We start from the raw sequence: 55,566 nt of genomic DNA, 5'->3' as shown, positions 1-55,566 counted from the left end.
GGAGCCGGATGTGGCTGGCGACAAGCTCGGGGGGTTGCATCACGCGCGGGCGCCGATGGCAATGACTTCGTGGCCACAGGCGGCGCGGCATTCCGGTGCGCGCGCCGTGGCGGGTGCTTCGCCCCCACCGGAAAACGCGCTAAGACCCGCCCAACGATGTGTAGATGTCCGTGATGACCGAAGTCCCTCCTCAGGGCGGCGTCCCGCCCCCGGGTGAACCGCCGGACACCGCCTCCGGCGGCGAGCCGATCGAGCTGCGCCTGCGCCGGGCCCTCGGGCACCGGTCGATCGTGCTCGTCGGCCTGATGGGCGCCGGCAAGAGCACTGTCGGCCGTCGGCTGGCCGCCCGCCTCGGCCTGATGTTCAAGGATGCCGACAACGAGATCGAGACGGCGGCCAAGCTCACCATCCCGGACATCTTCGCGATCTACGGCGAACCCAGCTTTCGCGATGGCGAGGAGCGCGTCATCGCCCGCCTGATGCGCGAGGGTCCCCTGGTGCTGGCCACCGGCGGCGGCGCCTACATGCGCGAGACCACCCGCGCCCGCATCGCCGAGGGCGGCGTCTCGATCTGGTTGAAGGCCGAACTCGACGTGCTGATGCGCCGGGTGCGCAAGCGCGGCGGGCGCCCGCTCCTCCAGACCGAGGACCCGGAGGAGACCCTGCGCCAGCTCATGGCCCAGCGCCATCCGGTCTACGCCGCCGCCGACGTGGAGGTGATCTCCCGCGACGTCGCCCACGACCGGGTCGTGCAGGACGTCATGGAAGCCCTGGACGCCCATCTGAACCGACCCACACAGACCGGGATCGCAGCCCAGTGACCGACCGCCTCACCGTGGCCGTGCCCCTCGATCAGGGCCGCGCCTACGACATCCTGATCGGGCGCGGCCTCCTCGACGAGGCCGGCCGGCACGTGGCCGCCCTCGGGGCGAAGGCGGCGGTGATCGTCTCCGACACCAACGTGGCCGCCCTCTACGGCGCGCGCCTGCAGGACGGCCTCGCGGCGGCGGGCCTGCGCTCGAGCCTCGTCACCGTGGCCCCGGGCGAGGCCTCGAAGTCCTACGCCACCTATGCGGCGGTCTGCGACGGGCTCCTCGCCCACAAGGTCGAACGCAACGACCTCGTGGTGGCGCTCGGCGGCGGCGTCGTCGGCGACCTCGCGGGCTTCGCGGCCGCCACCCTGCGCCGCGGCGTGCGCTTCGTGCAGGCGCCGACCAGTCTCCTCGCCCAGGTCGATTCCTCGGTCGGCGGCAAGACCGGGATCAACTCGCCCCACGGCAAGAACCTCATCGGCGCCTTCCATCAGCCCCGCCTCGTGCTCGCCGATACGGCCACCCTCGACACCCTGTCGGAGCGGGAGATGCGGGCGGGCTACGCCGAGGTGGCCAAGTACGGCCTCATCAACGACGCCCGCTTCTTCGACTGGTGCGAGGCGCACTGGGCCGGCATCTTCGCGGGCGGGCCGGAGCGCGACGAGGCGGTGGCGATCTGCTGCCGGTCCAAGGCCGGCGTTGTGGTGCGCGACGAGCGCGAGGACGGCGAGCGCGCCCTGCTCAACCTCGGGCACACCTTCGCGCATGCCCTGGAGCGCCTGACCGGCTACGATTCCGCACGCCTCGTCCACGGCGAGGCGGTGGCGATCGGATTGGCCCTCGCCTTCCGCTTCTCCGCCCGCCTCGGCCTGTGCCCGGGTCAGGATGCCGGCCGCGTCGCCAACCACCTCGCCCTGGCCGGCCTGCCGACCCGGCTCCAGACGGTGCCCGGCGGCTGCGGCGACGCCGATGCGCTGGTGGCGGCGATGGCCCAGGACAAGAAGGTTCGCGACGGCGCGCTGACCTTCATCCTGGCGCGCGGCATCGGCCAGAGCTTCATCGCGCCCGGCATCGACGGTGCCGAGGTCCGCGCCTTCCTGGCCGCCGAATTGAGCGCCGCTTGAGCGCTCCCGAAACCGAGGGCCTGCATCGCCGCATCGCCGCGCTGGAGGCCGAGGTCGCCCGCCTGCGCAGCGCGCCGGCCGAGCAGCGCGAGGCGGAACTGCACCTCATCACCGACGCGCTGCCGGTGCTCGTGGCTTACCTCGACCGCGACTACACCTACCGGTTCAACAATCGCTACTACGAGACCTGGTTCGGGCACGGTGTGGAGACCCTGGTCGGCCGCCACGCGCGCGAGGTGCTCGGCGACGAGGTCTTCGCCCAGCGCCGCCCCGACATGGACCGGGCGCTGGCCGGCGAGAGCGTCGCGCGCGACGGCGTCCTGCCCGACCGCCACGGCCGGCTGCGGGCCTGCGCCATCCAGTACATCCCGCGCCGGACCGAGACCGGCGGGGTGGAGGGGTTCTTCGTCCTCGCCATCGACATCGAGGAGCGCCGCGCCGCCGAGGCCCGGCGCATCGCGGTGGCCGAGCTCGGCGATCGCCTGCGCGACCTCGACGACACCGCCGCGATCGCCTACGTGGCCGCCGAGATCCTCGGCACCACCCTCGGTGTCAGCCGGGCCGGTTACGGCACCATCGATCCGGTGGCCGAAACGATCCTGATCGAGCGCGACTGGAACGCTCCCGGCATCCGGAGTCTCGCCGGGACCCTGCATTTCCGTGACTACGGCTCGTATATCGAGGATCTGAAGCGCGGCGAGACCGTGATCTGCAGCGATGCCGACACCGATCCGCGCACCGCCTCCGGCGCCGAGGCCCTGAAGGCGATCAGCGCGCAGTCCTTCGTCAACATGCCGCTCACCGAGCACGGCGGCTTCGTCGCGCTCCTGTACCTCAACCACGCCACCGCCCGGTCCTGGTCGCCCGAAGAACTCGCCTTCATGCGCAACGTCGCCGAGCGCGTGCGTGCGGCGACGGAGCGCAGCCGCGCGACCTCCGCGCGACGGGCCAGCGACGCGCAGTTCCACGCCTTCGCGCAGGCCGTGCCGATCCACGTCTGGGCCGCCTCCGGCACCGGTGCCCTCGACTGGTTCAACGCCGCCTGCGCCACCTATTGCGGCTCCGCCCTCGAGGCCGTTCGCGGCGCGGCCTGGGCTCCGGTGGTCCACCCCGCCGACCGCGCGGCGATGGAGAGCTGGGAGGCCTGCCGTGCCGACGGCCGGCCCTACGCGGGCGAGTTCCGCATCCGCCGTGCGGACGGCGCCCATCGCTGGTTCCTGGTCCGGGCCGAGCCGATCCGGGCGGCGGACGGCACCATCCTGCGCTGGGTCGGCACCAACACCGACATCGACGACCAGAAGTCCGCCAGCGCCGAGCTGGCGCGCCTCAACACCAGCCTGGAGCGCCAGGTCGAGAGCCGCACCCGCGAGCGCGACCGCATCTGGGAGACCACCACCGACCTGATGGGCACCGCCGGGCTCGACGGCTACCTGAAGACCATCAATCCGGCCTGGGGCCGCACCCTCGGCTGGGATGACGACGCGCTGCTCGGCCGGCCCTTCGCCGCGCTGATCGATCCCGCCGACCACGCCGAGACGGCCGAGGTGGTCCGTCGCCTCGCGCGGGGCGAGACCGTGACCGGCTTCGTCGACCGCGTCCTCACCAAGGCGGGCGACCGGCGCACGGTGATGTGGACGGCGGCCCCGGACGGCGAGATCTTCACCATCATCGGGCGGGACGTCACCGACCAGCGCCGGACCGAGGAGGCCCTGCGCCAGGCCCAGAAGATGGAGGCGGTGGGTCAGCTCACCGGCGGCCTCGCCCACGACTTCAACAACCTGCTCACGGGCATCTCCGGCAGCCTCGAACTGCTCCAGGCCCGGATGGCGCAGGGGCGGGTCACCGACCTCGACCGCTACATCAACGCGGCGCAGGGCGCGGCCAAGCGGGCCGCGGCCCTGACGCACCGCCTCCTCGCCTTCTCGCGCCGCCAGACCCTCGACCCCAGGCCCACCAGCGTGAACGGCCTCGTCGCCGGCATGGAGGAACTGGTGCGCCGGACCGTCGGCCCCGCGGTGACCATCGAGGTGGTGGGCGCGGCCGGGCTCTGGACCGCCCTGGTCGATCCGAACCAGCTCGAGAACGCTCTCCTCAACCTCTGCATCAACGCCCGCGACGCCATGCCGGAGGGCGGGCGCATCACCATCGAGACGGCGAACAAGTGGCTCGATGCCCGTGCCGCCCGCGAGCGCGACCTGGAGCCCGGCCAGTTCCTCTCCCTCTGCGTGACCGATACCGGCACCGGCATGACGCCGGAGGTGATCGCCCGCGCCTTCGACCCGTTCTTCACCACGAAGCCGCTCGGTGAGGGCACGGGCCTCGGCCTGTCGATGATCTACGGCTTCGCCCGCCAGTCGGGCGGGCAGGTGCGGATCTATTCGGAGGTCGGCCAGGGCACCACGGTCTGCCTCTACCTGCCCCGCCACTACGGGGAGGCCGAGGCCCGCGACGCCGAGGCCGACCTCGCTCACGCACCCCGGGCCGAGCAGGGCCAGACCGTGCTCATCGTGGACGACGAGCCCACGGTGCGGATGCTCGTCACCGAGGTGCTGGAGGATCTCGGCTACACCGCCATCGAGGCGGCGGACGGGGCGGCCGGCCTCAAGGTGCTCGAATCGGACGTGCGGCTCGACCTCCTCGTCACCGATGTCGGGCTGCCCGGCGGCATGAATGGCCGCCAGATGGCCGATGCCGGCCGGGTCGTGCGCCCCGGCCTGAAGGTGCTGTTCATCACCGGCTACGCCGAGAACGCCGTGCTCGGCAACGGCTACCTCGAGCCCGGCATGCAGGTCCTGACGAAGCCCTTCGTGATGGAGGCCCTGGCCGGGCGGATCAAGGAACTCATCGCCGGGACCGGAGGGCCGTGAACCGTCCGGCCCGCGCCGTGGTAATCAACGGCTCGTCCTGACGACATCCTCCGGCATCGGCGCGCATGGAACCCCATACCGATCTCTGGCTGGCCGCGAGCATCGTGGCGATCTCGCTCCTGCTCTCGGCCTTCTTCGCCGGGGCGGAGACCGCCTTCACGGCGGCGTCCCGGGCCCGCATGCTGGCCCTGGAGAATGCCGGCGACGTGCGCGCGCGCCTCGTCAACGCCATCCTGGCGAGCCGCGAGCGCTTCATCGGCGCCATGCTGATCGGCTACAACATCGTGGCGATCGGCGCCTCGGCCTTCACCACCAGCGTGCTCACGACCCTCTTCGGCAAGAGCGGCGTCCTCTATGCCACCGGGGTGATGTCGGTCCTCGTCATCATCTTCGCCGAGGTTCTGCCCAAGACCCTCGCGATCAACAAGCCGGACAAGGCTGCGCTCGTCATGGCCCGGCCGGTGGCCTTCGCGGTGGCCCTGCTCGGGCCGGCGGCGCTCGCCATCGAGGCCCTGGTGCGCGCCATGCTCCGGCCCTTCGGCGTCCGGATCGAGGAGCGCCAGACCATCCTCTCGGCCACCGACGAGATTCGCGGCCAGGTCGCCCTGCTGCATCGCGAGGGCGGAGTCGCCAAGGCCGAGCGCGACATGCTCGGCGGCCTCCTCGACCTGTCCGACCTCACCGTCTCCGAGGTGATGGTCCACCGCACCAAGATGCGCACCATCGATGCCGACCTGCCCTCGGAGGAGATCGTGCGCGCGGTGCTGGCCTCGCCCTACACGCGCATGCCCCTTTGGCGCGGCACCACGGAGAACATCGTCGGCGTGCTGCATGCCAAGGACCTCCTGCGCGCGCTCGATGCCGCGGGCGGCGACGCCTCCGGCCTCAAGGTCGAGGCCCTGGCGCTGGAGACCTGGTTCGTGCCGGACACCACCTCCCTGCGCGACCAGCTCAAGGCCTTTCTCACCAAGAAGACCCACTTCGCCCTGGTGGTCGACGAGTACGGCGAGGTGATGGGCCTCGTGACCCTGGAGGACATCCTCGAGGAGATCGTCGGCGACATCGCCGACGAGCACGACGTCACCGTCTCCGGCGTGCGGCCCCAGGGCGACGGCTCGGTTCAGGCCGATGGCGGCGTGCCGATCCGCGACCTCAACCGGGCGATGGACTGGGACCTGCCCGACGACGAGGCCACCACCATCGCGGGTCTCGTCATCCACGAGGCCCGGGCAATTCCCGATACCGGGACCGCCTTCAACTTCCACGGCTTCCGCTTTCAGGTCCTGCGCAAGGCCCGCAACCGGATCACCGCCCTGCGGATCACGCCCCTCGGCCCCGGTCCCCGAAAGGCGGAGCCCTGAACACCCCCGTTCCGCGGACGTCGTGAACGGTCATCCAGCGTCCATTTCTAGGTAACCGTGATCGTTTAGGATAGCATCGGGCAGTCATCCGACTGTCTCGAGGAGGCGAGGGGCCTTCCGGACATCCAGCGCGCGAGGGAGCGGAACCGATCGATGCTGCTCGATGCCTCGACCCTTCTGCTCGTGACCGTGATTCTGACCTTCATGGTCGGAAGCCTGTTCCTGCTATCGTGGAGTCAGGCCCGGCACGTCCACGCCCTGGCGATCTGGGGCGCCGCCCACATCACCGGCGCGATGGCCTCCGCCCTCCTGTCCTTACGCGGGATCCTACCGGACTGGGTCTCGATCGGCGTCGCCAACGGCGTGATGATCGGCGCCTACGGATTGATCTGGACCGGGACCCGCGCCTTCGAGGGCCGGCCCGCGCGCCTCATGCCGATCGCGGTGGCGGTGGTGCTCTGGAGCGGCAGCTGCCTGATCCCGGCCTTCTTCGCCTCGGTTCCCGCCCGGGTCATGCTGGCTTCGAGCCTCGCCGGCGGCTTCTGCCTCCTCGCCGCGCGCGAGATCTGGCGGGCACGGGCCGAGCCCCTGGTGTCGCGCTATCCCGGGGTCGCCCTGCTGTTGCTCTACACCGTCGCCTACTGGATCCGCGTGCCCCTCGCGATCGCCGCACCGCCGCAGACCCAGCCGAATCCGTTGCAGACGCCCTGGCTGACGATCCTGTGCCTCGCCGGCATGCTCTTCACCCTGGCGATCGCCTTCGTGTTCATGTCGCTGACGAAGGAGCGCGCGGAGCGCCTGCAGCGGCTGGCCGCCGACACCGACGCGCTCACCGGCATCCTCAGCCGGCGCGCCTTCGTGGCCCGGGCGGAGACGGCCCTGACCGACGGGGGCGACGTCACCCTGCTCCTGTTCGACCTCGACCATTTCAAGAGCATCAACGACGTGCACGGCCACGCGGTGGGCGACGGCGTCCTCGTCGGGTTCTGCCACGCGGTGGCTGCGCTGCTGCCGGGCTCGGCGATCTTCGGGCGGATGGGCGGTGAGGAATTCGCCTGTCTCCTGCGCGGCCTGACCCCGGAGGACGCCCTGGCCAAGGCCGAGTTCCTGCGCCGCGCCGTGGCCCGGATCGCCGTGGCGGAACTGCCGCAGCTCGCCATCGGCGTCAGCATCGGACTCGCGACGGCGGACGCCGCGGCTTCGGCAGCGCCCGGCCGTCGCCTCGATGCCCTGCTCAGCCGGGCCGACGCCGCCCTCTACCAAGCCAAGCGCAATGGACGCGGGCGGACCGAGCCCGCGCCGCGCCCGCTGCGCCGGGTCGCCTGAGGTTCGTTACGGCGCCTTCTGGGCGGGCGCGGGCGCCACGGCGGGGGCCGCGGCCGTGCGGTCGATCTTGGCGCCCTCGCGCAGCTTGAGGATCAGGTCCTGCTGCGCCTTGCGGGTGAGGTACTGGTCCACCTGCTCCCTCATCTCGTCGAAGGTCGGGACCGGCTTCGTGCGCTTCTCCTCGAGCTTGATCACGTGCCAGCCGAACTGGGTCTTGACCGGATCGGAGACCTGGCCCGGGCTCATCTTGAAGGCGGCCTCGGCGAAGGGGGCGACCATGCGCTCCTTCGTGAACCAGCCGAGATCGCCGCCCTCGGTCTTCGAGCCGGGATCCTTCGACACCTCGGCCGCGACCCGGGCGAAATCCTCGCCGCCCTTGATGCGCGCGGCGATCTTCTTGGCCTCGTCCTCGCTCTCCACGAGGATGTGGCGGGCATGCACCTCCTCCTCGGGCTTCATCGCCTTGACGGTCTGGTCGTAGAGAGCCTTGGCCGCCTCCGGTGTCGCCGCCTTCTTGGCCTCCCGCTCCAGGTACTCGTCGAGGAGGAGCTTGTCTTTGAAGTAGGCGAGCTTGCGCTGGAAGTCCGGCGAATCACCGACCTTGGCGGCCTCCGCCGCCTGGGCCCCGACCTTGAGGTCGATCATGTAGTCGACGAGCAGGGACTTCTTCTGGGCGTCGTCGACCCCTGGCAGCGACAGGGCCGGATCCTCCGCCGCGATGGCGAGATCGCCCGCCGTGATCGGCGCCCCGTTCACCTTCGCCACCACGGTCTCGGGGGCCACCGGGGCGGCCGGAGCCGCGGGTGCGGCCGGCGCGGCGGCGGGGGCCTGCGCCCGTGCGGAGGCCAGCGGCAGGCTCAGGGCCAGGGCGACGGCGCCCGTGCGCAGGAGACCCGTGGGCAGGAGGCCGGGGCGCGAGAGGGACTTGATCATCGTCATGGAGGCGTCCTTGGGAGCGCCGCCCGCGTCCCGGCGCAGGCCGGCCGGAGGTCGTCGCATGGGGCGGTCGAGAGAGACGGGCGGCCGGAAGCCGCGGTTTTGCCGCGACATCAGGTGGCGCGTGCGGGCGCCGATGGCAAGCACGGTCGTGGCGCGGAACGGTCGAATCCAAGGGCGGGGTCTCGGCGAATGCGACGGGTTCCCGAGAGGCGTCGTTAAGCCGGTCCGCCTAGCCTCACCCGGTCCAATCGTCGAGGAGATCACGATGCGGGGAGGTCTCGTCGTCGGAGCGGCCGTGCTCGCCCTGATCGTCGGCCTGGCAGGCGAGGCCGAGGCGCGGGGGCGCGGGTTCCGTGGTGGCGCGCGCGGCGGACAGGCCGGAGGCGTCGTCCTCGTGTCCTCCGGCGGCGCCGCGGCGTCGGTGTCCCGGCCCCGCCTCGACCCCGCTCCCGGAGCGCGCGATCCCGGCCTGCGCCGGGTGATGCCCTTACTCGCCGCGAGTCCTCGGGCGCCCCGCGAGCTCCGGACCGCCGAGATGGGATGTGAGCCCCGGCGGGTGGTCGGCGCCGGCGCCGGTTTCTGCGTCATCAACTGACAGCGGGCCGTCGAGCCCGGTCATCGCGCGCCGGATCGAAACGGAGCCGTACCGCGTTTGTGTGCGACGTCGGCTGCCGCCCGCTCGGGCGCGCGGCATCGTCCGCCCGCTCTGCGCAGGCCCCGCCGCATCCCGCTTCCGGCCGTTGAGGCCGGGGCGGCTCTTTCGGATGCGCCGGCCCGTGTTTACCTCTATAAGCCCGGCCAACATTCGCCTTCAGACTTTTCGATCGACCGTAGGTTCACGATGCTCGGTGCCCTCGCCAAGAAGATTTTCGGCTCGTCCAACGACCGGCGCGTGAAGGGCTATCGTCCCCGTGTGGCCGAGATCAACGCCCTGGAGCCGCAGGTCGCCGCGCTCTCGGACGACGACCTGCGCGCCCGCACCACCATGCTGAAGGCCGAGCTCGCCGCCGGCAAGACCCTCGACGACATCCTCGTGCCCGCCTTCGCCACCGTGCGCGAGGCTGCCAAGCGCGTGCTCGGCCAGCGCCACTTCGACGTCCAGCTCATCGGCGGCATGGTTCTGCACGAGAGCGGCATCGCCGAGATGCGCACCGGCGAGGGCAAGACCCTGGTGGCGACCCTGCCGGTCTACCTCAACGCCCTCTCGGGCCTCGGCGTCCACGTCGTCACCGTGAACGACTACCTCGCCGCCCGCGACGCGGAATGGATGGGCCGGGTCTACCGCTTCCTCGGACTCACCGTCGGCACCATCGTGCACGGTCTCGACGACGAGCAGCGGAAGGAGGCCTACGCCTGCGACATCACCTACGGCACCAACAACGAGTTCGGGTTCGACTACCTGCGCGACAACATGAAGTACGAGCTCTCGCAGCTCTCGCAGCGCGGGCATAACTACGCGATCGTGGACGAGGTCGATTCGATCCTGATCGACGAGGCGCGGACCCCGCTCATCATCTCAGGCCCGGTGGACGACCGTTCCGAGCTCTACGTCTCCGTCGATGCCCTGATGCCCCACCTGGAGCGCGAGCATTACGACCTCGACGAGAAGCAGCGCACGGTCTCGCTGACCGAGAGCGGCAACGAATTCGTCGAGGATCTCCTGCGCGGCGCGGACCTTCTGAAGGAAGGCGATCTCTACGACGCGCACAACGTCTCGCTGGTCCATCACGTGAACCTGGCGCTGCGCGCCCACACCCTGTTCACCCTGGACAAGGATTACATCGTCAAGAACGACGAGGTGGTGATCATCGACGAGTTCACCGGCCGCATGATGCAGGGCCGGCGCTACTCGGAAGGCCTGCACCAGGCCCTGGAGGCCAAGGAGCGGGTGACGATCCAGCCCGAGAACCAGACGCTGGCCTCGATCACCTTCCAGAACTACTTCCGCCTCTATTCCAAGCTCGCCGGCATGACCGGCACCGCCTCCACCGAGGCGGACGAGTTCGCCGAGATCTACAAGCTCGAGGTCGTCGACATTCCGACCAACAAGGAAGTCGAGCGCGTCGACGAGGACGACGAGGTCTACCGGACAGTGGGCGAGAAGTACGACGGCATCATCGCCGAGATCGAGAAGGCGCATGCCCGCCACCAGCCGATCCTGGTCGGTACCGGCTCGATCGAGAAGTCGCAGCATCTCGCCGAGATGCTGGTCAAGGCGGGCTTCCGCCAGCTCGACTACTCGGATCCCAATGCCCTGACCGACGTCTACGCCGCCGCCCGCGAGGGCCGGGTGACGAAGCGCTTCGCCGTGCTGAACGCCCGCTTCCACGAGCAGGAGGCATACATCGTCGCCGAGGCCGGCGTGCCCGGCGCCATCACCATCGCGACCAACATGGCTGGCCGCGGCACCGACATCAAACTCGGCGGCAACGTCGAGATGCGGGTGGAGAAAGAGGTTGCGGGCGTGCCCGAGGGTCCGGAGCGCGACGCGAAGATCGAGGCGATCAAGGCCGAGATCGCCGAGAACCGCGACAAGGTCCTGGCCTCAGGCGAGCCGGCCGATCCGGCCGCGGGCCGCAAGGTCGCCCTGCCGGGCGGCCTCTACATCATCGGCACCGAGCGCCACGAATCGCGCCGCATCGACAACCAGCTGCGCGGCCGCTCCGGACGCCAGGGCGATCCCGGCCGCTCGAAGTTCTACCTGTCGCTCCAGGACGACCTGATGCGGATCTTCGGATCCGACCGCATGGACGGCATGCTGACCCGTCTCGGCCTGGAGCAGGGCGAGGCGATCATCCACCCCTGGATCAACAAGGCCATCGAGAAGGCGCAGCAGAAGGTCGAGGCGCGCAACTTCGACATGCGCAAGAACGTGCTCAAGTACGACAACGTCATGAACGACCAGCGCAAGGTCGTGTTCGAGCAGCGCCGCGACTTCATGGGCCAGGAGAGCGTGCGCGAGACCGTGGACGAGATGCGCCACGGCGTCGTCGACGACCTCGTCGCCGTGCACGTGCCCGAGAACGCCTATGCCGAGCAGTGGGACATCGAGGGCCTGCGCGAGCGGGTCCAGACCGTACTCAACCTCGGCGTGCCGGTGGAAGACTGGGCCAAGGAGGAGGGCATCGCCGACGAGGAGATGCGCGACCGCCTGCGGCAGGCCGCCGACGAGGCCTATGCCCAACGTACCGAGAAGAACACGCCCGAGGTGATGACCTATGTCGAGAAGCAGGTGCTCCTGCAGACCCTCGATCACCTCTGGCGCGAGCACCTCGTCACCCTCGACCACCTGCGCCAGGTGGTGGGCTGGCGCGGCGTCGCCCAGCGCGATCCCCTCAACGAGTACAAGTCCGAGGCCTTCGAGCTGTTCAACAGCCTGGTCGCCGCCCTGCGCGAGCAGGTGACGCAGCAGCTCTCGCGCATCGAGATCATGTACGAGGAGCCGCCCGCGGAGGGCGCCGACAATCCCTTCGCCCAGCCCGGCCTGCCGCCGATGTTCGCCCAGCACCTCGATCCCGTCACCGGCGAGAACGAGATGGCGGGCCACGGCTCCGGCAGCGACGGAGGCGGGGGACCCGCCTATGGCTACGCCGCCCGCGAGATGGCCACGGACACGGCCGTTCTCGAGCGTAACCCGGACGATTCCTCCACCTGGGGCCGCGTCGGGCGCAACGAGCCGTGCCCCTGCGGCTCGGGCAAGAAGTACAAGCACTGCCATGGGACGCTGACGGCCTGAGCGTGCCGGACGTCGCCTACGGCATCGAGCCCGGCCTCGACGCGGCGGAATTCCGCCGCGTCCTGATCGAATCGGGTCTCGCGGCGCGCCGCCCGGCCGACGACCTGCCGCGCCTCGCACGGATGCTGGCGCAGGCCGACCTCGTGGTCACCGCCCGGCGGGACGGCGACCTCGTCGGGGTCGCGCGCACGCTCACCGATTTCGTGTTCTGCGCCTACCTCTCCGACCTGGCCGTGAGCCGCTCGGTCCAGGGCCTCCGGATCGGCCAGGGTCTGATCGCGGCCACCCGCGCGGCGGTCGGGCCCCAGGCCTCGCTCCTGCTGACGGCCGCCCCCGGTGCCGTCACCTTCTACGATCGGATCGGGATGCCGCGGGTCGCGGACGCGTTCCGCTACGACCGCGAGGCCTGACCCGCCGCCTCGGAATTGCCGCCTCTGCCCGAAAACGAACCCATTTGGTGGTCAAGCCTAATGGATACGCTTGTGGGAGTGGGACAAGGCGGCATGCAGGACATCCGATCGGCGATGACGCTCCCTCTACTTGGTCTACTCCTGGTGGTTCCGGCTCTCGGTGGTTGCAATACCTATGCGGGTGCACCTACGTCGACCGGTTCGACGATCGCAGCCAAGCCGGTGTCTGTCACCGACGAGGAGCGCGACTGCCTTGGCCGGGCGATGTACTTCGAGTCCAATCGCAGTGACTCCGAAGGCCTGCTCGCCGTCGGCACGGTGGTGATGAACCGGCTCGAGGCCGCCGCCTTCCCCAATGGCGGGATCTGCGCCGTGGTCGGCCAGCCCCGGCAATTCGCCCCCGGCGTCCTGACGAAGAAGATGGACGAGAAGAGTCTCCAGAAGGTCGCCGAGGTCACGGATGCCGTCCTCGACGGCCAGCGCCATCCCAAGGTCGGTCGGGCGATGTACTTCCACACCGCCGGCCTGCGCTTCCCCTACAACAACATGCACTACGTGGCGGTGGCCGGCGGCAACGCCTTCTACGAGAAGCGCAAGCCCGGCGCCGTCGTGCAGGCCGAGCCGCCGGTCCCGGCGACCGCCCTCGCCTTCGCATCCGCCCAGGCCCCCGCGGCGCCGACGATGCCCGTGGTTGGTGCCCCGGCTTCCGTTCCGTCGGCCCCCGCCTCGGCCGTGACGGCCCCCGCTCCCGTGACACCGGCCGCGTCAGCGCCGAGCGCGCGCGCGGCTCCGATCCGCACGGCGCGGGCCACCGAGGAGAAGACCGATCCCGCCGCCAAGGCGACGAAGCCCTCCCGCAGCCGCGTCGCCCTGACGCCGGCCGCCCTGGCCCCAGAGCCGCTGATCCCGCCGCCCGTCCTCAACCTGCCGAGGCCGTGAGCCGGCCCTCTAAAGAGCGAATCGCGCCGCCGACGGGATCCTGATCCGCCTCCGGTTCCAGCACCCCGCGTGCCGCTTTCGGTCGCGGGGATCGGCAGGACCGTCGCCCTACTTCCCATCGGGCCTTCCCTTCACCGCAGGTCACGATGAGCATTCTTCGTCCGGTCGCCCGCCTCGCCACGGCGTGCACGCGCGCACTTGTCCGCAGCCTCACCGGGAGCTTCGATGCGCTGACGGGTCCGGTCGGACGCCTGAACGACCGCGTCGAGGCCCATCTCCTCGATCGGACGCCGCTGCTCAGGGCCTATTACGGGCGTTCCACGCATCGGAAGGCCGCCGCGCCGCTGCCCTTCCTCGACGAGCCCATCGATCTGGCGCTGCGCGGCGGGATCCGCGAGCCCGCGCCGGGCCGACCGGCCGAAGCCGGGGCGTCGCCGCCATCGGTCGTGGCATGAGCCCGGCGCGACGCTTCGAAGCCCGCTGATCCGGTCACCGCGGTCACATCGGATCGGGCCCCCGCCTTCGGAGCCTTCCCTAAACGGTGACCTGGGTCCCCACCTCGACCACGCGGCCGGTGGGGATCTGGAAGAAGTCCGTGGCGTCGTTGGCGTTCTTGGCCAGGGTGATGAAGATCCGGTCCTGCCACAGGGGCATGCCCGAATGGGCGGCCGGCCGGATCGAGCGGCGCGACAGGAAGAACGAGGTCGCCATGATGTCGAACTTGAAGCCCTGCTTGCGCAGCAGCGTCAGGGTCCGGGGGATGTTCGGCGTCTCCATGTAGCCGAACTTCATCACGACCTTGTGGAAGTGCGGGCCGATCGGCTCGATGTGGATGCGGTCGGCTTCCGCGGCCCGGGGCGTGTCCACGGTCTCGACGGTGAGCACCACGTTCTTCTCGTGCAGCACCTTGTTGTGCTTGAGATTGTGCAGCAGGGCGGCGGGGGCGATGTAGGGATCGCTGGTGAGGAACACAGCCGTGCCGCGCACGTGGTGCGGCGGGCTCTTCTCCAGCATGCTGACGAGCTCGGTCAGCGGCACGTCGGTCTTGCGCGTCTTGTTGATGAGGATGCCCACCCCGCGCACCCAGGTCCACATCATGACGATCAGGGCGCCCGCGAAGAGCAGGGGCACGTAGCCGCCCTCGAACACCTTCAGCATGTTCGACAGCAGGAACAGGAACTCCACCGCCGCGAAGGGCAGGATCGCGAGGCCGGCGGCCCAGGGCGACCACTTCCAGGTCTTCCACAGCACCAGGAAGGCGAGGCTCGCGGTGATCAGCATCGTGCCCGTCACGGCGATGCCGTAGGCCGAGGCCAAGGCCGCCGAGGAGCGGAACAGCACGGCCAGGATCACCACGCCGACCATGAGCAGGGCATTGATCTGCGGCAGGTAGATCTGGCCCGAATGCGATTCGGAGGTGTGGCGGATCTCGAGGCGCGGCAGCAGGCCGAGCTGAATCGCCTGGCGCGACAGGGAGAAGGCACCGGTGATCACCGCCTGGCTCGCCGTGACGGTGGCGGCGGTGGCCAGCAGCACCATCGGCAGCAGGCCCCATTCGGGGACGAGCTGGAAGAACGGATCGGTGGTGTCGGGCTTCGACAGGACCAGGGCCGCCTGACCGAAATAATTCAGCACGAGGCAGGGGCCGACGAGGCCGAGCCAGGCGATCTGGATCGGCCGGCGCCCGAAATGGCCGAGATCGGCGAACAGCGCCTCGGCCCCGGTCACGGCCAGGAACACCGCGCCGAGGGCCACCAGGGCGCCGGTCCCGTGTCCGAGGAGATAATGGACCGCATAGTACGGGTTCAGGGCCCAGAACACGTCGGTGTTGGCGATGATGTGGGGCAGGGCGGCCAGCGCCATCGCGCCGAACCACACCGCCATGACCGGCCCGAAGAAGGACGCCACCTTGCTGGTGCCCCGCACCTGGATGAGGAACAGCGGTACGATGATCGCGATGGTGATCGGCAGCACGTAGGCTTCGAAGGCCGGGGTGACGAGTTTCAATCCCTCCACCGCCGAGAGCACCGAGATCGCCGGCGTGATGATCGCGTCGCCGTAGAACAGGGAGGCGCCCAGCAGGCCGAACATGAACACCACGCGGGAGCCGCCCAGCGCGGTGCGGGCGAGCGCCATCAGCGAGAGGATGCCGCCCTCGCCGTTGTTGTCCATCCGCATCAGGATGACGACGTACTTGATGGTGACGATGAGGACGAGCGCCCACAGGATCAGCGAGGCGACGCCGAGGACTTCCTCGCGTAGGAGGATGCCGTCGGCGCGCGCGGAGACGAGCGCCTCGCGGAAGGCGTAGAGCGGACTCGTCCCGATATCGCCGTAGACGACGCCGATGGAGCCGAGGATGAGGGTCCCGAGGCTCGCGGGCGCGTGGGCGCGCGCGGTCTCGGCGGCCCCGTCGGCGAGGCCGGGCGGGCTGCCGGCTCCCTCGGACTTGGCGGCGGGCGCGCTCGAAGGGGCGGTCTGCGTCATTCGGCTCGATCGAGGCTCGTTGCGAGCCCAACGTCTCGCGGCGCGGCTTCAGGCCGCGCGCGGGAACGCCGGGGCCGTCCCGACGGCGTCGGGCGGCGAGGGACGATTGCGTTCACGCTATCATGCGGCGCAGCATGCGAGAACGGCAACCTCACCGAAGGCCGCCGTTCCGTCACAGGAGCTCGCGCCGTCCTGTGGCGTTCGTTACTCGGCGGCGGTACGGGCGCCGGAGCCGAAGCGCCGCTCGATGTAGTCGGTGACCACGGTCTCGAAGTCCTTGGCGAGGGTCGGCCCGCGCAGGGTCATGGCCTTCTTGCCGTCGATGAAGACCGGGGCCGTCGGGGTCTCGCCGGTACCCGGCAGGGAAATGCCGATATCGGCATGCTTCGATTCGCCGGGACCGTTCACGATGCAGCCCATCACCGCGACGTTGAGGCCTTCGACGCCCGGATAGGCCTTCTTCCATTCCGGCATCGAGTTGACGATCCAGCTCTGGATGTCGCGGGCGAGCTCCTGGAACGTGGTCGAGGTGGTGCGGCCGCAGCCCGGGCAGGCGGCCACGAGGGGCACGAATGTGCGGAAGCCCATGGTCTGCAGGAGTTCCTGGGCGGCCTTCACCTCCACCGTGCGGTCGCCGCCCGGCTCGGGGGTCAGCGAGTAGCGGATCGTGTCGCCGATCCCTTCCTGCAGCAGCACGCCGATGGCGGCGGATGCGGCCACCAGGCCCTTCGAGCCCATGCCCGCCTCGGTGAGGCCGAGATGGATGGCGAAGTCCGAGCGGCGCGCCACCTCGCGGTAGACCGCGATGAGATCCTGCACCGCCGAGACCTTGGCCGAGAGGATGATCTTGTCCTTGGACAGGCCCAGTTCCACGGCGCGCTCGGCCGAGGTGAGAGCCGACTGCACCATGGCCTCACGCATCACCGCGCGGGCGTCGATGGGCCGGGGCGAGCGGGCGTTCTCGTCCATCAGGTGGGTGAGCAGGGCCTCGTCGAGGGAGCCCCAGTTCGCGCCGATGCGCACGGTCTTGTCGTAGCGGATCGCCTGCTCGATGATGGTCGAGAACTGCGTGTCCTTCTTCTCCTTGAAGCCGACATTGCCCGGGTTGATCCGGTACTTGGCCAGCGCCTCGGCGCAGGCCGGATGGTCGGAGAGGAGCTTGTGACCGATGTAGTGGAAGTCACCCACCAGCGGCACGTGCACGCCGATGCGGTCGAGGCGCTCGCGGATTTTCGGCACGGCGGCCGCGGCCTCGTCGCGGTCGACGGTGATGCGGACGAGCTCCGAGCCGGCCCGTGCCAACTGGGCCACCTGGGCCACGGTGCCGTCGATGTCGGCGGTGTCGGTGTTGGTCATCGACTGGACGACGATCGGCGCGCCGCCGCCCACCGTGACCGCACCTTCGCCGGACCCGATGGTGACGCCGACCGTACGGTGCCGGGGGCTCGGGCCTGCGATCTCGGGGCCGGTGCCGCTGATCGGGTTGACGGGGGTCGCGTCCATGATGTCCATCGTTGACTGTGCGCTCCGAGGAACGTCCGCCGGCGGCCGGGAGCCGCTACCCGGCCGGTCCGGGCCGGGTGGCGGCGTTCCGATGCCGCGAACTCTACGCCCTCGATCGTTTAGCTGAGATGACGGCGGGCGGGCGTCAAGTCCGCTGCGTCACCCGGCATCCCGGACGGCACGGCGAACGCGCTGATCGTATTCGGCTCCTCCCATGTCCCATCCGGGCGACGATGTCGAGTTTCCGGACTGGTCCGGGAGGCAGGGCTGCGTGACGGACAGGGAACCGCTGCGCGTTCCGGCCTGTTTGTGGCCTTGCGGCACCATATATTGCGGTGCAGCATCAGCCTCGGGAGATCCGCATGCTCGATCCGCATCAGGAACCACCGGTCGATTCGCTCATCGACGTCCCCGTCGAACGGGACCTGCGAATGCAGCCGGCCGCCGGGACCCGCGTGATGGCGGGACCGCGGGCGGAGAAGACGGTGGCCCTCGCCCTGCAGGGCGGCGGCGCCCACGGGGCCTTCACCTGGGGCGTGCTCGACGCCCTGATCGAGGACGGGCGCCTCGGCTTCGAGGCGATCACCGGCGCCAGCGCCGGGGCGATGAACGCCGTCGTGATGGTCGACGGCTGGCTCGAGAATGGTCCCGAGGGCGCCCGCAGCGCCCTGGCGCGGTTCTGGCGCGAGGTCAGCCTCGACGGTGATCTGTGGCCGGCCCAGCGCCGCGCCTTCAGCGGCCTGTTCGAGTTCTGGTCGAACAACCCCATCGCCGAGTTCTGGGGTCGGGCCCTGAAGACCAGCCCCTACACGTCGAACCCGTTGAACTACAATCCCCTGCGCAAGGTGCTGGCCGCGCAGGTGGATTTCGATCGTCTGCGCGCGGCCGAGACGGCGGCGGTCTTCGTCTCCGCCACCAACGTCTGGACCGGCAAGCTCGCGGTGTTCGAGCGCGAGGCCCTCAACGTCGACCACCTCATGGCCTCAGCCTGCCTGCCGACCGTGTTCCAGGCGGTGGAGATCGACGGCGTCCCGTACTGGGATGGCGGTTACCTCGGCAATCCGCCGCTCTACCCGCTCTATCGCGGTGCCGAGACCCGCGACATCGTCCTGGTGCAGATCAACCCGGTGGAGCGCCGCGAGACCCCGCGCACGCCCCAGGAGATCCAGGACCGGCTCAACGAGATCACCTTCAACGCCAATCTGATGCGCGAGCTGCGGGCCATCGACTTCGTCGATCACCTCATCGCCGAAGGGGTTCTCGGTCGGGGCGAGTACCAGTCGCAATACGTCCACCGCATCGACGGCACGGGGGCCCTCGACGAGTACCAGGCCTCCTCGCGCCTCGATGCCCGCTGGCGGGTGTTCGAGCGTCTGCGCGACAAGGGCCGGGGCGCGGCGCAGGCCTGGATCGCGGAGAACTACGATCAGATCGGCCGGACCTGTACCCTCGACCTCCAGGCGACCTACCGCTGATGCGCGCGCGCATGGACCGGCTGGATTAAGACCACCGGTTCGTGCGTTGATGCTCCTATGACGACCGAACCGAACCGGCCCGGCCCCACCGCCATCGTCGACCTGCTCGTACCGCTCCGGCGCTACGCGCGGGCCCTGACGCGCGATACCCTCAGGGCCGACGACCTCGTGCACGACGCCCTGGTGCGGGCTCTCGAATCGGGTCAGGCGGCCCGGCCGAACACCAATCTGCGCACCTGGATGATGACGGTGCTGCACAACGTCTTCATCGACGAGCAGCGCCGGAAACGGGTCGAGGCCCGCCACGCCGACACGCTGGTCCAGATGAGCGAGGAGATGGCGCCTCCGGCCCAGGAAGCGCAGGTGCGGCTCGCACAGATCCGGCGCGCCTTCCTCACTCTGCCGGAGGAGCAGCGCGCGGCCCTTCACCTCGTCACCCTGGAAGGAATGGCCTACGCGGATGCGGCGGCCGTGCTCGGGATTCCCATCGGCACGCTGATGTCGCGCCTCGGTCGGGGCCGGGCCGCCCTGCGGGCCTTCGAGGAGGGCGAGCGCCAGGGAGGTGGCGTCGCGGAGCGGCGCCAGAGACTCGCCGCCGAGCGGCCCCGCCTGCGCCTTGTCTCCCAGGACGATGTGGACGCCGCGCCGCGCCGGGCCGTCGGCGACCCCTGACGCTTTCGAAGACCGGGACGGAGCGCCCACGCGGGCCGATCCGTCCCTCGCGCGGCCGGGACTCCTTGTCCGGGGACGCGCCCCCTGTATTTGACCGGAGCCGACGCCATGGAACAGACCGCGATGATCGATCCGATCACGGAAAACGACCTCATTGCCTTCGTGGACGGGCAGCTCGACGGCCTGCGCCGCCTGGACGTGGAGGCGCATCTGGCGCGCAACCCCGAGACCGCGGCGCAGATCATGGCCGAGCTGCACGACCGAGACGCCCTGCGGCAGGCCTTCGCCGCCCTGCCGGGCCTCGGACCTGAGCGCAATCGGGCCGCCGCGCGCCGCCTCGACCGGACCCTGGCCTGGCGCCGGTTCGGCGACCGACTGCGTCGGGCCGCGGTGATCGCGCTGCTCGTCGGTACCGGCTGGCTCGCCCATTCGGACGGCCCCTTCCTCGGCGTGCCGGACACGTTCGCCTCGCCCGTCGATCCGGCCCTGGTGGCCGATGCCCGCCACGCCCGCGAGGCGGCGCAGGTCCGCGCCCGCATCGCCGCGCAGCGGGGCGACCAGGCCCAGGCCTACGACCGCGCCGGCATCGCGGCCGCCACCGGCATCGCGCTGCCCGACCTGCCGGCCGACTGGACGGTCCGGGACCTGCAGGTCGTGCCGGCCCGGAACGGCACCGGCATCGAGGTGATGATCGACGCCGGCAAGCTCGGCGAAGTCTCGCTCTTTGCCACGCGCAGCCTCGAGGGTCATGTCGCTCCGAGCGAGGTCACGAGCCCCGGCGACGGCGAGACGGCCTATTGGACTGCCGGCCACTCGGCCTACGCCCTCAGCGGCGGTCGCGATCATGCCGGGCTCGAAACCGCGGCGCGCAGCCTCGCAGGCCGAACCGCGACGAAGCTCTGAACCCGGCTCCGGCCGGATCGGATCACGCACCGCTCGATCCGTCGTGCCTTCCCGGGCGCGGCGGATCGCTCGTCGTGACCGACCCGCGCCCCGGCAGAAACGGAGAAACCAGATTTCTGTCGAAATCCTGCCTGCACTAAGGGAAACACTGGAGGCAGTTCCGTCAGCGTTCAGATGAGGCCTGCCATAGGCTTGTTGTAAAGGAGTTCTATACTCCTGCGACACCTGCTCTGTGCTGCCCTCTGACACCGAGACGCCGATGGCCCGCCTGTCCCAGATCCTGATGTTCCTCGCGGTCGCGCCGATCGGAGTCGTCCCCCTGCGGGTTCTGGCCCAGGAAGCGGCGCAGAAGCCGGCCTCGGCTCCCGCCGTCGGCGTCGCGCCGCTGACGCCGGGCAAGCCGGCCCGCATGCCCTACCTCTCCGAAGCGCAGGCGCCCGATACCGTGGCGATCCTCGGCGCGCCGCCCCGGGGTCAATCGGCGGCCGAGGCCGCGGACAAGGCGGCCTTCGTCGCCACACGCGCCCTGAAAGGCACCCCGCGCTGGGCGCTGGCCACCACCGACGTGGCCGATGGCGCTTCGGCGATCCTCGACGATTTCGCCTGCGTCATCGGTCAGCGCATCGAGCAGTCGCGGGCGCCCGCCCTGATGACCTTGCTGGAGCGCGCGCGCCTCGACATCGCTCAGGCCACGCGGGGACCGAAACTGCATTACCGCCGCCTGCGCCCCTTCGTCGGCAACGATGCGGAAATCTGCGTGATGCGCACGGGCGACCTCGGCAACGCCTTCAGCTTCCCGTCGAGCCACGCGACGCAGGCCTGGACCTATGCGGCGATCATGGCGGCCCTGATGCCCGAGAAGGCGACGCAGTTCTTCGTCCGCGCCCGCTCCTACGGCGAGAGCCGCATCGTCTGCGGCCTGCACTGGGCCAGCGACATCGAGGCCGGACGCACCGCTGCCAGCGCGGTCTTCGCTGCGCTTCAGGGGGATGCCGGCTTCCGGGCCGACCTGGAGAAGGCGCGCGCGGAGCTCGCCAAGCTCGTGGGCGCGGGCGGCCCGGCCCCGGACCAAGCGATCTGCGCCCGCGAGGAAGCTGCCGCGCGGGAGCCTGTGCTGTAGTTTTCCAGATTCTGTAAACCTTTAGAAACAAGAAGGTTTCTCTTGCGACCGGGTGCCGGAATGCCGGGAATCGTGCTTTTTCCATCCAATTGGTCCGCATTCCTGAGCGTCATTCGGTTGCTGACCGTAGCCCTCCTCTCCGGCTCGGCAACGGCCCAGGAACGGAGTGTCTAGCTTGATCAGTCGAGCGTCGCGGGCGCTGACATCGGAACAGGGCAGGGCAGCGCCATAGCGGGACCGGCCAGGTTTCGAGCCAACGTCTACAGCGTGTTCGACCGCGACGATCGTACCGGCCAGACCGGTTTCGGCTAACCGCGGCCAGCCGCGCCAATGCATTGGGAACTGGTCTACCGCTGGCGTGACGCAGTTGGATGCGATGAGGCCCGGCCGATCATGCGGCCGGGCCTCGTCATCAGTTTTCCCGTGAAACGTTAACCATGGCGCATCAGCGCCTGGTCGCCGTTCCGGCCTGGCTCCGCTTGCGGCGCCGGGCCAGCATGTTCAGCCCCTCCACGCCGGCCGAGAAAGCCATGGCGGTGTAGATGTAGCCCTTCGGCACGTGGGCGCCGAAGCCCTCGGCGATCAGCGTCATGCCGATCATGATCAGGAATCCCAGCGCCAGCATCACCACCGTCGGATTGGCGGCGATGAAGCGCGACAGCGGATCGGCGGCCAGCAGCATCACGGTCACGGCGGTGACGACGGCGATCACCATGATCGGTACGTGCTCGGTCATGCCCACCGCCGTGATGATGCTGTCGATGGAGAACACGAGGTCGAGGACGAGGATCTGGCCGATGGCCGCAGCGAAGCCGAGCCGCACGGCGCTGCTCCCGGGCGCCTCCGGCTCCGGGTCGACGGAGTGGTGGATCTCCTTCGTGGCTTTCCACAGCAGGAACAGGCCGCCGGCGATGAGGATGAGGTCGCGCCACGAGAAGCCCTTGCCGAACACCTCGAAGACCGGCTGCGTCAGGGCAACGATGTACGCGATGGTGGCGAGGAGGCCCAGGCGCAGGATCAGGGCGAGGCCGATGCCGATGCGCCGCGCCTTCTGCTGGTCGTCGGGCGGAAGCTTGTTCGTCAGGATCGAGATGAAGATGAGGTTGTCGATGCCGAGCACGACCTCCATCACCACCAGGGTGGCGAGGGCCACCCAGGCGGTGGGATCGCTGGCGAGTTGAAGCAGGCTGTCCACGTGGGCCTCGTTTCGTCGGTCAGGGTCGCTCCACGAGCGGCGTCGCGCCGGGAGCAGGCGTGAAGAGGGAAAGGGCCGGTTCCGGCCCCGGATTTGGCAGGGTTCAGGCCGTGAGGCCGGCGCCGCTCGAAGCTGCACCGGACCGTTCGGCCGGCGCTGGGCTGAAGATCCGCACCGCCTTCGGCAGGACCTTGAAGTGGGCCGGCGTATACGTCGACAACTCGCCATCGGTGTTCACCGGCCGCGGCTTCTTGGTCTTGACCACGATCTCGGTAGTGCTGAAGGCCCGCACGTCGGCCGCCTTGCCCTGGGTGCCCCTGCGCAGGGCTGGCAGCAGCATCAGCAGCCGCCACCAATGAGCGACCTCCAGGCTGTAGAAGTCGAGCTTGCCGTCGTCGACGGTGGCCGTCTCCTCCACGGTCATGCCGCCGCCGTAGTGGCGGCCATTGCCCACCGAGACCTGGATGGTGCGCACGGTCTCGGTCTGCCCATCATGCTCGATATAGACGGTGAAGGGCCGCATCCGCCGGAGGACGCGAACCGCCGCGATGCCGTAGCCGAGGGTGCCCCAGGTCTTCTTCGATTCCGCCGTGAGGTCGCCGGCGAGGTCCGCCGAGAACCCGATGCTGGCGACGTTGAAGTAGTAGTGTCCGTTGACGCAGCCGAGATCGGCCGGGCGCGCCTCCGCGCTGGTGATGAGGCGGGCGGCCTCCACAGGGTCGACGGGCAGGCCGAGGGAGCGGGCGAGATCGTTGGCCGTGCCGAGGGGCAGGATACCCAGGGGCAACCCCGTCTCCACCAGGGCGGGCGCGGCCGCATTGAGCGTGCCATCGCCGCCGCCGAGAATGACGAGGTCGCAGCCCGGCGCATGGCGCTTGATGACGGCGGTGCAATCGGCGTCGCCCGGTGGCTCGAACGGCTCGATGCCACCGGCACGCAGGACCTCGCGCACCTCGTCCAGGGAGAAGCTGCCGTTGCGGGCCTTCGGATTGACGAGGAGGAGCGCCTTCCGGGCGAGCGCGCTCATCGTGGTCCTCCGGATCGGTTCTGATCGGGCCGGACCGGATCGGGCGGAAGACTACGAGGGACCATGAGGTTCGACACCCTCCGGTGCGTTCGCGCCGCGTCAGCGCAAAAGCATGGAAGGGTCCGACATCACGGTCAACGCCTCGACCGCCAGAGGGGCCCGGACCCGCACCACAAGGTGGGTTCAGGCTTGGCAATGACAAGAGCCGGCCGGCACAAGAGTCGGCGCCCTGATGCGTCCCCGCAATCCTCGCGATCCTCCACAGGTCGAGAACCCGGGCCGCAACGTTGCGCGCGCATTCAGGGAAACTTAGCGGGCACACCCGACGTTTCACACCGGTCGATCGGTCCCGCACGCGCCTTTCCGAAACCCCGGCCGCGACCTCGGTGATGATCCCATGCGCCACGGTCCAGTCTTCCACCGAACCAGCCTCGTCCGATTGGCGCAGGTCCGCCTCGCCCTCGCATCCTCGGTCGCCCTGGTGGGCACGGCGCTGTCCCTGGGGACGGCGGAGGCGCAGTCGCGCCCGGGCTGGGTCGATCCCCCGGCGCGCCAGGCCGAGACCCCGGGTTCAGGCAAGATCATCGGCGAGAAGCCGTCGGGCGAGAAACCTGTTGCCGAAAAACCCGCTGTGGAGGCGCCCGCGCCGGCGAGGATCCAGGCCGAGAGTCAGGCGCCCCAGGACCCGGCGGTCTCCGAGCGGACCCCGATGGCCTCGCACCGGCGGCGCGTCGCCGGTTCCTCCGCCGAGGGACGCCGCTCCCCGATGCGGAGCACCGTGCCGGAGCGCCTCCACATCCGTCCGCGGCTCGCCGACACCCCCACGCCGATGGCGCCGCCGGTGGCGGCTTCCGAGGCCCGCTTCCCCGAATGGGCCGTTGCCGCGACACGCCTGACCGACCGCTACCTCGACAGCGTCTCGGCGCCCGGCGACGCGATGGTGGCCGCCGCACCCCGGTTCTATGCCGAGCGCGTTCGTTTTCACGGCCGGACTCTGTCGCTGGCCGCGCTCATCGCCGAGAAGCGACGCTTCGTCCGGCGCTGGCCCGAGCGGCGCTACGAGGCGCAGGGCGGCGCCACCCGGACGGCCTGCAACGCCGCCAGTGCAACCTGTATCGTGAACACCACCTTCGATTTCCGCGCCGACAATCCGGTCCGCGGCGTTCGCTCCCAAGGCGTCTCGGAGCTCACCCTCACCATCAGCTTCGCCGGGGAACGCCCGCTCATCGTCGCGGAATCGAGCCGCGTCCTGCGCCGCTATGGTGCCGGGCCCCAGAGCGCTATAGCGGGTGCTCAGCGTGGGGCCTGAGGCCGGCCCGCCGCGATCGGTGCGTCATACCCGGAGTTGTTCGCGTCTTGGATGATCGAGATCCACCCTCGCCGGTGCCGGGTGACGCGCGACAGGACGGGACGGCCTCGGAGCGCGAGGCCCTGCGCGTCCGCATCGCCGAAGCGGTCGCGCAGGCCGGCGCCCATCCGGTAGCGGAGCGGACACTCGCGCTCCTGGCGGAGGCGGCCCTCGTACCGAGCCCGGAACCTCCCGGTTACCGCGTGGTCGACCGAACGGGCGCGCCGCGCCAGGTCACCGCGACGGATGGCGCCCCTGTCCCGATGGACCTGTCGGCCCTCCTCGCGGAACTCCGCGACCGGCATCCCACCTTGTTCCGGCCGGTCCCCGCGCCGGAACCCGAGCGCGAACCGGAGCCCGTTCCGACCGAGGACTTTCGAACGGCGACGGCGCGGTTCGTCGAGACGCAGTCGGTCCTCGCCCGGTCGCTGATGGCGCGTTCGGCCGGCCGGGGCCGCGCCCTCGCCACGTCCGTCTCCGACCGCCTGGCAACGCTGCGGCGCAGCCGCGCCGAGGCCTCGCCGGCCGAGCCGGTCGCGCCCGGCGCCGCGGTGGAACCGGCGGAGCCGACCCGGGCCGGCCTCGTCGCGGGCCGCGTCCGGGAGGGAGCGCAGCGGGTCGGCGGCTATGCCCGCGGCCGGTTCGCCGACAGCGCGTCGCGGCTGGGCGAGGTCGCCCGCGACCGCAACGTGCTGCGGGACGCCTTGTCCCGGCGCGCCCTTCCGATCGGGCTCGGCGCCGCCGCCCTCGTGGCGCTGCTTGCCGTTCTCGGCGGACGGACGCCCCAGGAGACGGCGCCGGCCGAGACCGGCGCGCCGGCACAGTCCCGGCCGCAGGCCCCATCGGCCACGCCGCCACCGAGCGCTCCCGACATGAGCCCGGCCGCGCCGGAGGAGCCGCCGCCGAAGCGGGCCTCGGCCAACGAGTTCAGCGGCCCGGTCGAAGTCATCGACACCGCGACCCTGCGCGTCGGCGGCAAGCTCGTGCGCCTGTTCGGAGTCGAGTGGGTCCGCGGCGGACAGGCCGACGAACTCACCCGCTACCTCGCCGGCCGCACGGTGACCTGCCAGCCGGTGGCCGGCAGCGAGGCCCGGCTGTGCTCGGTGGACGGGCGCGACCTCTCGGAGGTGGTGCTGTTCAACGGCGGCGGCCGCGCCTCCCCCGAGGCGACGCCCGACCTCGTGGCCGCCGAGGACCATGCCCGCGCCGAGCGCCTCGGCGTCTGGTCCCGCTGACGCCCTGAACCCATCCAAAGCGCGGCGGCGCACAAAACACCCTTGCGTCGCAGCGGTCCCCTGGTCTCAATGCCGGCGGGATTGTCGCGGGGGCGGGGCATGGATTTCTCTGTGGGCGTGAGCGTCGCGGCGGTGGTTCTCGTGGCGCTCGTCGTCATCACCCTCGGGATCGGCATCAACATCGTGCCGCAGGGGCACGTCTACACGGTGGAGCGGTTCGGCAAGTACCACCGCAGCCTGGAATCCGGCCTCGGTCTCATCGCCCCCTATGTCGAGCGCATCGGCCGGCGGGTGAACGTCATGGAACAGGTCATCGACGTGCCGAGTCAGGAGGCCTTCACCCGCGACAATGCCGGGGTGCGGATCGACGCCGTGGTCTTCTATCAGGTGCTCGATGCGGCCCGTGCCTCCTACGAGGTCTCGAACCTCGAGGTCGCGATGATGACCCTGACCATGACCAACATCCGCACGGTGGTCGGCTCGATGGACCTCGACCAGCTGCTGTCCCATCGCGACGAGATCAACGAGCGCCTGCTGCGGGTGATGGATGCCGCTGCCTCGCCCTGGGGCGTGAAGATGACCCGCATCGAGATCAAGGACATCGTGCCGCCCGCCGACCTTGCCGGTGCGATGGCGCGCCAGATGAAGGCCGAGCGCGAGAAGCGCGCCTCGGTGCTCGAGGCGGAAGGGCACCGGCAGGCCGAGATCCTGCGAGCGGAGGGACGCAAGCAATCGGCGATCCTGGAGGCGGAAGGGCGCAAAGAGGCGGCTTTTCGCGATGCGGAAGCCCGTGAACGCGGCGCCGAGGCGGAGGCGCGGGCGACGCAACTCGTCAGCGAGGCCATCGCCAAGGGCGATCTCGCGGCGGCGAACTTCCTCGTGGCCGAGAAGTACGTCGAGGCGTTGAAGGCCATCGCCACGGCGCCGAACCAGCGCGTGGTGGTTGTGCCGATCGAGGCGGCGGCCCTGGCCGGCACCCTGGGCGGCATAGCCGAGATCACGCGCAGCGTCTTCGGCGAGGGCGCTCCGGCCCGCAAGAGCACCGGCCTGCCGCCGAATGTCGGGGGCAGCGTCCGATGATCGCGTCGTTCGTCGAGGCGATCGGACCCGCCTGGACCTGGATCCTGATCGGCCTCGTGCTGATGGGGACGGAACTCGTGGCGTCCGGTGTCTTCCTGCTCTGGCTCGGGCTGGCAGCCCTGGTGACGGGGCTGCAGATCCTCCTCGTGCCGATGCCCTGGCAGGGGCAGATCCTGCTCTTCGGTATCCTCTCCGTGCTCTTCGCGGTGGTGGCGAGCCGGCGGACCAAGGCAACCAACACCCTGAACCAGGGCGCCCAGGGGCTGGTCGGGCGCGATTACCTCCTCTCGGCCCCGATCGTGGCGGGCGAGGGCCAGATCCGCGTCAACGACACCCTCTGGCGCGTCACCGGCCCGGATGCGCCGCTGGGTGCGCGGGTGCGCGTGACGGGGGTGGAGGGCACGCTGCTGACAGTGGAGGCGGCCCCCTAGGAAACGACCGGCGCCAGGCCGGTCGTCGTCGAATCGGAGAGGTGCCGGCCCGACGGTGGCAAAGGAGGATGCGGGAATTTCTCGTGTCCCGCCTCCTCGACCGTCGCAGGGCATTCCTCGGGCAATGGTCTCGGAGCGTCCCCGCGGCGCAGCTTCCCTCGTCCGTCCGAGACCCTCCGCGACGAACCGAGATTCATTTGAGAAAGCTGACGGCTATTTATAGAAGCGCAGGTGGCGCCCCCCTCACCATTGTGTCGCGCCCCTCTGACAGGACATCTCATGAGCAGCTTGAAGTTCGGAACGAGCGGTTTGCGCGGGCTGGTCACAGATCTCGTGGGGTGGCCAAGCTATGCCTACGCAAGCGCCTTCTTCCGCTCCATTGCCGCGACGACCGGCGCCGGCCAAACCGTCGTGATCGGGCGGGACCTGCGCGACAGCAGCCCCGGCATCGCGGCGACGGTGGCCGCTGCCGCGACGGGCGCCGGCTTCACGGCGATCGATTGCGGCGCGCTGCCGACGCCGGCCTTGGCACTGGAGGCGCTGCGACGCGGCGCCTGTGCCGTGATGGTCACCGGCAGCCACATCCCGGAGGACCGGAACGGTCTGAAGTTCTACCGGCCCGACGGCGAGATCACCAAGACCGATGAGGCCGCGATCCTGGCCGCCCTCGGCGACATCTCCACGGAAGGCCCCATGGCGCCCGCCGCTCCCGCTACGCCTGAACCCGGCGCGACGGACCGTTACCGCCAGCGCTACTGCGAGGCCTTCGCATCCGACATCCTGGCCGGCCTCCGGATCGCGGTCTACCAGCAGAGTTCCGTGGCGCGGGACCTGCTCGTCGAACTGCTCACGGCGCTGGGTGGCGACGTGGTCTCGATCGGGCGCGCGGAGCGCTTCGTTCCGATCGACACGGAGGCCCATCGCCCCGAGGACATCGCCTTCATCCGCGATGCCATGGCGTCCGGCGAATTCGACGCCCTCGTGACGACAGACGGCGACGCCGACCGGCCGCTGGTTGCGGATGCCGCCGGTCGGATCCTGCGGGGGGATGTGCTCGGGCTGATCACGGCACGCTATCTCGGCGTCGATACCGTCGTGGTGCCCGTAACGGCCGGCTCGGCCATCGAGCAGGCGGGCGGATTCCGGCGCGTGCTGCGCACCCGGGTGGGGTCGCCCTACGTCATCGCCGGCATGGCCCGGGCGGAGGCGGAGGGCGCCGAAGCCGTCGTCGGCTTCGAGGCGAATGGCGGCTTCCTGCTCGGCTCGGACGTAAGGCTCGGTGGCCGAACCCTGCCCGCACTGCCGACGCGCGATGCGATGCTGCCCATCCTGGCGACGCTGGCCGCGGCGCGCAAAGCCGGATTGTCCCTCGCGGATCTCGTCGCGTCCCTCAACGTGGGTGAGACCGCGAGCGACCGCCTGCCCAACACGCCGGCCGAGAAGAGCGGCGCCTTCCTGCGGCAGCTCGGCCAGGAGGCCTACCGGCGGGATTTCGTTCGGCCGATCGGCGAGCCGCGCGCCGTCGACGAGCAGGACGGCGTGAGGATGGAGCTCGATGGCGGGCGGACCATCCACTTCCGCGCCTCCGGCAACGCGCCCGAGCTGCGCTGCTACGCCGAGGCGGGGACGGCCGACGAGGCGGAAGGACTGGTCCGTTGGGGATTGGCCGCCGCGGCCGCCGCGATGACGACGGGCGCATCGGGCTCGGCCTCCGCGCCGCACTGATCGGCGCTCGGGACCCTGAGTTCAAAAGGCCGCCGGCGCGATCCGGCGGCCCCGATGCGCCGGGGCCGCGAGGCCCGGCCTCAGCCGAACGCGCCCACCTCGTGCTGGATCATGCCCGAGATCTCGCGCACGCGCTGAAAGCTGCGCCGAATCGGTTCGAACAGCGTCCTGTGCTCGGCCTCGTAGGTGCCGACGTCGCGGGGGCCGGCGGGCTCGCCGAAGTTCAGGCCGAGGGTCGGATCCGGGGTGATCGGGAAGATATCTTCCAGTAGCGCGAGGCAGCCATCGATATCGAGGCGCAGGAAGCGCTCGATCAGTGCCTCGCGACTCACGCCCGATTGCGGCCGGAAGCCCGGGATGTGCACGGCCAGGAACCAGATCCGATGGATCAGCGCGAGCCGGATCGCGTGCAGCAGGGTCAAGCGGGCCGACATCCGGCCGAGGTCGGGCGCGGCAACCTGCAGGTCGAGCCAATCGCAGGTGAGGCGGCCGAACAGGTGGCGCAGGTCGGGGGCGAGGCGCAGGCGGTCGAGGGCGTTGGCGATCACCACGAGCTCCTCGCGCCGGCCGTCGCGCTGGGTGCGCCGGGCCCGCTCCAGCCACACCGCCGGATCGAGGGTGTCGATGTAGGCACGCAGGACGTCGAGGTCGGCGACGTTGGCGGCGTGCTGTACCAGGCGAAAGGCACGCGAGAAGCGCACCGAATCGCGCCGCATGTCGCGGAACAGGTCCGGGGTCCGACCGGCGGCCCGCCCAACGCCGTGCAGGGAATTGGCCAGGAAGCCGAGCTGCTGCAGGATCGCGTTGTTGGGAATCGCCCGCATCTGACGCGGATGGGTGATCATGGTCGGGCCGCCGCCATCGGTCTGGCGGGCGACCGGCCGGGAGCCGGTGCGGTCGAGAAGGCTCGGGCCGAAGGTGCCGAGCAGGGCGGCGTAGCCGGGATCGTCCACCAGCGCCTCCATGTCTTGGCGCACCACGGTGAAGAACTCGGCGGCGAAGTCCGGCTCGGCGTAGATCGGGTCGTCGGTCTCGTCGGCCCCGCTCGCCGGATCGGACAGCACGTAGTCGGCGAAGCTGTCGTCGTCGGCGACGTCGAAGGCGAAGACGTGCTCGGCGATGCGCTCCACCGTAGCCTCGGCCAGGGGCAGGGTGCCGAACATCAGGTAGCCGTCCGAGCCCTGGAAGCTCGATTCGAGGCGCACCCGGATGCCCGCGTTCCGGTTGCGCCGGCGGGCATCCTCCGGAGCGAGATAGGCGAGGCGATCGCGCAGGGAGGTCGGATGCGCGCCCCGGCCGATGGACTCGCCGTGGGTGTCGAAGATCGCGAGCTCGACCCCCGTGAGGTCGTTCTGCACCATCAGCTCGGTGATGCGCAGGCGTAGGCGCTCGATCCAGAAGCTCGCGGCGAGCTGGCCGACGTAGCGCCCGGAATCCGAGTAGCCGAACTGCACCGTCAGGCGCCCAATGCGCTTGAGATACTGCCGCCAATGCGGGTTGCGAAGCGCATCGTCGAGGACGCGGATGCCCTGTTCCAGGGCGCTGGCCGTCTCGAACAGCGGCGTGATCTCGACCTTGTCGGCGATGCCGTAGTGGCGCGCCAGCCAGAGCGCGGCGAGCAGGGTATAGCCGGTCTCGGTCTCGGCGATGAGGAAGCGCACGGGGTGCGTGCCGTCCACGTGCTTGAGGATCTGCGTGATCGTCATCATCAGCCGGGCGGCCGAGGCCCGCTCGGCGGCCAGCGCCCCGAAATCGACATCCACTGCCTGCACGTCGTTGAGGAGCGCGTGGATGGTGGCCAGATGCGAGCGGCGCTGGGCGGCATCCGTGGGCTCGCCCTCGATGTCGGTGACGCGGCGCACCGCGTTGTGGATCTGGCTGGCGTTGAGCCGAAAATGCGGCAGGGCGTTCGAGAGGCCGTGGGTGGCGATGCCGGAGCGCAGGAGTGCGATGCTGTGCTTGTCGGCATCCGACTCGGCGGCTCCGATGGCCCCCGCGAGCCCGGCCAGGATCGCGCTGGAATCGGCCTGGGCGCGCTCGCGCTCGATGATCAGGGCGAGGGCGAAGCGGTGTACCGCCTCCAGGGACGGCTTGGTCCCGAGGCGGGGCGCCACGGCGAGTTGGCGGTTCACGGCGGCGAGCGCGCTCCCCGTGAGGTCACGCACCACCTGGGTCGCCGGCACCTGTGGCAGCTGGCGCATCACCCGGTCGAGCTGCATCCGCTTCGATTCGAGGCGGTAGCGCAGGGTGTCCCACCAGCCGATATCGGTGCGCCCGTCGGTGTCGCAGCCGACCCAACTCGCGATGGCGAAGGGCTTCGGTACGAGCTCCGTCCAGCGGTCGGGCCAGCGCTTCCGGGCGGCGTCGAGGAGCGCGGCGTTGAAGCCGTCGAGGGCGGTGCGGCCGTGATTGGCCGCGACGCAGGCCTGGTCGAACTCGTCGTCGAGGCTGATGTTCGGATCGGGCCGGGTCGAGAGGCCGGCCGCGCGCGCGAGCAGCGGCTCCCGGGTTGCCCCCTCGGCCTCGGTCGCCGCCTGGGCGATCAGGGCGGCGACGGCGCGCGGCATTCCGAAGGTCGGGTGGGCGGTAAAGACCACGGCGAAGCCGGTGCGGCCCACGAGGTCCCGGAAGGTCTCGAAATCCCCCTGGCGCGCCGGCACCGCCGCCACGAGGCGGGCGGCCATCCGGGCGTCGGGCGTCAGTGCGGCGTCCCGGTCGAGCCCGACATAGGCGCGCAGGCGCTCGGCGCGGGCGGCCAGGGACTGCGACCGCAGGCGCGGAAACAGGGCATCGAGGTCGTCCTCGCCGATCTCGCCCCGGTCGAACCGCCGGGTGATGGCCAGCGTCACCGCGAGAACGGGGTTGCGGAACGGGTCCTCCGCCGCCTGCTCGCGGGATTCCTCGATCAGCCGCAGGAGATCACGCTCCAGGCCCTCGGCCCCCTTCGGATCGTGGCCGGGGTCCGGGGCGGCATCGGCCGGGCTGAGGTCATGCATGCGCATCGATCGACCTTGGGGTTCGGGAGCGGGCTACGGCGTCATACGGTATGCGGACGACGCCGGTGCGTCGGAACTGCGCGGAATCCACGGGCGTCGTCAGGGGCCGCTGGTTCTGTCCCGGGTTTTCGCGGTGGCACGCTCCATGCCCGACGGCCCCGGCTCTCGGGGGCATCGGGCCGGGATGGAGACGTACCTTCTGACATCGCTGGTCCGGGACGCAAGGACCGTTCCGAGCTTCGGCGGGGCTCGGCGAAAGCGCCGGGGGAGGATGCAACGCGGCGCGTCCTGGGCTAACGCTGGACCCGGCATGGAAACACTCCTGATCCTGGGGGCCCTCGGCGTCCTCCTGTTCTCCGGCTTCCTCGTGGCCCTGCAGCTCACGCGCGGGCGCCGGCCGGAGCTGCGCATGGGGCGAGAGGAAGACCTCGTGGACGAGGCCGACGGCGAGGATCTGTTGATCCGGAGCCTGGAGCCGATGCGCGCGAGCCCCATCGACCGCACCGCGACCATCCTGGACATCGAGCCCGAGCGGCCGCCCGCGATTTCGGGCGAGGCCCCGCCCAAGGAGCTCCCGTCGCCGCACGTCCGAGACCCGCATCGAGATCGAGAGCTTCGCTGATGGTGTGCTCCCGCACGCGCCGGTGGGTGGCCCTCCTGCCCCTGGCCGCCCTGATCGCGGCCGGCCCGGCCCGGGCCCAGGCCCCCGAACCAGCGCCGGAGGCCGAGGCACCGGCCGCATCCGAGCCGCAGGCACCCCCCCGCAAGGCCACCCCGAAGCCCAGGCCGAAGCCGGTGGCCAAACCCGTCGCCAAACCCGTCGCCAAACCCATCGCCAAGCCGGTGGCGGCCGAGGCGCGACCCGCCGCGCCGGAGCCCGTGCCCGCCGCCCCGGCGCCGATGCCGGCCGCCAACCTGCCCGGCCTGACCGTGCAGTGCGAGGCTCGGGCGGCCCTCTACGAGGGGCCGAAGGATTTCTCCGTCTGGGTCACCCGTACGGGGGCCGTCATCGTCGAGAACCCGCTGCGTCCGCTCACGCCGGAGACCACCCGGGTGCTCGAGGTCGTCATCGCCGGCAAGGCCGCCACCGCGTACGGTCCCGACCTGTTCGCCCTGCGGCGCGGCGGAAGCCCGACGGCGTTGGGCGCGCTGCTCGGCGCCCCGGTCCGCTGGGATCCCACCCCGGCGACATTGCCCGACACCCTCAACATCGTCTCCGAGACCGGTCAGAACCTGGCGCAGCTCGGGTTCCGCGAATGCGGCGAGGCCCCTGCGGTGAAGAGCGCGCCGGTCGCCGCCAAGGACGACGCCGCCAAGGCGGGAAAGAGCCCGTCGAAGCCGAAGGGCCGGCCCAAGGTGGCGAAGGGCTCGGCGGACGGGGCATCATCCGGCGCCAAGGCGCCGCCCGGCCTCAGCCTGCCGCAGGGCGCCATCGAGTGACCCGGTCCGGAGGAGTTCGCCCATGAGTGTGCGTCGATGAGTGCGGGATCGCAGGGACCGACCGCCGCGGAGGTGATCGCCCGCCTCGGCCTCGCGCCGCACCCGGAGGGCGGGCATTATCGCGAGACCTTCCGCGACCCGCGCACCGTGGACGGGCGCTCGGTGGGCAGCGCGATCTACTACCTCCTCGATCTCGGCGAGGTGTCCGAGTGGCACCGGGTGGATGCGGCCGAGATCTGGCACTGGCACGCGGGCGCTCCCCTCGTCCTGACGGTGAGCCCCAACGGCCACGATGCCAGCGCGGCCTATCTCGGCCCCGACCTCGCCCGGGGCCAGCAACCGCAGCTCGTGGTTCCGGCCGGGCATTGGCAGACCGCCACCAGCCTCGGTGCCTGGACGCTGGTGGGCTGCACGGTCTCTCCGGCCTTCACGTTCGCCGGCTTCGAGATGGCGCCGCCGAACTGGCGCCCCACGCCCCGATCCTGATGCCGAAGGTCCTGATCGGTGAGGCCTAGCGCGCGGCGGCGCGGGAGGCCCACACCGCCACCCCGGCGCCGAGGACGATGAGGAGGCAGGCAAGCGCCAGGGCCGGGCTCGGCTCGGCGTAGCCGGCGAGCACCAGGGTCAGCGTCGACAGGATCGGAGCCGCGTAGGCCGCGACCCCCAGGAGGCGCAGGTCGCCCCGCTTGACGCCGATGTCCCAGAGGTAGAACGCGGCGCCCACGGGCCCGAGCCCGAGGGCGACGACCGCACCCCATTGCACCGCGCCCTCGGGCCACAGCGTCGTCTCGAAGGCGCGGTGGCAGACGAGGCTCAGGGCAGCGGTGGCGAGGCAGAAGCCCGCCACCGCATCGGTCGGCACGGCCCCGACCCGGGACGAGAGCACGGAATAGCCCGACCAGACGAAGGCGGCTGCCAGCGCCGCGAGGTAGCCGGGCATGGCCCCGGCAGCGAAGTCGATCCCGCCCCGCCCGGCGAACAGTGCCACGACGCCGGCGAGCCCGAGGGCGGCTCCCCCGAGATGGCCCGCGCGCAGGCCCGCCGCCCCGGAAAGCCGGGCCGACAGCAGCACGATGAGCAGGGGCCAGAGGTAGTTGAGCAGGCCCGCCTCGGCCGGCGGGGCGAGACGCAGGGCGGCGAAGTACAGGGCATGGTATCCGAACAGGCCGCCGATGCCGAGGAGCCAGACCGGCCAGGGCTGGCGCAGGGCCCGGATACCCGCGGGGCGCGCGAGCCAGCTGGCGCAGCCGACGAGGCCGCCGAGCGTGAAGGTCATCGCGGCGAGCTGAAACGGCGGCACCGCCCCCGACAGGGCCGTGAGCAGGGCGAGCAGCGACCAGAGCAGGATCGCGCCGAAGCCGAGCAGGGTCGCGGAGGGCATGGGAAACCGGATGTCCGAGGAGGGGGGGCGGGCCGCTGTCCCATGCCGGAGGCGTCCCGGGCAAGCGACGACGTCCGGTGCGGCTCCCTTCATCGACCGGTTACGGGCGCACGCTACCTACTACGGGCAGACGAGCGACACGGAGGCGGACCATGGGCGCGGCTTCTCTCGGACGGGGACGCACCCGGACGGCGTCGGCCCTGGGGCTGGTCCTGCTCCTCGCCGCAGGCCCGGCGATGGCCGGCGAGCCGGCCCAGCTCGGCCCGCGGCCGTTCTACCTCGTGGACAGCATGAAGCCGGGTCCCTTGAAGGAACGCCTGCAGGCCTGCGGCGCGGACAGGGCCTACACCGCCCGCACCTTCTCGATCGCGCACAGGGGCGCGCCGCTGCAGTTTCCCGAGCATACCCGGGAGGGCATCCTGGCGGCCGCCCGCATGGGCGCCGGCGTGATCGAGTGCGACGTCGCCTTCACGCGCGATCGGCAGCTCGTCTGCCGGCATGCCCAGTGCGACCTCCACACCACCACCGACATCCTCGCCCGCCCGGACCTGGCGGCCAAGTGCAGCCAGGACTTTCAGCCCGCCGACCCGGCCACCGGGCGCAAGGCCTCGGCCCGCTGCTGCACCAGCGACCTGACCCTGGCCGAGTTCAAGAGTCTCAACGGCAAGATGGACGCCAGCGATCCGCAGGCCACGACACGGGAGGCCTACGCGAACGCGACCCCGCGCTGGCGAACCGATCTCTACGCCACCACCGGCACGCTGATGACCCATGACGCGTACATCGCCCTGGTCAAATCCCTGGGGCGCCGGTTCACGCCCGAACTGAAGGCGGCCGAGGTGCCGATGCCCTTCGCGGGGTACGGCCAGGACCAGTACGCCCAGGCGATGATCGACGCCTACAAGCGGGCGGGCATTCCGGCCTCCGACGTGCGGCCGCAGAGCTTCCAGCTCCGGGACATCCTGTACTGGCTGAAGGCGGAGCCCGAATTCGGGCGGCAGGCTCTCTGGCTCGACAACCGCGACGAGACCGATCCGGGTTTCGACCCCGAGAAGCCGGAGAGCTGGAAGCCCGGCATGACGGAATTGGCCGGCCTCGGCCTGCGCACCCTGGCGCCGCCGCTCTGGATGCTGGTCCGGGTCGGGCCGAACGGGGCGATCGAGCCCTCAGCCTATGCGCGCGCGGCGCGGGCCGCCGGCCTCGACCTGATCACCTGGTCGCTGGAGCGCTCGGGGCCGCTGAAGGACGGGGGAGGATACTACTACAAGTCGATCCGCCCGGTGATAGACCGGGACGGCGACACCTTCGCCCTCCTCGACGTGCTCCACCGCGACGTCGGCGTGAAGGGGGTGTTCTCGGACTGGCCGGCGACGACGACGTTCTACGCGAACTGCCTCGGCATCGAGTGAGGGGCGCGGCTCCCGCGACGGGAGCCGCGCGAACCATTATCCGGCGATGTACTGGGCGCCGTTGATGGTCAGGGTCGAGCCGGTGATGAAGCCCGAATCATCGGCGGCGAGATACTCCACCGCGCGGGCGATCTCCTCCGCCTCGCCGAGACGGCCCACCGGGATCGTCGAGATGATCTTGTTGCGCACGTCCTCCGGCACCGCCATCACCATGTCGGTGGCGATGTAGCCCGGCGCGATCACGTTGACGGTGATGCCCTTCGAGGCGCTCTCCTGGGCCAGGGCCTTGGCGAAGCCGATCACGCCGGCCTTGGCGGCGGAGTAGTTGGCCTGGCCGACCTGGCCCTTCTGGCCGTTGATCGACGAGATCAGGATGATGCGGCCGAAGCCCCGGTTGCGCATGCCCTCGATGACCGGCCGGGTGACCGTGAAGGCGGAGTCGAGGTTGGTCTTGATGACCGCCTGCCACTTCTCGAAGGTCATCTTGTGGAACAGGCCATCGCGGGTGATTCCGGCATTGTTGACCAGGATGTCGACCGGGCCGACCTCGGACTCGACGGCCTTGATGCCGGCCTCGCAGGCGGCGTAGTCGCCGACGTCGAACTTGAAGACCGGGATGCCGGTCTCTTCCTTGAAGGCGTTGGCGGCCTCGTCGTTGCCGCCATAATTGGCCGCGACCTTGTAGCCCTTGGCCTTCAGGCCCTTGGAGATGGCGGCGCCGATGCCGCGGGTGCCGCCGGTGACGAGTGCGACGCGTTCCTGAGCCATGGTTTCCTCCGAAATCCGGTTTCTTGTGATTTTGGTCGGCCGGTCGCGCCTGAGCGGAGCGCCCGCGCATCACGCGACCGATTTAGATCTGCGGCGCCGTCAAGAATTCATCCAGCGCCGCTCGGGACGCGGCTCAGACGCGCTCGACGCAGAGGGCGACGCCCATGCCGCCGCCGATGCAGAGAGTTGCGAGGCCGCGCTTGGCGTCCCGGCGCTTCAGCTCGTGCAGCAGGGTGACGAGGACGCGGGCACCGGAGGCGCCGATCGGGTGGCCGATGGCGATGGCGCCGCCATTGACGTTCACCTTGTCGGTGTCCCAGCCCATGTCCTTGTTCACGGCGAGCGCCTGGGCGGCGAAGGCCTCGTTGGCCTCGATCAGGTCGAGGTCGGACGGCTTCCAGCCTGCCTTGTCGAGAGCCTTGCGCGAGGCCGGGATCGGGCCGGTGCCCATCACCTTGGGGTCGACGCCGGCCGTGGCCCAGGAGACGATCCGGGCCAGGGGCTTGATGCCCCGGCGCTCGGCTTCGGAGGCCGACATCAGCACGATGGCGGCGGCGCCGTCGTTCAGGCCCGAGGCGTTGGCGGCGGTCACGGTCCCGTCCTTGGTGAAGGCCGGCTTGAGCTTGGCCATCGCCTCCACGGTCGCGCCGTCACGGATGTACTCGTCGGTGTCGACGATCACGTCGCCCTTGCGGCCCGGCACGGTGACGGGGACGATCTCCTCCTTGAAGCGGCCCTCCCGGCGGGCGGCTTCCGCCTTGTTCTGCGAGGCCGTGGCGAACTGGTCCTGCTGCTCGCGGGTGAGCTGGAAGGCCTGGGCCACGTTCTCGGCCGTCTGGCCCATGTGGTAGCCGTTGAAGGCGTCCCAGAGCCCGTCCTTGATCATGGTGTCGACGAGCTTGACGTCGCCCATCTTCTGGCCGCCGCGCAGGTACTGCGCGTGGGGGGAGAGGGACATCGATTCCTGGCCGCCGGCCACGATGACGGTGGCATCGCCGTTGGCGATCTGCTGCATGCCGATGGCGACGGTGCGCAGGCCCGAGCCGCAGACCTGGTTGACGCCCCAGGCCGTGGCCTTCTCGGGGATGCCGGCCTTGATCGCGGCCTGGCGGGCGGGATTCTGGCCGGCGCCGGCGGTGAGCACCTGGCCGAAGATCACCTCGTCCACGTCGTCGGCGGGGACGCCGGCGCGCTCGAGGGCCGCCTTGATCGCCACGGCGCCGAGGTCGTGCGCGGGGACGGTGTTGAACACGCCGCCGAACGAGCCGACCGCGGTGCGTGCCGCGCCGACGATGACGATGTCTTCTGCTGCCATGGTGACGTTCTCCTCATCCCGGCCGGCGCTCCCTTGACGCTCGGATGTCGATCGAGCGTGGGCGCCTTTGTGCCGTTCCCCCGGATGAAAGCCGTCGACCCTGCGAAGTCAAGGCACCCGAGGGTTGTTTGAGGCTCCTCCCGTGACAGGAAACGCTCCCTTGCGTGGTATTCCGCGGGATGGGCGCTAAATTGCTGTTTTCGTCGGCACGCGAACGTCTTAAGGTGCACTTGTGCGCCGCGGGATCGGGCAGTGGTCCTCAGCGCCATCGAAGAAGATTGCGCGGCGATGAACGCGTCGGGAGAGGCCCCCAGAAATGGCGGATAACGGTAAGTCCACCCACACCGTCATCAAGAAATACGCCAATCGGCGCCTCTACCACACCGGGACGTCGACCTACGTCACCCTCGAGGACTTGGCGACGATGGTGCAGAACGGCGAGGATTTCCTCGTCTACGATGCACGCTCGGGCGACGACATCACCCGCTCGGTGCTGACGCAGATCATCTTCGAGCAGGAGAACAAGGCCGGCGAGGACAACCTGCTGCCGGTGGCCTTCCTGCGCCAGCTGATCCGCTTCTACGGCGACAGCATGCGCACCATGGTCCCGAGCTTCCTGGAATTCTCGATGGCCAACTTCGCCCGGGACCAAGAGGGCCTGCGCGAGAAGATGACCCAGAGCTTCGCGCCCACCGCGTTCCAGAGCGCGATGGAAGAGCAGGTCCGGGCCAATATGAGCTTCTTCGGCGACGCGATGAAGATGTTCACCACCTTCGGCACTGGCCCGCTCTCCGGCATGGGCACGCATCCCTCCTCGGCAGGCAAGTCCGGCGCGGGCGTTCCCGCACCGGTCCAGCACGCCTCCGGCGGAAGCGACCTCGACGATCTCAAGCGCCAGATGGCCGAGATGCAGTCCCGTCTCGAGGATCTGGCCAAGAAGTAGGCCAAGAAGGAGGCAGGCGGCGTCTGCGGGCGTCGCCCGGCACCCTCAGCCGGTAACCTTGCTGCGAGACCGGCGCCCGAGCAAAGGTTGACGAACCGTTAACGCGGGCCAATTCTGTTCCCACGGGCCATGCGGGCGCGGGGAGCGACGGCCATGGGGCATGCCGAGGCGGAGCGGGAAGGCCCGGCAGGCGCGTGGCCCGGATCGGCCGCTGCCGCACGTCGCGACCTCGTGGTCATCTCCGGCGTCGAGGCGCCCGGATACCGGCCGATTCCAGCCCGTCCCCTCTCCGGTTTCCTCGCCCAGCTCATCGTCAGCGCCGAGCCGACCCTGCGGCCCTCGCGCATCGAGCGCACGCGCTCGGCTGCCGCGCGCTACGCCGAGGCTGCGCGCCGCGCCTGACGGCTACCGACATCGCCCTCTGCGGGGTGCCGCAGCGGATTCGCCCAACGAAAAAAGCCGGGCCCTTGCGGGGCCACGGCTCGGAAATCTCGCATGTGCGGTTCGGTCGGGGCAGCCGCACGGCGCCCCCGCGAGACTCAGGCCTCGGTCGACTTCACCTTCAGAACCTGACGGCCCCGGTACATGCCGGTCTTCAGGTCGATGTGGTGAGGACGGCGCAGCTCGCCCGAATCCTTGTCGGTGACGTAGGTCGGGGCCTTGAGGGCGTCGGCGGAGCGGCGCATGCCGCGACGCGAGGGAGAGGTCTTTCGCTTCGGAACGGCCATCGGAAGAGTCCTGTACGGCAAAAAAGGCACCGTGGGCGCGACTTCCAGGGGAAGGCCGCCTCGGTACCGTGGTCAAACGGAGATTCGCTGGCGGCTCTATAACGCCGTGCGCGGGTTCTGGCTAGAGTGTCCCGCGCAGCAGGCCGGAACGGGCGGTGCCGAGAGGTCCTGCCCTGATCGGAGCCGCGCGCGGCGAAGTTCCTCGGCCATCGCCTCGCCGGCTTGGGCCTCGTCCAGAATCTCCGGAGGATTCGCCCCCGCGGCACGGCGTCAATTCCGGCGCGGAAACGCGCGAGGACTTTAATCTGCGGTTCAAGTTGGAGCTTCTATTCGGGGAACAGGCTCGCTGCCGCATCGCGCGGACGGCGATGCTTTCGGGAGACATCCATGTCCTCATCCCTGCTGCGTACCCTCGCCGTTCTGACCTGCTTCGCCGCCGGTCCCGCCCTGGCCCAGGCGCCGAGCCCGGCCACCCCCAGCCCCGCGACCGCACCGAAGACGGTGGCGCCGACCGCCCCCGCGGCCCCGAAGGCGCCGACGGTCGAGCCGGCTGCGAAGACGGCCCTCATCGACATCAACAGCGCCACCGCCGCCGAGCTCGACGCCCTGCCGGGCATCGGCGCCGCCCGCGCCGCCGCGATCATCAAGGGGCGTCCCTACCGCGGCAAGGACGAGCTTCTGTCCAAGAAGATCATCCCGCAGAACGCCTATGACGGCATCAAGGACAAGGTCATCGCCAAGCAGAAGTAAGGTCGGCCGAGCAGGCCGGAGGCCCGGCGCGGCGTGTGGGGTGTCCCCGCGCGCCGCGCAATCTGCCACCCTTGCGGGGGTCCGGGCCGGGTGATAGGCGCCGGGGATCACACGAGAAACGCCGTTCGTGGCCCGTCGTCGATCCCAGCGCGGAAATTCCCCGTCCATGCCGCCGCATCCCGCCATCCGCCTGCATCGCGGCGACCTGCCCGCCGACTACGTCGCCGGCCCGGCCATCGCCATCGACACCGAGACCCTCGGTCTCAACCCCCATCGCGACCGGCTCTGCGTCGTGCAGATCTCGCGCGGCGACGGCACCGCCGACGTGGTCCAGATCGTGCCCGGCGGTCCCGCCCCCGAGGTGCTGATGCGCGTGCTGGCCGATCCCGCCACCCTGAAGATCTTCCACTTCGCGCGCTTCGATCTCGCGGTGCTGTTCCACGGCCTCGGCGTCATGCCGGCCCCGGTCTACTGCACCAAGGTCGCCTCGAAGCTGGCGCGCACCTACACCGACCGCCACGGCCTGAAGGACGTGGTCCGCGAACTCGTGGGCGTCGACCTTTCCAAGCAGCAGCAATCCTCGGACTGGGGCGCCGACACCCTGAGCCAGGCGCAGGTCGATTACGCCGCCTCCGACGTGCTCTACCTCCACGCCGCGCGGGCGCGCCTCGACGCGATGCTGGAGCGGGAGGGCCGCACGGACCTCGCCCGGAACTGCTTCGCGTTCCTGCCCACCCGCGCCCGGCTCGATCTGGCGGGCTGGGCGGAGACCGACATCTTCGCGCATGCCTGAGGACGGGCGGGGGTCGCAGGAACCGCCGTGCGCCGCCGCACATCCCCGATCCCACCCCTGCGCCATTCCGCCTTTCGCGGAAGCGGAGGCTTGATGCTTTCTCAAGCTTCCGGCCATAACTTCGCCATTGCCCCCGGGCATCCGGCGGTCGACCCAGCCGTGGCGCGCCCCTCGCGAGCGTCGACGCCGCCGGGGCACGGTGTTGGGAAGATCATGCACGTGGGCGCGGCGATCGAGACGGGGCAGACGAACGGCGGCCGCGTCGATGTGCGCCGGACCCGTGCCCATGCGCGGGCGCGCAACCACAGCAGCCACGTGCGCGCCCTGCGCCGCCTCATCCCCCTCGCCGCCGGAACCGCCGTGCTGGCGCTGGCGGTCGTCACCCTGTTCAACCCGTTCGGGGCCGGCCTTCCCGACGTGTCGATGGGCCAGGTCAGCCTGTCGGGCAGCAAGGTGAAGATGGAGAACCCGCGCCTCTCCGGCTTCCGCAAGGGCGATCGGGGCTACGAGGTCACCGCCACCGCCGCCTTCCAGGACGTGCGCAAGCCGAGCGTGATCGAGCTGCAGGCGATGAAGGGCCAGCTCAACACCGACGACAAGGGCGGCCTCGTCCATCTCGAAGCCGCCTCCGGCGTGTTCGATTCGTCCCGGGAGGCCATGACCCTCGAGCGTGACATCCGCCTCTGGACCGACAAGGGCGAGGAGGTCCGCCTGAAGACGGCCGCCGTCGACTTCAAGGCCGGCAGCGTCCGCTCGAGCGAGACCGTCACGGTCTCGATGCCCAGCGGCACCATCGTGGCCGACACCCTCGAAGTGATCGATAGCGGCCATGTGATCTCCTTCGTCGGCAACGTCCACACGGTCCTGCATGGGCGGGAGCGGACCGGGCAGGATCCGCAGGACAAGTCCGAAGCGCAGGTGGACAAGGCCCAGGCCGACCCGGCTCAGGTCGCCGGCCTGGCCGACAAGCCCGCCCGCATCCGGACCACGGCGGCCGAACCCGATGACGGGGAGCGCCGCCGGTGACGCGGTCCGCGGGCAAGGACATCGTTTCCCACCGGCACCGGGTGCCCCTCGCGCTCGTCCTGGCGGTCCTGATGGCGGCCGGACCCGCCACGGCGCAGACGCCGCCCGCGGCCCCGCGCAAGGACAAGGCCGCCTCGCCCCTGGGCAATCTCGGCGGTGGCGGCAAGGAGCCGATCAAGATCGACGCCGACCGGCTCGATGTGTTCGACCGCGAGAACAAGGCGATCTTCGCCGGCAACGTCGTCGCCGTGCAGGGCGACAGCACCATCCGCTGCTCCAGCATGACGGTGCGCTACAAGCGCGGCAAGGACAAGAAGGAGCCGGCGGCGGGTGCCGAGCCGGCGAGCCAGGCCGAGCGCGCCGCCGGCCTGAACGAGAACGGCATCCAGCGCGTGGAATGCGCCGGCCCGGTCACCGTGGTGCAGAAGGACCAGATCGCCACCGGCGACAATGCCGTGTTCGACCAGGAGGCCAAGCGCATCGTGGTCACCGGCAATGTCATCCTGAGCCAGTGCCAGAACGTCACCCGGGGCTCGCGCCTCGTCTACGATATGAACACCGGCCGGGCGAACATGGACCCGGTGGCGGGCGGGCGCGTCTCCGCCCTGCTGGTGCCGCAGAAGGAAGATGGAGCCAAGGGCAAGGGCTGCACCCAGATGCCGATCGCCGGGCGCCCGGCCAAGCCCTCTGCCGACAAGCCCTCAGCCGACAAGCCCACCGAGGCCTCCGCCGAGAAGCCGGCCGGCAAGACCCGGGCCCAGACGAATTGAGCGCCGCATCGCCGGCGCCCGCCCTGGCGGAGCGCTCCTCCGACCGCGCCGGCGCGCTGCCGGCGCCCTCCCTGATCCGACGGTTGTTCGGCGGCCGCGCCCGCCGTCGTGCGGCCGAGGCGGCCGCCATCGTCGAGGAGGGGGGCGGCCCGGGCATCCTCTGCGTGCGCGGCCTGCGCAAGAGTTACGGCGCCCGCACCGTGGTGCACGAGGCCGGCCTTACCGTGCGCAACGGCGAGGCGGTCGGCCTCCTCGGCCCCAACGGCGCCGGCAAGACCACGATCTTCTACATGATCACGGGCCTCGTCACGGCCGACCGCGGGACGATCACCCTCGACGGCCTGCCGATCACCCAGTTGCCGATGTACCAGCGTGCCCGCCTCGGCATCGGCTACCTGCCGCAGGAGGCCTCGATCTTCCGCGGCCTCACCGTGGAGGACAACATCCGCGCGGTGCTCGAGGTGGCCGAGCCGGACCGCAAGGAGCGCGCCCGCAAGCTCGAATCGCTGCTCGAGGAATTCGATATCGCCCGCCTGCGCAAGTCGCCGTCCATCGCCCTGTCGGGCGGCGAGCGCCGGCGCTGCGAGATCGCCCGGGCCCTGGCCTCCTCGCCGAGCTTCATGCTCCTCGACGAACCCTTCGCGGGCATCGACCCCATCGCGGTCGGTGACATTCAGGACCTGGTGAAGCACCTGAAGCAGCGCGGCATCGGCGTGCTCATCACCGACCATAACGTGCGCGAGACCCTCGGCCTGATCGACCGGGCCTACATCGCCCATTCGGGCCGCATCCTCACCGAGGGCACGCCCGAGGAGATCGTGGCCAATCCGGAGGCGCGCCGACTCTATCTCGGCGAGGATTTTCGCCTCTAGGCCCTGGGTCCCCGCCTTCGTCGCGGGCTGCGAGCCCTGCGACCGTCTCCGATCCGCAGATTTTTTTGCCGGCTTACGCGGCCGTGCTCCGCCCGTCTCCTTGGTGCGGTGCGGGAATTTCTCCTGATTGCAGAAGCTTTTGTTAGGGCGCGCGATGCGAAGCTTCGGCCGGGGTGGGGCACTCACTCCCGTGCTGCTTTCCTGGCCTGCCTAATTTGGGTGCAAACAAGGGCCGACACACTTTGACGTGCGATCGGGTTGGCGCTAGACCTGGGAGTAGAGAACAGGAAGCAAGATTTGTGCCGAGGCTCGGCTCACGGCGACGTGCGCCGCTGACCTGAGGTGCGACTCACCCGGGGCGACCACCATGAGTCTGCTGCAACGGCTGGAAATGCGCCAGGGGCAAGCCCTGGTGATGACGCCTCAGCTTCTCCAGGCCATCAAGCTCCTCCAACTTTCCCAGCTGGACCTCGCCGCCTACGTCGACGCCGAGCTCGAGCGCAACCCGCTTCTGGAGCGCGCCGAGGGCGAGAGCGAGGTCGAGCGCCCCGCTGCCGAGACGCCTTCGGAATCCTCGGTGGACCGAGACGGCGACGGTGAAGGCGGCGACTTCGACGGGGGCGAGGAGCCCTGGATCGCCACCACGCTGACGGCGAGCGGCGCCGACATGGAGAGCGCCCTCGACACGCGCCTCGACAACGTCTTCTCGGACGAGAACCCCACGCATGCCCGGGAGGCCGCCTCCGGCGACATGCTCTCGCTGACGCCGGCACCCTACGGCAACACCGGCGGCAGCTTCGACGGCGAGGCCCCCGACTTCGAGGCGAGCCTGACCGCCGAGATCTCCCTGCGCGAGCATCTCGGCGCCCAGCTCGATCTCGCCACCCGCGATCCGATGGACCGCCTGATCGGCGGCTTCCTCATCGATGCCGTCGACGATGCCGGCTACCTGCGTGAATCCATCGACGACGTGGCCGAGCGCCTCGGCGCCTCCCTCGACCGGGTCGCCCGGGTGCTGAAGCTGGTCCAGAGCTTCGAGCCGGCCGGCATCGCCGCCCGCGACCTCGCCGAGTGCCTCGCTCTCCAATTGCGCGACCGCGACCGCTTCGACCCGGCCATGCAGGCCCTGGTCTCGCGCCTCGACCTCGTGGCCAAGCGCGACTTCACGGCCCTCCGCCGGCTCTGCGGCGTCGACGACGAGGATCTCGTCGACATGCTGGCGGAGCTGCGCCGGCTCGACCCGAAGCCCGGCCGCGCCTTCGGGGCCCGGGCCGTCGAGGTGCTGATCCCCGACGTGTTCGTGCGCGCCGCGCCCGACGGGTCCTGGCTGGTGGAACTCAACGCCGAGGCCCTGCCGCGGGTGCTGGTCAACCAGAGCTACTATGCCCGCGTATCGCGCGGAGCGGTGGCGGAGGGCGACAAGGCCTTCCTTTCGGAATGCCTGCAGACCGCCAACTGGCTCACCCGCAGCCTGGAGCAGCGGGCCCGCACCATCCTCAAGGTCGCCTCCGAGATCGTGCGCCAGCAGGACGCCTTCTTCCTGCACGGCGTCGCGCACCTGCGCCCGCTCAACCTGAAGACCGTGGCCGAGGCGATCGGCATGCACGAATCCACCGTCTCGCGGGTGACCTCCAACAAGTCGATCGGCACCAGTCGCGGCACGCTCGAGATGAAGTACTTCTTCACCGCCGCGATCCCGGGCGCCGCCGGCACCGCCTCGCACTCCTCCGAGGCCGTGCGCCACCGCATCAAGCAACTCGTCGACGCCGAGGCGCCGAGCGACGTGCTCTCGGACGACGCCCTGGTGCAGCGCCTGCGCGACGAGGGCATCGACATCGCCCGTCGCACCGTCGCCAAGTACCGGGAATCCCTGCGCATCCCCTCCTCGATCGAGCGCCGCCGGGAGCATTTCGCCTATGCGGGGCGGTGACGCGCGTCGGCAGGGCGTACTCTGCGACGGTTGACGCGAAGGCTCGTCGGGCTTGCTGCGGCCGGCGATCGCTCGGCGGTGTCGCGGTCATGGCCGTCAGGGCGCTCATCGTCCCTGGGGCGGCCTTGCCGGCGCCGTCCCACGGACTCGCTTCCGGCCCGTACCCGAGCGTGGACGCGCCAAGCTCCGTCACGACGACGAGGCGGTCTCGGTCGCGCATGACGGATCTGAGGCCGGGACAAGGTCCGGGCCCGGCCTCGCGTTGACTTCTCCGAAAGAGGCTCCTTAACTCAGGTTGCGCCTCACCCAGGGCGTGTCCACAACCAAAATCGGAGGGATCATGGGGTCATTGCGCGTGACGGGCCACGGCCTGGACCTTGGCGAAGCCCTGCGGGGCCGGGTCGAGGAGCGAATGGCTGCCACCCTCTCGAAATATCTCGACAGCCACATGAGCGGGACCTGCTCCGGCCACGTCACCCTGCGCCGAGACGGCACGGCCTACCGCACCGATTGCGTGCTCCACCTCGTATCCGGCCTGACCCTGGAAGCCTCCGGCGCCGCCCACGACGCCCATGCGAGCTTCGAGCAGACGGCGGACCGCCTGGAAAAGCGCCTCCGTCGCTACAAGCACAAGCTGAAGGATCACGGTGCGGCCGGCCATGACGGCGCGACGGTGCAGGCGGCCTACGCGGTGTTCGCCGCCCCGAGCGAGGCCGACGCCATCGACCTCGACGAGGACGAAGCGGACGAGGAGGCGGCGCATCCTCCCGTGGTGGCCGAGAGCACCAAGACCCTGAAGCGCCACTCGGTCAGCGAGGCGGTCACCGCCCTCGACCTCACGGGGGCACCGGTCATCGTGTTCGTTCACGCTGGCACCGGGCGCATCAACGTCGTATACCGCCGCACTGACGGGGCTATCGGCTGGGTCGATCCGGCCGAAGCGGCCTCGTAGGCGCGGGTCGGGAACAGAGCCTGAACCCGCTCGATTGAGTTCAAGGGCCGCCCGGGTGGCCCGACCTTTCATGGAGTGGCGGCCGGTTCGGCCGCCGCCGACGGGGCGACGGTCCTTCATGCCAGTGCTGGAATTCCTCTCTCCGGATTCCGTGGTGCCGTCCCTGCGCGTCCGCGCCAAGAAGTCGATGCTGCAGGAGCTCAGCGCTCACGCGGTGCGTCAGCTTCCGGCCCTGGACGAGCGCGAGGTGTTCGAGACCCTGCTGCAGCGCGAGCGCCTGGGCTCCACCGGCATCGGCGACGGCGTCGCCATCCCGCACGGTAAGCTGCCCGGCCTCGACCGTCTGTTCGGTCTGGTCGCCCGCCTGGAGAAGCCGGTGGATTTCGATGCCCTCGACGGCCAGCCCGTCGACATCGCCTTCCTGCTCCTGGCCCCCGAGGGCGCCGGCGCCGACCACCTGAAGGCCTTGGCCCAGGTCGCCCGCATCCTGCGCGAGCCCGGCATCCTCGAGCGCATCCGCGCTGCCCGCGATGCCAGTGCCCTCTACGCCCTGCTCACCCACACCTCGGCCTCGCAGGCCGCATGACCATGCGCGTCCTGCCCTGTGTGCCCGTCGCGGCCGCCCTCCTGCTCGCCGCCGCGCCCGCCCTGGCGCAGCAGCGCGGCGCCACCGATACGGCCTGTGCCCGCGATGTCCTGGTGGCGAATTCGATGCAGCGCCAGGCCATCGACCAGCTCGAACAGGCCGGCAGCGAGGCGGCCGACCAGTGCCGCGTCTGGCGCAGGCACGTGGAGACCATGCGCCGGGTGGCCAGCGTCTACGGCCGCTGCCTCTCGGGCGCCGAGCGCACGGACCGACTCAATCAGGTCCAGACCTCCGAGAGGGAGTTTTCCGGGATGATCCGGAGCCAGTGCAAGGGTCTCTGAGCAAGGGTCTCCGAGGCGAAGCTTGGTCAGGGCTTCCGGCCTATTCCTGCCCGCGCAACAGCAGCGGTTCGGCGACCATCTTGATCGGCTTGCCGCGTCCGATGAGGATCGCGGCCCGCGAGCGCTCGGGATCGGTCTCGAAGCGGGTCCGGACCCAGGCCACGAGGAACTTCAGGTATTCCGAGGCGAGCAGCTTGGCCGAGGACGGATGGTGCCACCAGCCGTCTGGGTCGAAGCCTTCCGCGATCACCGGATGGGGCACGACGCGGTCGCCGCCCATGAGGGCGTGGTCGAGTTCCACCATCGTACGCGGCATGTGGTAGTTCGAGGTGACCACCGTCACCGTGCTGAAGCGGTGCTGGCGCATCCAGCGTCGGGTCTCGATGGCGTTGCCGATGGTGTTGCGGGCCCGGTAGTCGAGATCGACGCAGCAATCGATCCAGTGCCGCTGGTTCGGGTTGAGGCGGGCGATCTCGTCGCGGCTGGTCCGCTCGTTGACGCCGGTGATCAGGAGGCGCCGGCCGTAGCCGTTGGCCAAAAGGTCGATGGCGTCACCGATGCGCTGGGCGCCCCCGGTGAGCGCCACGATGCCGTCGGCCCGGCCCTGGGGTACGCGCTCGTCTCGCTCCAGGCAGGCGACGAAGGTGAGGAAGCCGCAGAACAGAGCCAGCGCGCCGGCGGCGGCGAGGAAGAGGGTGGCCCGCGCGGTCGGGCTGAGCCCGGTCCGGGCCGCGGGATGTGATCCGGCAGGCGCCGGGGAACGCCGCACCGCCGCGGGTACGCACGATGCGGCGTCGGTCCAGGCCCATCCGAAAGCCTCGGAGGGCCTCATGGTGCCGCTGGCTGACATCCGCCTCGTCATTCCTCCAGAGAGTAGCCCCGATTGGGGCGTTCACGAGGCAAGCATCTCCGCCCGGAAAGGTTCACGAAGGGTTAACGGGATCGGCGGATGGCGTGACAGGGCACGTGCCCCTGTCGCGCGCCGTTCCGTCAAGCCAGGAAGCGCCGCACGGTGAGGCGCGAGACGATGCCGGTGACCACGGAGGCGATGACGCCGATGAGGAGCACGGCGGCGTAGCCGCGCCAGCCGATGTGGAAGGTGCCGAACAGGGCCTCGATCTCCTCGCCGGCCGGGCCCGAGCGCCAGTTGCGCGCCACCAGCCCGGCCAGCGCGAAGGCCGCGATCGCCGCCCCCGAGCCGATGATGCCGCCGCGCAGGCCGAGGCCGAAGAAGCGGCGCTGGAAGGCGCGGGCGATGAAGTCGTCGTTGGCGCCGACGAAGTGCAGCACCTCCACCACCTCCCGGTTGCCCGCCATGGCGCCGCGGGTCGCGAAGACCACGGCGAGACCCGTCGCCACCAGCACCAGCAGGACGATGCCGATGCCGACGCCCACGAAGGTGTTGGCCGCCGTGGAGAGCCGGCGCAGCCAGAGGGCGTGATCGTCCAGGCTCGCCACCCCGGGCAGGGCTTCGGCGAGGGAACCCCGCAGGGGCTTCAGGTCGGGCGCCGTCTCGGCGAGCTTCAGGGTCACGAGGCGCGGCACCGGCAGGTCCGAGAGGTCGAGGCCGCTGCCGAGCCAGGGCTCGAGCAGGCGTTCGGCCTCCGCCTTCGAGAACACCCGCACGGCGGCGATGCCGGGCGTGGCCTTGGCCAGCCCCTCGGCGCGGGCGACGTCGGCGTCGATGTCGCGGCCGGGGCTCGGACGCACCTGGATCGTCACCTCCTGGGCCACCGTGTCCTGCCACTGGACGGCGCTGGAGGCCACGATCTCGGCCGCTCCGGCGCAGAGGGCGGCCAGGAAGGTCAGGATAGCGATGACGGCGGCCAGGGCCCGGCTCGCCGCCGAATCGGTCGGCACCAGGGGCGCGTTGCGGCGCAGGGTCGGGGGCAGGGGGGTGCCGCGCGAGTCCGGCGGGGCCGGAGGCTTCACCGGCGGCCGATCGTCGGTGCGGGTCGGCGCCCGGTGCGTCGGCGCGGCGGGGGGCGTGCCGGTCTCGTCCATCATGCCTCGACCGTCAGGCGGCCGTCGCCGAGGACGAAGCGCCGGGCATCGACGAGGTCCATCAGGGCGAAGTCGTGGGTCGCGATCAGCACGGAGGTCCCCAGCCGGTTGAGCTCGATGAACAGGCGGAGCAGGCGCCGGCCGAGGCCGGGATCGACGTTGCCGGTGGGCTCGTCGGCCAGCAGCAGTTCCGGCCGGGCGATGAGCGCGCGGGCGATGGCGGCGCGCTGCTTCTCGCCGCCCGAGAGCAGGGGCGGCAGCACGTGCATGCGCTCCCCAAGGCCGACCCAGCGCAGGAGTTCGACGACCTCGGCCCGGTAGCTCGTCTCCGACCGGCCCTGCACGCGCAGGGGCAGCGCCACGTTTTCGTAGGTCGTGAGGTGGTCGAGCAGCCGAAAGTCCTGGAAGACCACGCCCATGCGCCGGCGCAGGCCGGTCAGCGCTTCGCTGGAAATGTCGCTGACCTCCTCGCCGAAGACCGAGACGAGGCCGCGCGTGGGGCGCACGGACAGGAGGATCAGGCGCAGCAGGGTGGTCTTGCCCGCGCCGGACGGCCCCGTGAGGAACTGGAACGAGCGCGGCGCGATCTGGAAGCTGACGTCGCTCAGCACTTCCGGCCCGAGACCGTAGCGCATGCCGACGCTCTCGAACTGGACCACAGGCTCTTCGGCCCCGGAGAGGAGCGACTGCGTGTTCACCCGATCCGCCACGATCCCCCCAACGTCCTGCCCTCCAACGTCCTGCCCTCCGAAGACGGCTCCGCACGACTCAACGAACAGCGGCCCGCTTCACGGACGATTAACCGTGTTGACCGAGAACCGTTTGAGTCTTTTTGCCCCCGTCGGCAACCGTCCATCGAGATCCGAGGCCCACGGACGCCATGCTGATCGTCTGCCCGTCCTGTGCCAGCGAATACGAGATCGACGTCGACCGCGTCGGCGCGGACGGGCGCTCGGTGCGCTGCGCGGCCTGTCGCGAGACCTGGTTCATCTCCCCCGACGACGTCTCCGCGGCCCTCGAGGCCGAGATGACCGCCGCCATGATGGCCGCCTCCGAGCTCGGACCCGACGCGGCGCAGGGCCGCGCCTCGGCCCAGGCCGACCTCGATGCCTGGGAATCGGCCCTGGCCGCCGAGCCGGAGCCCGCTGCGGCGCCGTCGGAGGCGTCGCGCCCGCGGACCAGGACGAAGCCCGCGAAGACCAGGCGCCAGGGCTTTCACCTGTCCTCGCCCGGCGCTGTCCTCGGGCTCACCGTGGTGGCGGGGCTCGGTCTCGCCGGTCTCGGACGCGCCACGGTGGTGCGGGCGATGCCCCAGAGCGCCGGGCTCTACGCACGCGTCGGGCTCCCGGTGAACCTGCGCGGCGTCGAGTTTCGCGACGTCGTGGCATTCCAGAGTCCAGGCGAGGGGGCCCAGGGCCAGCTCGTGGTCGAGGGCGACCTCGTCGGCGTCGCCGAGGCCGCGGTGTCACCGATCGAGGTGGAGGTGCGGGACGGGCACGACCAGCCGCTCTATCGCTGGCGCATCGCCCCTCCGCGCACGACCCTCGAGAAGGGCGAGCGCGCGCGCTTCCGGGCGAGCCTGTCGGCGCCACCGGCGCAGGGCCGCTCCGTGCGCGTGCACTTTGCCGCCATGGAGGCGAACGAGTCCGGCCCGAAGGCCGATGCCAGCGCGCCGGCCCCGTGATATGGAACGCGGATGACCAGCACTTCCCGACGCGTCCGCGTCCTCTTCGACGAAACCGCCATCGCCCGGCGCACCGAGGAACTCGCGGCGGCCATCGCCGCTGCCAATCCCGAGAACCTCCTCGTGGTGGCGGTACTCAAGGGCAGCTTCATGTTCGCCGCCGACCTCCTGCGCGCGCTGCACCGGGTCGGGCTGGAGCCGCAGGCCGAGTTCGTCCACCTGTCGAGCTACCGCACCGCCACGGTCTCCTCGGGGCAGGTCGAGATCCTGCGCGACGTGGAGAGCGAGGTGCGCGGGCGCGACGTGCTCCTCGTGGACGACATCCTCGAATCGGGCCGCACCATCGTGTTCGCCAAGGACCTGCTGATGGCACGGGGCGCCAAGCGGGTGCTCACCGCCGTGCTCCTGGAGAAGCCCGGCAAGCGCGCCGTGACCATCGACGCGGATTTCGTCGGCTTCACCTGCCCGGACGTGTTCGTGGTCGGCTACGGCATGGATGTCGCCCATGCCTACCGCCAACTCCCCTTCGTCGGCCTCGTCGATTACGAGAGCCGCGAGCCGGACCTGTTCGGCGGCACCTGAGGCCCGCGTTTCCGCCCTGCGCAGAAATTCACCTTGCGCACGAGAGATTTTGAAACGATTCGGCCCTTAAGGGGCTTGCTGTGTCCGACGATCCCTTGACAGGGCGCGCCGGCGCTTGCGTCACTGAGCGCCCGGATACGAGAGAGACACAGACGCACGATGGCCCGCATCCTCCTGGTGGATGACGAAGAGACGGTGCGAGGCTTCCTCAAGCGGGGCCTCGAGATCGATGGCCATGCCGTGGTCACGGCTACCGACGGCAGCGACGGGCTCGACCGGCTGACCGAGGCGGACGGCGCGTTCGACCTCATGCTCACCGACATCCGCATGCCGCTGATGGACGGCATCGCCCTGGCGCTCGCGGCCAAGCGCGACTTTCCCAACCTCACCATCCTGCTGATGACGGGCTTCGCCGACCAGCGCGAACGCGCCCGCGGCCTCGATGCCATCGTGACCGACGTGCTGACGAAGCCGTTCTCTCTGGCCGACCTGCGCTCCACGGTGAACCGGGCGCTCGCCGCCTGAGACGCGCCGGGTCCGCCGCCACGCCCTCGGAGTCCCGTGCATGACCGTCCACCCTGATCGTTCCCTGCCCGACATCCTCGCGGCCATCGGCGCTACGCCGCTGATCCGCCTGGCGCGCGCGTCGGAGGAGACCGGCTGCACCATCCTGGGCAAGGCGGAGTTCCTGAATCCCGGCCTCTCCGTGAAGGACCGGGCGGCGCTCTCCATCGTGCGCGAGGCCGAGGCCCGCGGTGCGATCCGGCCCGGCGGCACCATCGTGGAGGGCACGGCCGGAAACACCGGGATCGGCCTCGCGCTCGTCGCCTCGGTGCGCGGCTACCGCACGGTCATCGTGATTCCCGAGACGCAGTCGGCCGAGAAGAAGGAGACCCTGCGCCTGGCCGGCGCCCGCCTCGTCGAGGTGCCCGCGGTGCCGTTCGCGAATCCCAACAACTACGTCCATGCCGCCCGCCGGCTGGCCGAGCGCCTCGCCGAGACCGAGCCGGGCGGCGCCTTCTTCGCCGACCAGTTCGACAACGTCGCCAATCGGCAGGCGCATGTGGAGACGACCGGCCCGGAGATCCTGGCGGCGACCGGCGGCGCGGTCGACGGCTTCATCTGCGCGGCCGGGACCGGTGGGACCCTCGCTGGCACCGCCGCGGCCCTGCGCGCCGCGCGGCCCGGCGTGCGGATCGGCCTCGCCGACCCGGAGGGTTCGGCGCTGCACGCCCACTACACCACCGGCACCCTGAAGGCCGAGGGCTCCTCGATCACGGAAGGCATCGGTCAGGGCCGGATCACCCGCAACCTCGCGGGCTTCACGCCGGACGTCTCCTTCCGGATTCCCGACAGCGAGGCCCTCGACATCGTCTTCCGGCTCATGCGCGAGGAGGGCCTCAGCCTCGGCGGCTCGTCCGGCATCAATGTCGCCGGCGCGATCCGGCTCGCCCGGGAGCTCGGGCCGGGGCACACCATCGTGACCATCCTGTGCGACGGCGCGGCCCGCTACGCTTCCAAGCTGTTCAATCCCGCCTTCCTGGCCGAACGAGGCCTGCCGGTGCCGGCCTGGCTCGGTGTCGCGTCCGAGTCCCTGCCGGATTGGCGGGCCTGAGCGCGGGACAGTAAAAATCCCTGCGTTTCCGGGATTATGCCGCATGGACCGTTGAACGGAATCGTCATGGCGACGTTTGTACGGTCAAGCTCAAGCAATTTCGGTTGGGCGCGTGACGGAGTTCCCACCCATGACCCTGACCACCATTCTCCTCATCATCCTGATCCTGATCGTCCTCGGCGGCGGCAACTTCCTCGGCGGCGGCGCCTATCGCGGTCCGAGCTTCGGCCTCGGCGGTCTGCTCGTCATCATCCTGATCGTGCTCCTCGTCACCGGGCGAATCTGACGGTTTCGCTCACGGCTGGCACGTGATGGCCACCACCGCGCCCGCCAGGGCCGCGGCGGCTGCGCCGGACGTGCCGGCCCCTTGCGTGCCGGCGTCTCTCGGTTGCGCTGTCCGCAGACCCGCCGCCCCGAGGAAGCTCGCAAGGGTCGCGGCCGACACCAGGCCGTAGCGCGCCGGCGGCAGGACCCCCGCCACCAGGCGGGGCCGTCCCGGGACCATCGCGACGAGGCCGGCGAGCGCGTCCGAGCGGTCGAGGACCGGAGCGCCCCCCGCGCCGGGCTGAAGCGGCGCCGTGATGCGGGCACTCCCCGCACTATCCCCCAGAATCAACTGGCCCGGTGCCACGGCGACGCCGCCCTCCGCATCGATGGTGAGGGCCGTCACCGGTTCGCCTTCGGCCGGGGTGCTCCCGCGGAGGGCTGGCGTGATCGCGCTGCGACCCGCGAGGGGGCCGGTTTCCAGGATCAGCAGGTCCGCCGTGGCGCCGACGGCGATCCGCGCCGGCTGGCCCGCGACCAGCGGGACCCGGCAGCCTGACAGGGCTGCCGCGCTCGCCAGGACGCGTCCCGGCGCCACGAGGAGGCCGGTCGCGGCCGGGGCCGTACGGCTGCCGGGCACGGGCGGCGGTGTGGGGGCGGGAACGGCGGTCGCGACCGGGGGCGCCGCTGCGGCGGCCCCGG

52 protein-coding genes and 1 pseudogene are annotated in these 55,566 nt (G+C 70.6%); 39 read left to right on the top strand and 14 right to left on the bottom strand.

Annotated elements, in window-relative coordinates; all coding sequences use genetic code 11:
• The first annotated feature begins 164 nt into the window (after positions 1 to 164).
• The 5 genes from AC0IWM_RS14185 (at position 165) to AC0IWM_RS14165 (ending at position 7,490) form a co-directional block, all read left to right on the top strand.
• A complete protein-coding gene (locus AC0IWM_RS14185; RefSeq protein WP_471755976.1) occupies positions 165 to 821 on the top strand; it encodes a shikimate kinase in 657 nt (218 codons plus the stop codon).
• Positions 818 to 1,936, top strand: a complete 1,119-nt coding sequence (gene aroB, locus AC0IWM_RS14180; RefSeq protein WP_471755974.1) for a 3-dehydroquinate synthase — start codon at positions 818 to 820, stop codon at positions 1,934 to 1,936. Before AC0IWM_RS14185 ends, aroB begins: the two co-directional genes overlap by 4 nt.
• The gene (locus AC0IWM_RS14175; protein ID WP_471755972.1) at positions 1,933 to 4,803 is read left to right on the top strand and encodes a PAS domain S-box protein; all 2,871 of its coding nucleotides are present in this window, start codon (positions 1,933 to 1,935) and stop codon (positions 4,801 to 4,803) included. Before aroB ends, AC0IWM_RS14175 begins: the two co-directional genes overlap by 4 nt.
• A 65-nt stretch (positions 4,804 to 4,868) precedes the next feature.
• Positions 4,869 to 6,164 carry an HlyC/CorC family transporter gene (locus AC0IWM_RS14170; protein ID WP_471755970.1) on the top strand — a complete coding sequence of 432 codons (1,296 nt, stop codon included), beginning with the start codon at positions 4,869 to 4,871 and terminating at the stop codon, positions 6,162 to 6,164.
• Between the two features lie 153 nt (positions 6,165 to 6,317).
• On the top strand, positions 6,318 to 7,490 hold the full coding sequence (locus tag AC0IWM_RS14165; RefSeq protein WP_471755968.1) for a GGDEF domain-containing protein: 1,173 nt from the start codon (positions 6,318 to 6,320) through the stop codon (positions 7,488 to 7,490).
• A gap of 6 nt (positions 7,491 to 7,496) precedes the next feature.
• Here AC0IWM_RS14165 and AC0IWM_RS14160 read toward each other — a convergent pair whose 3' ends face one another.
• Positions 7,497 to 8,423, bottom strand: coding sequence for a peptidylprolyl isomerase (locus tag AC0IWM_RS14160; RefSeq protein ID WP_471756158.1), 927 nt, complete (start codon positions 8,421 to 8,423; stop codon positions 7,497 to 7,499).
• A 271-nt stretch (positions 8,424 to 8,694) separates the two neighbouring features.
• Between AC0IWM_RS14160 and AC0IWM_RS14155 the strand changes: the two genes are divergently transcribed.
• From AC0IWM_RS14155 to AC0IWM_RS14135, 5 genes are all read left to right on the top strand, one after another.
• The gene (locus AC0IWM_RS14155; protein ID WP_471755966.1) at positions 8,695 to 9,024 is read left to right on the top strand and encodes a hypothetical protein; all 330 of its coding nucleotides are present in this window, start codon (positions 8,695 to 8,697) and stop codon (positions 9,022 to 9,024) included.
• A 246-nt stretch (positions 9,025 to 9,270) separates the two neighbouring features.
• Positions 9,271 to 12,165, top strand: a complete 2,895-nt coding sequence (gene secA, locus AC0IWM_RS14150) for a preprotein translocase subunit SecA (RefSeq protein WP_471755964.1) — start codon at positions 9,271 to 9,273, stop codon at positions 12,163 to 12,165.
• Positions 12,162 to 12,575: a GNAT family N-acetyltransferase gene (locus tag AC0IWM_RS14145; protein WP_471756156.1), complete on the top strand. Its 414-nt coding sequence runs from the start codon at positions 12,162 to 12,164 to the stop codon at positions 12,573 to 12,575. The genes secA and AC0IWM_RS14145 overlap by 4 nt, the downstream gene beginning before the upstream one ends.
• Positions 12,576 to 12,797: 222 nt before the next feature.
• Entirely contained in the window at positions 12,798 to 13,514 is a 717-nt protein-coding gene (locus tag AC0IWM_RS14140; protein WP_471755962.1) for a cell wall hydrolase, read from the top strand.
• Positions 13,515 to 13,660: 146 nt separating this feature from the next.
• Positions 13,661 to 13,969, top strand: a complete 309-nt coding sequence (locus AC0IWM_RS14135) for a hypothetical protein (protein WP_471755960.1) — start codon at positions 13,661 to 13,663, stop codon at positions 13,967 to 13,969.
• Between the two features lie 79 nt (positions 13,970 to 14,048).
• On the opposite strand, the gene AC0IWM_RS14130 is transcribed toward AC0IWM_RS14135, so the two are convergent.
• Together AC0IWM_RS14130 and ispG are read right to left on the bottom strand one after the other, a co-directional pair.
• A complete protein-coding gene (locus AC0IWM_RS14130) occupies positions 14,049 to 16,001 on the bottom strand; it encodes a potassium transporter Kup (protein WP_471755958.1) in 1,953 nt (650 codons plus the stop codon).
• 204 nt (positions 16,002 to 16,205) lie between these two features.
• Entirely contained in the window at positions 16,206 to 17,513 is a 1,308-nt protein-coding gene (gene ispG / locus AC0IWM_RS14125; protein ID WP_056476481.1) for a flavodoxin-dependent (E)-4-hydroxy-3-methylbut-2-enyl-diphosphate synthase, read from the bottom strand.
• Positions 17,514 to 17,866: 353 nt separating this feature from the next.
• On the opposite strand from ispG, the gene AC0IWM_RS14120 reads away from it, so the two are divergent.
• The 4 genes from AC0IWM_RS14120 to AC0IWM_RS14105 all read left to right on the top strand — a co-directional run bounded on the left by AC0IWM_RS14120 (position 17,867) and on the right by AC0IWM_RS14105 (position 21,674).
• Complete coding sequence (locus AC0IWM_RS14120; protein ID WP_471755956.1) at positions 17,867 to 18,979, top strand: patatin-like phospholipase family protein; 1,113 nt, start codon at positions 17,867 to 17,869, stop codon at positions 18,977 to 18,979.
• Between the two features lie 57 nt (positions 18,980 to 19,036).
• Positions 19,037 to 19,651, top strand: coding sequence for a sigma-70 family RNA polymerase sigma factor (locus tag AC0IWM_RS14115; RefSeq protein WP_471755954.1), 615 nt, complete (start codon positions 19,037 to 19,039; stop codon positions 19,649 to 19,651).
• Positions 19,652 to 19,774: 123 nt separating this feature from the next.
• Positions 19,775 to 20,554 carry an anti-sigma factor family protein gene (locus tag AC0IWM_RS14110; protein WP_471756154.1) on the top strand — a complete coding sequence of 260 codons (780 nt, stop codon included), beginning with the start codon at positions 19,775 to 19,777 and terminating at the stop codon, positions 20,552 to 20,554.
• 259 nt (positions 20,555 to 20,813) lie between these two features.
• On the top strand, positions 20,814 to 21,674 hold the full coding sequence (locus AC0IWM_RS14105; RefSeq protein WP_471755952.1) for an acid phosphatase: 861 nt from the start codon (positions 20,814 to 20,816) through the stop codon (positions 21,672 to 21,674).
• Between the two features lie 445 nt (positions 21,675 to 22,119).
• Here AC0IWM_RS14105 and AC0IWM_RS14100 read toward each other — a convergent pair whose 3' ends face one another.
• Positions 22,120 to 22,869, bottom strand: a complete 750-nt coding sequence (locus AC0IWM_RS14100; protein WP_471755950.1) for a TerC family protein — start codon at positions 22,867 to 22,869, stop codon at positions 22,120 to 22,122.
• A gap of 103 nt (positions 22,870 to 22,972) precedes the next feature.
• Positions 22,973 to 23,896 (bottom strand): lipid kinase, encoded by a 924-nt coding sequence (locus AC0IWM_RS14095; RefSeq protein WP_471755948.1) that lies wholly within the window; start codon positions 23,894 to 23,896, stop codon positions 22,973 to 22,975.
• 397 nt (positions 23,897 to 24,293) lie between these two features.
• Between AC0IWM_RS14095 and AC0IWM_RS14090 the strand changes: the two genes are divergently transcribed.
• From AC0IWM_RS14090 to AC0IWM_RS14070, 5 genes are all read left to right on the top strand, one after another.
• A complete protein-coding gene (locus AC0IWM_RS14090; protein ID WP_471755946.1) occupies positions 24,294 to 25,205 on the top strand; it encodes a hypothetical protein in 912 nt (303 codons plus the stop codon).
• A gap of 47 nt (positions 25,206 to 25,252) precedes the next feature.
• On the top strand, positions 25,253 to 26,479 hold the full coding sequence (locus AC0IWM_RS14085) for a thermonuclease family protein (RefSeq protein WP_471755944.1): 1,227 nt from the start codon (positions 25,253 to 25,255) through the stop codon (positions 26,477 to 26,479).
• Positions 26,480 to 26,578: 99 nt separating this feature from the next.
• On the top strand, positions 26,579 to 27,559 hold the full coding sequence (locus AC0IWM_RS14080; protein WP_471755942.1) for an SPFH domain-containing protein: 981 nt from the start codon (positions 26,579 to 26,581) through the stop codon (positions 27,557 to 27,559).
• Positions 27,556 to 27,990 (top strand): NfeD family protein, encoded by a 435-nt coding sequence (locus tag AC0IWM_RS14075; RefSeq protein WP_471755940.1) that lies wholly within the window; start codon positions 27,556 to 27,558, stop codon positions 27,988 to 27,990. The genes AC0IWM_RS14080 and AC0IWM_RS14075 overlap by 4 nt, the downstream gene beginning before the upstream one ends.
• Positions 27,991 to 28,269: 279 nt before the next feature.
• On the top strand, positions 28,270 to 29,715 hold the full coding sequence (locus AC0IWM_RS14070) for a phosphomannomutase (protein WP_471755938.1): 1,446 nt from the start codon (positions 28,270 to 28,272) through the stop codon (positions 29,713 to 29,715).
• A gap of 80 nt (positions 29,716 to 29,795) precedes the next feature.
• On the opposite strand, the gene AC0IWM_RS14065 is transcribed toward AC0IWM_RS14070, so the two are convergent.
• Positions 29,796 to 32,711, bottom strand: coding sequence for a phosphoenolpyruvate carboxylase (locus AC0IWM_RS14065; RefSeq protein ID WP_471755936.1), 2,916 nt, complete (start codon positions 32,709 to 32,711; stop codon positions 29,796 to 29,798).
• Positions 32,712 to 33,021: 310 nt separating this feature from the next.
• Here AC0IWM_RS14065 and AC0IWM_RS14060 point away from each other — a divergent pair, with 310 nt between their 5' ends.
• From AC0IWM_RS14060 to AC0IWM_RS14050, 3 genes are read left to right on the top strand one after another with little or no spacing between them, the layout of a single operon-like run.
• A complete protein-coding gene (locus AC0IWM_RS14060; RefSeq protein ID WP_471755934.1) occupies positions 33,022 to 33,333 on the top strand; it encodes a hypothetical protein in 312 nt (103 codons plus the stop codon).
• A complete protein-coding gene (locus AC0IWM_RS14055) occupies positions 33,333 to 34,151 on the top strand; it encodes a hypothetical protein (protein ID WP_471755932.1) in 819 nt (272 codons plus the stop codon). Before AC0IWM_RS14060 ends, AC0IWM_RS14055 begins: the two co-directional genes overlap by 1 nt.
• Before the next feature lie 36 nt (positions 34,152 to 34,187).
• Positions 34,188 to 34,637 carry a cupin domain-containing protein gene (locus AC0IWM_RS14050; RefSeq protein WP_056476514.1) on the top strand — a complete coding sequence of 150 codons (450 nt, stop codon included), beginning with the start codon at positions 34,188 to 34,190 and terminating at the stop codon, positions 34,635 to 34,637.
• A 25-nt stretch (positions 34,638 to 34,662) separates the two neighbouring features.
• Here the strand turns inward: AC0IWM_RS14050 and yddG are convergent, their stop codons facing one another.
• The gene (yddG, locus tag AC0IWM_RS14045; protein ID WP_471755930.1) at positions 34,663 to 35,532 is read right to left on the bottom strand and encodes an aromatic amino acid exporter YddG; all 870 of its coding nucleotides are present in this window, start codon (positions 35,530 to 35,532) and stop codon (positions 34,663 to 34,665) included.
• 152 nt (positions 35,533 to 35,684) lie between these two features.
• Between yddG and AC0IWM_RS14040 the strand changes: the two genes are divergently transcribed.
• Positions 35,685 to 36,941, top strand: coding sequence for a glycerophosphodiester phosphodiesterase family protein (locus tag AC0IWM_RS14040; protein WP_471755928.1), 1,257 nt, complete (start codon positions 35,685 to 35,687; stop codon positions 36,939 to 36,941).
• A gap of 36 nt (positions 36,942 to 36,977) precedes the next feature.
• Here AC0IWM_RS14040 and phbB read toward each other — a convergent pair whose 3' ends face one another.
• On the bottom strand, positions 36,978 to 37,709 hold the full coding sequence (gene phbB / locus AC0IWM_RS14035; RefSeq protein ID WP_471755926.1) for an acetoacetyl-CoA reductase: 732 nt from the start codon (positions 37,707 to 37,709) through the stop codon (positions 36,978 to 36,980).
• Between the two features lie 133 nt (positions 37,710 to 37,842).
• The gene (locus AC0IWM_RS14030; RefSeq protein WP_447678213.1) at positions 37,843 to 39,024 is read right to left on the bottom strand and encodes an acetyl-CoA C-acetyltransferase; all 1,182 of its coding nucleotides are present in this window, start codon (positions 39,022 to 39,024) and stop codon (positions 37,843 to 37,845) included.
• Positions 39,025 to 39,340: 316 nt separating this feature from the next.
• On the opposite strand from AC0IWM_RS14030, the gene phaR reads away from it, so the two are divergent.
• Positions 39,341 to 39,967, top strand: a complete 627-nt coding sequence (phaR, locus tag AC0IWM_RS14025; RefSeq protein WP_056476526.1) for a polyhydroxyalkanoate synthesis repressor PhaR — start codon at positions 39,341 to 39,343, stop codon at positions 39,965 to 39,967.
• 153 nt (positions 39,968 to 40,120) lie between these two features.
• Positions 40,121 to 40,369, top strand: coding sequence for a hypothetical protein (locus AC0IWM_RS14020; RefSeq protein ID WP_471755924.1), 249 nt, complete (start codon positions 40,121 to 40,123; stop codon positions 40,367 to 40,369).
• A 137-nt stretch (positions 40,370 to 40,506) separates the two neighbouring features.
• Here the strand turns inward: AC0IWM_RS14020 and rpmF are convergent, their stop codons facing one another.
• Positions 40,507 to 40,695, bottom strand: a complete 189-nt coding sequence (gene rpmF / locus AC0IWM_RS14015; protein WP_055946842.1) for a 50S ribosomal protein L32 — start codon at positions 40,693 to 40,695, stop codon at positions 40,507 to 40,509.
• Between the two features lie 387 nt (positions 40,696 to 41,082).
• Between rpmF and AC0IWM_RS14010 the strand changes: the two genes are divergently transcribed.
• The 9 genes from AC0IWM_RS14010 (at position 41,083) to AC0IWM_RS13970 (ending at position 48,715) form a co-directional block, all read left to right on the top strand.
• Positions 41,083 to 41,445, top strand: a complete 363-nt coding sequence (locus AC0IWM_RS14010) for a helix-hairpin-helix domain-containing protein (RefSeq protein ID WP_471755922.1) — start codon at positions 41,083 to 41,085, stop codon at positions 41,443 to 41,445.
• A gap of 166 nt (positions 41,446 to 41,611) precedes the next feature.
• Positions 41,612 to 42,238, top strand: coding sequence for a ribonuclease D (locus tag AC0IWM_RS14005; protein ID WP_471755920.1), 627 nt, complete (start codon positions 41,612 to 41,614; stop codon positions 42,236 to 42,238).
• Positions 42,239 to 42,451: 213 nt separating this feature from the next.
• A complete protein-coding gene (locus AC0IWM_RS14000) occupies positions 42,452 to 43,264 on the top strand; it encodes a lipopolysaccharide-assembly, LptC-related protein (RefSeq protein ID WP_471755918.1) in 813 nt (270 codons plus the stop codon).
• A gap of 71 nt (positions 43,265 to 43,335) precedes the next feature.
• Positions 43,336 to 44,034, top strand: a complete 699-nt coding sequence (locus AC0IWM_RS13995; protein WP_471756152.1) for an LptA/OstA family protein — start codon at positions 43,336 to 43,338, stop codon at positions 44,032 to 44,034.
• Positions 44,035 to 44,117: 83 nt separating this feature from the next.
• Positions 44,118 to 44,906, top strand: a complete 789-nt coding sequence (lptB, locus tag AC0IWM_RS13990) for an LPS export ABC transporter ATP-binding protein (protein WP_243214809.1) — start codon at positions 44,118 to 44,120, stop codon at positions 44,904 to 44,906.
• Positions 44,907 to 45,273: 367 nt separating this feature from the next.
• A complete protein-coding gene (gene rpoN / locus AC0IWM_RS13985) occupies positions 45,274 to 46,836 on the top strand; it encodes an RNA polymerase factor sigma-54 (RefSeq protein ID WP_082511408.1) in 1,563 nt (520 codons plus the stop codon).
• 340 nt (positions 46,837 to 47,176) lie between these two features.
• Positions 47,177 to 47,788: a ribosome hibernation-promoting factor, HPF/YfiA family gene (hpf, locus tag AC0IWM_RS13980; RefSeq protein WP_056476544.1), complete on the top strand. Its 612-nt coding sequence runs from the start codon at positions 47,177 to 47,179 to the stop codon at positions 47,786 to 47,788.
• A gap of 118 nt (positions 47,789 to 47,906) precedes the next feature.
• Positions 47,907 to 48,374, top strand: a complete 468-nt coding sequence (gene ptsN, locus AC0IWM_RS13975) for a PTS IIA-like nitrogen regulatory protein PtsN (protein WP_056476546.1) — start codon at positions 47,907 to 47,909, stop codon at positions 48,372 to 48,374.
• A complete protein-coding gene (locus tag AC0IWM_RS13970; RefSeq protein ID WP_471755916.1) occupies positions 48,371 to 48,715 on the top strand; it encodes a hypothetical protein in 345 nt (114 codons plus the stop codon). Before ptsN ends, AC0IWM_RS13970 begins: the two co-directional genes overlap by 4 nt.
• A 40-nt stretch (positions 48,716 to 48,755) precedes the next feature.
• Here the strand turns inward: AC0IWM_RS13970 and AC0IWM_RS13965 are convergent, their stop codons facing one another.
• The 3 genes from AC0IWM_RS13965 to ftsE form a co-directional block, all read right to left on the bottom strand.
• Entirely contained in the window at positions 48,756 to 49,565 is an 810-nt protein-coding gene (locus AC0IWM_RS13965; protein ID WP_471755914.1) for a YdcF family protein, read from the bottom strand.
• 140 nt (positions 49,566 to 49,705) lie between these two features.
• A complete protein-coding gene (locus AC0IWM_RS13960) occupies positions 49,706 to 50,722 on the bottom strand; it encodes a cell division protein FtsX (RefSeq protein WP_471755912.1) in 1,017 nt (338 codons plus the stop codon).
• Positions 50,719 to 51,417, bottom strand: a complete 699-nt coding sequence (ftsE, locus tag AC0IWM_RS13955; protein WP_181259686.1) for a cell division ATP-binding protein FtsE — start codon at positions 51,415 to 51,417, stop codon at positions 50,719 to 50,721. The genes AC0IWM_RS13960 and ftsE overlap by 4 nt, the downstream gene beginning before the upstream one ends.
• A gap of 182 nt (positions 51,418 to 51,599) precedes the next feature.
• Between ftsE and AC0IWM_RS13950 the strand changes: the two genes are divergently transcribed.
• From AC0IWM_RS13950 to AC0IWM_RS13930, 5 genes are all read left to right on the top strand, one after another.
• Positions 51,600 to 52,403 (top strand): zinc-ribbon domain-containing protein, encoded by an 804-nt coding sequence (locus AC0IWM_RS13950; protein WP_471755910.1) that lies wholly within the window; start codon positions 51,600 to 51,602, stop codon positions 52,401 to 52,403.
• A 12-nt stretch (positions 52,404 to 52,415) separates the two neighbouring features.
• A complete protein-coding gene (gene hpt, locus AC0IWM_RS13945) occupies positions 52,416 to 52,985 on the top strand; it encodes a hypoxanthine phosphoribosyltransferase (RefSeq protein ID WP_056476556.1) in 570 nt (189 codons plus the stop codon).
• Between the two features lie 159 nt (positions 52,986 to 53,144).
• A complete protein-coding gene (locus tag AC0IWM_RS13940; protein WP_055946868.1) occupies positions 53,145 to 53,510 on the top strand; it encodes a response regulator in 366 nt (121 codons plus the stop codon).
• Positions 53,511 to 53,550: 40 nt separating this feature from the next.
• Positions 53,551 to 54,600, top strand: coding sequence for a cysteine synthase A (locus tag AC0IWM_RS13935; RefSeq protein ID WP_471755908.1), 1,050 nt, complete (start codon positions 53,551 to 53,553; stop codon positions 54,598 to 54,600).
• A gap of 130 nt (positions 54,601 to 54,730) precedes the next feature.
• On the top strand, positions 54,731 to 54,886 hold the full coding sequence (locus AC0IWM_RS13930) for a DUF3309 domain-containing protein (RefSeq protein WP_156653085.1): 156 nt from the start codon (positions 54,731 to 54,733) through the stop codon (positions 54,884 to 54,886).
• A gap of 9 nt (positions 54,887 to 54,895) precedes the next feature.
• Here the strand turns inward: AC0IWM_RS13930 and AC0IWM_RS13925 are convergent.
• A pseudogene (locus AC0IWM_RS13925) lies at positions 54,896 to 55,566 on the bottom strand (serine protease); the annotation flags it as partial.

The sequence above is a fragment of the Methylobacterium sp. AC433 genome, assembly GCF_979253015.1.
Note: the sequence above shows the minus strand (reverse complement) of the source record. Positions and strands in the feature narration are given on the sequence as shown.

Bases quoted from the DNA above. Each gene is read 5' to 3' on its own strand.
- AC0IWM_RS14185 (WP_471755976.1), top strand. From the start codon at position 165: ATGTCCGTGATGACCGAAGTCCCTCCTCAGGGCGGCGTCCCGCCCCCG.
- AC0IWM_RS14170 (WP_471755970.1), top strand. From the start codon at position 4,869: ATGGAACCCCATACCGATCTCTGGCTGGCCGCGAGCATCGTGGCGATC.
- AC0IWM_RS14165 (WP_471755968.1), top strand. From the start codon at position 6,318: ATGCTGCTCGATGCCTCGACCCTTCTGCTCGTGACCGTGATTCTGACC.
- AC0IWM_RS14160 (WP_471756158.1), bottom strand. From the start codon at position 8,423: ATGATCAAGTCCCTCTCGCGCCCCGGCCTCCTGCCCACGGGTCTCCTG.
- AC0IWM_RS14155 (WP_471755966.1), top strand. From the start codon at position 8,695: ATGCGGGGAGGTCTCGTCGTCGGAGCGGCCGTGCTCGCCCTGATCGTC.
- secA (WP_471755964.1), top strand. From the start codon at position 9,271: ATGCTCGGTGCCCTCGCCAAGAAGATTTTCGGCTCGTCCAACGACCGG.
- AC0IWM_RS14135 (WP_471755960.1), top strand. From the start codon at position 13,661: ATGAGCATTCTTCGTCCGGTCGCCCGCCTCGCCACGGCGTGCACGCGC.
- AC0IWM_RS14130 (WP_471755958.1), bottom strand. From the start codon at position 16,001: ATGACGCAGACCGCCCCTTCGAGCGCGCCCGCCGCCAAGTCCGAGGGA.
- ispG (WP_056476481.1), bottom strand. From the start codon at position 17,513: ATGGACATCATGGACGCGACCCCCGTCAACCCGATCAGCGGCACCGGC.
- AC0IWM_RS14120 (WP_471755956.1), top strand. From the start codon at position 17,867: ATGCTCGATCCGCATCAGGAACCACCGGTCGATTCGCTCATCGACGTC.
- AC0IWM_RS14115 (WP_471755954.1), top strand. From the start codon at position 19,037: ATGACGACCGAACCGAACCGGCCCGGCCCCACCGCCATCGTCGACCTG.
- AC0IWM_RS14110 (WP_471756154.1), top strand. From the start codon at position 19,775: ATGATCGATCCGATCACGGAAAACGACCTCATTGCCTTCGTGGACGGG.
- AC0IWM_RS14105 (WP_471755952.1), top strand. From the start codon at position 20,814: ATGGCCCGCCTGTCCCAGATCCTGATGTTCCTCGCGGTCGCGCCGATC.
- AC0IWM_RS14095 (WP_471755948.1), bottom strand. From the start codon at position 23,896: ATGAGCGCGCTCGCCCGGAAGGCGCTCCTCCTCGTCAATCCGAAGGCC.
- AC0IWM_RS14090 (WP_471755946.1), top strand. From the start codon at position 24,294: ATGCGCCACGGTCCAGTCTTCCACCGAACCAGCCTCGTCCGATTGGCG.
- AC0IWM_RS14080 (WP_471755942.1), top strand. From the start codon at position 26,579: ATGGATTTCTCTGTGGGCGTGAGCGTCGCGGCGGTGGTTCTCGTGGCG.
- AC0IWM_RS14075 (WP_471755940.1), top strand. From the start codon at position 27,556: ATGATCGCGTCGTTCGTCGAGGCGATCGGACCCGCCTGGACCTGGATC.
- AC0IWM_RS14070 (WP_471755938.1), top strand. From the start codon at position 28,270: ATGAGCAGCTTGAAGTTCGGAACGAGCGGTTTGCGCGGGCTGGTCACA.
- AC0IWM_RS14065 (WP_471755936.1), bottom strand. From the start codon at position 32,711: ATGCATGACCTCAGCCCGGCCGATGCCGCCCCGGACCCCGGCCACGAT.
- AC0IWM_RS14060 (WP_471755934.1), top strand. From the start codon at position 33,022: ATGGAAACACTCCTGATCCTGGGGGCCCTCGGCGTCCTCCTGTTCTCC.
- AC0IWM_RS14055 (WP_471755932.1), top strand. From the start codon at position 33,333: ATGGTGTGCTCCCGCACGCGCCGGTGGGTGGCCCTCCTGCCCCTGGCC.
- AC0IWM_RS14050 (WP_056476514.1), top strand. From the start codon at position 34,188: ATGAGTGCGGGATCGCAGGGACCGACCGCCGCGGAGGTGATCGCCCGC.
- yddG (WP_471755930.1), bottom strand. From the start codon at position 35,532: ATGCCCTCCGCGACCCTGCTCGGCTTCGGCGCGATCCTGCTCTGGTCG.
- AC0IWM_RS14040 (WP_471755928.1), top strand. From the start codon at position 35,685: ATGGGCGCGGCTTCTCTCGGACGGGGACGCACCCGGACGGCGTCGGCC.
- phbB (WP_471755926.1), bottom strand. From the start codon at position 37,709: ATGGCTCAGGAACGCGTCGCACTCGTCACCGGCGGCACCCGCGGCATC.
- AC0IWM_RS14030 (WP_447678213.1), bottom strand. From the start codon at position 39,024: ATGGCAGCAGAAGACATCGTCATCGTCGGCGCGGCACGCACCGCGGTC.
- phaR (WP_056476526.1), top strand. From the start codon at position 39,341: ATGGCGGATAACGGTAAGTCCACCCACACCGTCATCAAGAAATACGCC.
- AC0IWM_RS14020 (WP_471755924.1), top strand. From the start codon at position 40,121: ATGGGGCATGCCGAGGCGGAGCGGGAAGGCCCGGCAGGCGCGTGGCCC.
- rpmF (WP_055946842.1), bottom strand. From the start codon at position 40,695: ATGGCCGTTCCGAAGCGAAAGACCTCTCCCTCGCGTCGCGGCATGCGC.
- AC0IWM_RS14010 (WP_471755922.1), top strand. From the start codon at position 41,083: ATGTCCTCATCCCTGCTGCGTACCCTCGCCGTTCTGACCTGCTTCGCC.
- AC0IWM_RS14005 (WP_471755920.1), top strand. From the start codon at position 41,612: ATGCCGCCGCATCCCGCCATCCGCCTGCATCGCGGCGACCTGCCCGCC.
- AC0IWM_RS14000 (WP_471755918.1), top strand. From the start codon at position 42,452: ATGCACGTGGGCGCGGCGATCGAGACGGGGCAGACGAACGGCGGCCGC.
- AC0IWM_RS13995 (WP_471756152.1), top strand. From the start codon at position 43,336: ATGGCGGCCGGACCCGCCACGGCGCAGACGCCGCCCGCGGCCCCGCGC.
- rpoN (WP_082511408.1), top strand. From the start codon at position 45,274: ATGAGTCTGCTGCAACGGCTGGAAATGCGCCAGGGGCAAGCCCTGGTG.
- hpf (WP_056476544.1), top strand. From the start codon at position 47,177: ATGGGGTCATTGCGCGTGACGGGCCACGGCCTGGACCTTGGCGAAGCC.
- ptsN (WP_056476546.1), top strand. From the start codon at position 47,907: ATGCCAGTGCTGGAATTCCTCTCTCCGGATTCCGTGGTGCCGTCCCTG.
- AC0IWM_RS13970 (WP_471755916.1), top strand. From the start codon at position 48,371: ATGACCATGCGCGTCCTGCCCTGTGTGCCCGTCGCGGCCGCCCTCCTG.
- AC0IWM_RS13965 (WP_471755914.1), bottom strand. From the start codon at position 49,565: ATGTCAGCCAGCGGCACCATGAGGCCCTCCGAGGCTTTCGGATGGGCC.
- AC0IWM_RS13960 (WP_471755912.1), bottom strand. From the start codon at position 50,722: ATGATGGACGAGACCGGCACGCCCCCCGCCGCGCCGACGCACCGGGCG.
- AC0IWM_RS13950 (WP_471755910.1), top strand. From the start codon at position 51,600: ATGCTGATCGTCTGCCCGTCCTGTGCCAGCGAATACGAGATCGACGTC.
- hpt (WP_056476556.1), top strand. From the start codon at position 52,416: ATGACCAGCACTTCCCGACGCGTCCGCGTCCTCTTCGACGAAACCGCC.
- AC0IWM_RS13940 (WP_055946868.1), top strand. From the start codon at position 53,145: ATGGCCCGCATCCTCCTGGTGGATGACGAAGAGACGGTGCGAGGCTTC.
- AC0IWM_RS13935 (WP_471755908.1), top strand. From the start codon at position 53,551: ATGACCGTCCACCCTGATCGTTCCCTGCCCGACATCCTCGCGGCCATC.
- AC0IWM_RS13930 (WP_156653085.1), top strand. From the start codon at position 54,731: ATGACCCTGACCACCATTCTCCTCATCATCCTGATCCTGATCGTCCTC.